Here is a 57,157-nt window from a genome sequence, read left to right on the forward strand (position 1 = left end):
TCTTCAAGGAGATCGGCCTCGGCGCCCACCTCACCTCCAAGCGCTCAAACGGCGTGCGCTCCATGGCCGAGCGCATCCACCGGGACGCCGCCCGCTTGGCGGCTTGAGGCCCAATTGGCGGCCTGACGACCGCTCTGCGGCACCGCTCTGCGGCCTGAGGTCCGCGCGCCTGCCAGCACGGGTGCGGGGGGGACGCGGGGCCTGTGACTTGGGGCCCGGGGGCTTGGGGCCTTCCTCCTCTCACGCGCCGTCCGCTGCCCGCCACAGGCGCAGGCGGCCGCGCTCGGGACCGACGGCCTCCCGCTCCAGGCCGTAATGCTCGGCCAGCCGCGCCAGGGCGATGCGGGCCACCACCTTGGCCGAGCGCGCCGGCCAGCGCCGCTCCGCCTCGATCCGCTCCAGCCCCTTCAGGAAGCCGCAGAGGTCGATCAGCAGGCCCGAAAGGTCGTTGCCGACGGCGGTCAGCGCCGCCCGCACGCGCTGGCGCGCGGCCAGCATCGCATCCGATCCCGCCGCGGGGTCGCGCGGGCCCGAGCCGTCGACGGACACGCCGCTCCAGTCCTGGCCCATCCGGGGCATCAGCGAGGCCACCGTGAGGTCGCGGCGCAGGCGCTCGCCCGCCTCGAAGCAGGCCGCGTCGATGAGCGGGGCGCCGTCGCGGTCGCGCCGCCGGGCCATCCAGGCGAGGGGACTCTCGGACGCGTCGCGCTGCGGCCGGTCCGGCTCCGGCGCGTCGCCCACGAGGTCGAGGTGCTGGGCGAGGAAGGGGCTGTGCGCCCCGGCCCGCTCCCGGCGCAGGCGGGCGCGCCCCGCCGGGCTGATCGTCAGGCGGGCCCGGCGCCCGCCCGCCTGCTCCGCGAGGTCGGTGGCCAGGAGCTCCCGCCCCGCCGCCGGTGCGAAGCGGCCGCCGCCGAGGGAGACGCCGCGTCCACCCTCCCGCACGATCCAGCCGGCAGGCTCGGCCGGGTCCGTGATCGCGTAGGCGCCCTCGCCGGCGAGCGCAGCCAGCAGGCGCGTGGCGTCCCGGCCGAGGGGAGCGGCGCCGGGCACGGCCCGAACCCTCCGGGCGGCGGGACTCGGGGCGGCGGAAGCGGCGGGAGACCGAGCGATGTTCATGATTTGTTCCATTACACATACCGGCGGCATCGGGGTGCCGTGCGACGATGGTAAGGGAAAAATATCCTAGATCAAGACTTGACGCGTCGGACCCGTCAGCCGGTTTCGAGCATGCCCGGAGGGACGCTGCTCGAAACCGGTTTGAAGACGGATCGGCCGTTCAGGCCGCTTCGTCGTAATTGCCGTTGCGAGTCTGGCCGAGGCCGATCGCCTTGGCGAGATCGGAGCGGGCCTTGGCGTAGTTCGGGGCAACCATCGGGTAGTCAGCCGGCAGGCCCCACTTGGCGCGGTACTGCTCGGGGCTCATGTCGTACTTCGCGCGCAGGTGGCGCTTGAGCGACTTGAAGGTGCGGCCGTCCTCAAGACAGACGATGTGATCCGCCGTGATGGACTTCTTGACAGGAATCGCCGGCTGCAGGGGTGCGTTGGAGGCCTTGGTCTCGACCTGGCCACTGCCGACCTGCGTCAGGGCGGTGTGGATGCGGGTGATCAGCTGGGCCAGCTCGCCCGGGGGAACCGGGTTGTTGCTCACGTAGGCCGACACGATGTCGACGGTGAGTTCCACATAATCAGCAGATTGTTCGATGTCGTTCATAACTGGAAGGACTCTCCTTAAAGCGACGTGCGGACAGGCATCAGAGCACCCCGAACGTTTTCACATTGGCCGGTGCCTGGCGCAGGGATCGAATCCCCTGTTTTCTCCCGTCACTCACAACGCAGTACGGTACGCAGCGACTTCGCCCGCCACATTATCTAGGTAGGATATTCGCGATGATGTCGCAAGACGGTTCCCAGCAGTCCCCGTAATCTTGAACAACTAGAGCGAACAATATTTCTAAGGATGCCGCTTGCCGGTTCACCCTGGTCTTGGCGGGAGGAACCGGCAGCCCCGCGCGACCCTGGCAGATTGCCGCAGCCCGGACACGGTTCCGCGATGCCGCCCCGCCCGCCCCGCTTGCCTGCGGACGGGGCAGCGGGCACATGGCGCGGATGAAACCTTCGGCGGCAGGGGCCGGCGTGGAATCGCCCCTGACCGGAGACGGCCGACATTCCAAGGGCATAGCTTGGATGAGGCGCTCCGCCGGCCAGCATTCGATCGCACGAAACCTGCGCGAACCGGCATCGACGCAGATCAAGACCCGACTCGACATCGTCCTTCCGCACTGTTTCCAGGATTTTTCGCGATGACGTCCCCCTCGACTTCGATCCCCGTTTCGGCGGCCGCCCCGGTCGCGGAGGTGCGGCCTCACACCGACACGGTCCACGGTCATGTGCTGCGCGACGACTACGCCTGGCTGAAGGCCGAGAACTGGCGGGACGTGCTCAAGGACCCCGCTGCCCTGCCGGCGGACATCCGGGCCTATCTGGAGGCGGAGAACGCCTATTCGGAGACGGCGCTCGCCGGTACCGAGCCCCTGCGCAAGGCGCTGGTGGCCGAGATGCGGGCCCGCATCCGGGAGGACGACAGCAGCGTTCCCGAGCCCGACGGCCCTTTCTCCTATTACACCCGCCACCGCGAGGGCGGGCAGCACCCGCTCGTCTGCCGGCGCCCGCGCACGATCGTGGTCATTCCCGGCCAGGGCGCCGAGACCGCCGCCGACGGCGGGCCCGAGGCGGGCGAGGTCATCCTGCTGGACGGTGACCACGAGGGGGCGGGCCTCGCCTTCTTCGAGATCGCGGCGGCGGTGCATTCCGACGATCACCGGCTGCTCGCCTGGAGCGCCGACACCAAGGGCTCGGAACTGCACACCATCCGGGTGCGCGACCTCGAGACCGGCAGGGATTTCGACTCCGGCAAGGATTTCGACTCCGGCAAGGATCTGGACTCCGGCACGGAGGCGGCGGATCGGATCGAGGCCACCACCGGCGAGGCCGTCTGGAGCGCCGACAGCCGCGCGTTCTACTACGTCGCGGTCGACGAGAACCATCGCCCCGCCCGCGTGATGCGCCACGTCCTCGGCACGCCGCAGGCGGCCGACACCCTCGTGTACGAAGAGGCCGATTCCGGCTTCTTCGTGCATATCGAGGAGACCCAGTCGGGCGACTACCTCGTCGTCACCGCCAGCGACCACGAGACCTCGGAGGTCCACCTCCTCGACCGCCGGGCGCCCGACGCGACCCTGACCGTGGTGCAGCCGCGCCAGCCCCTGCTGATCTACTCGGTGGAGAACTGGGCGAGCCACCTCTTCATCCTCACCAACGCGGACGGCGCCGAGGACTTCAAGATCGTCACAGCGCGGATCGCGGCGCCGGGCCGCGAGAATTGGACCGACGTTGTCCCGCATCGCCCAGGCGTGATGATCCGCCACCAGCACGTCATCGCCGACCACATGGTGCGCCTCGAGATCGAGGAGGCGCGCCCCCGCATCGTGGTGCGCGACAAGCAGGGCAGCGAGCACATCGTCGCTTTCGCCGAGGAGGCCTATTCCCTCGGCCTCCAGCCCGGACACGAGTTCGAGACGGCGGTGATCCGCTTCACCTACTCGTCGATGACCACGCCGGCCGAGACCTACGACTACGATTGCGCCACCCGCGCCCGGCAGTTGCGCAAGCGCCAGACCGTGCCGAGCGGCCACGAACCGGCCGACTACGTCACCCGCCGCCTGTTCGCGACCGCGCCCGACGGGGCGAGCGTGCCGATCTCTCTGCTGCACCGGCGCGACACCCCCCTCGACGGAACCGCGCCGCTGCTCCTCTACGGCTACGGCTCCTACGGCACGCTGATGCCGGCGGCCTTCCGCACCAACCTGCTGTCCCTCGTCGACCGGGGCTTCGTCTACGCCATCGCCCACGTGCGCGGCGGGACCGAGAAGGGCTGGGGCTGGTACCTCGACGGCAAGCGGGAGAAGAAGCCGAACACCTTCACGGACTTCGTCGCCTGCGGCCGAGCCTTGATCGCGGCGAACTACACCGCGCAAGGCCGCATCGTGGCTCATGGCGGCTCGGCCGGCGGCATGCTGATGGGCGCGGTCGCCAATCTCGCGCCGGAGCTGTTCGCCGCCATCGTGGCCGACGTGCCCTTCGTCGACGTGATGAACACCATGCTCGACGGCAGCTTGCCGCTCACTCCTCCGGAATGGCCCGAATGGGGCAACCCGCGCGAGAGCCTGGAGGCCTTCGAGACCATCCTGGCCTACTCGCCCTACGACAACGTGCGTCCCCAGGCCTATCCGGCGATCCTGGCGCTCGGCGGCCTCACCGACCCGCGCGTAACCTACTGGGAGCCGGCCAAGTGGGTGGCGCGCCTGCGCGCCACCATGACCGGGGGCGGCCCGGTTCTCCTGCGCATCAACATGGAGGCCGGCCACGGCGGTGCGGCCGGCCGCTTCGACCGCCTGGAGGAAGTCGGCCTGATCCAGGCCTTCGCGCTGTTGGCGGTGGGCAAGGCCTGAGCGGTCACAGGGGCCGGAATCGGCGGCGGTCCGGGGCAGGACCGCCGAGACCGAGCTCCAGATCCTGCAGAGTGACGGCGACATGCGCAACCGAGACCGGCAGGAATCTGGCCGAGATCCGGGGCAAGTGCTCGGATGTCCGGGATAAGTGCGTCGACCCCGTACGCCTCATCCCCGGCATGCCCGTGAAAGCTTATGCTGCTCGGCGACCGTTCGGTCCTGATCTGCCTGACGAAGCTGCTGGCGGACCAGATTGCCAAGGCTTGGCGCGAACAATGAAGAACACCAGGCCTCGCGTGCTTGTCACAACAGGTGACAAGACATCGATGCCCACCGTAGAAGAATGCTGAGCCCGACTGACTTGCGAAAATCGAAAATACTGTACCCGACTGCTTCAATGGCTTGATCGTTCTTCCAGGGAAGCATCAAGATTTACGAGTGCCCTATTTTGGAATAAGTCTTCTATATATCAAATATACATTTAGTATTTATCAATTTATACGAAAAATTTATCGATTGGTGAAATATTTTTAGCACATACAGCCGGTATGCCTGTCCTACACCACTTGCAGTTGCTTGGAGCAGGAGAGCCGCTAGATGACGACGATCACGACGAGGTGGGGAAACGAATGGTCGCGCGGTGTCGCGGGCGATAAGGCCGATCTGATGCTCGCCACCGCCCAGGCGGCCGCGAACAACTGGGCCAAGTACTTACAGGGTGACCAGGACATCGTGATCGATGTCGGGATCGGCAACGTCGGGGGGCCGGACTTTCTCGCCAATGGCGGTCCGATGTATCACTACAACGGCAGCTGGTGGGAAACGCCCGCCATCACCAAGGCTCGTGATGGCGTCGACATCAACGGCGACACCGCGGATGGCGTGTTGACGCTCGGCATCGAGAGCTTCGACAGGTTTTTCTACGACCCGAAGGCCGAGAATGCCGTTCCGGGCAACCAAACGGATGCTCTTTCCATCTTCACGCACGAAATCGGCCATGCCCTCGGGTTCGTCGGCATTTCCTGGCAGAACGACCAGTGGGGCAACCCGATCTTCGAAGGCCCCAACGTCACTGCGGTCGCCGGTCACGCGATCGGTATCGACGGCGGGCGGTCGCACATCTGGGGCGGCGAGAACATCATGGACCCCAATATCGGCACAGGAATCCGGGAGTGGATCTCGCCACTCGACCTCGCCGTCTTCCAGGATCTCGGCATGCCGATCGCCTCTGAGCGGGCCGATACCATCGGGCTCGGCAGTGTCAACGACACGTTCTTCGCTTTCGGCGGCGACGACCGGATCGACGGCGGCAGGGGCGACGACCGGATCGATGGCGGCGACGGCAACGACACCCTTCTCGGCGGCGACGGTAACGACACGCTGATCGGCGGCGCCGGCAACGACATCCTCGACGGCGGCTCCGGCCGCGATACGTTAGTCGGCGGCGCGGGCATCGACCGCGCTAACTTCTCCGGTCGGAGCACCGATTACGCCATCGTCTACGACGCCGCCAGCACCGCCGGCGCGTTCTCCATCAAGCACATCGCCACAAACACCGTCGACACCCTCACGGGCATCGAGACCCTGATGGTCGGTGACGTCGAACTCGACGTGAAGGGCCTGCTCGCCCACCTGAAGGGGCGTTTCGGGCCCATCGCGGCCGGGTCGAACAAGACCTTCGAGATGCCGCTGGTCGCGGCCTCCGACGATCCGTACGTCTACGATATCCCCGAGATCGACGGCGCGTTCGTGGCGAGCGCCCTGGTGCGGTTCGACAACCTCGCCGGCGGCAACTACCAGCGTGTCTTCGACACCGGCAACGGGGCCAAGAGCGACAATGTCTGGCTCGGTCAGGTCAGCCACAGCCGCGACATGGCCTTCGAGATCTTTTCCGGCTCGACCCCGTACCGGATCGTGGCCAAGAACGCCATCGTTCAGGGCGTCGAGGCGCGCTGGACCGCCGCCGTGGACGCGAACGGGCACATGAGTCTGTACAAGGACAACGTGCTCCTCGCTCAGGGCCAGGGCGTTGTGCCCCGAGACGTCGACCGCGCGAACGAATTTGTGGGTAAGTCCAACTGGTCTTGGGACACGAAACTCGCCGGCACCGTCTACGACCTCAGCTTCAAGGCGGACCCTATCGTCGACATCGACGGAGCGTTCTCCGCCACCGTGAAGGCACGCTTCGACGACCTCGATGCGGGCGCCTGGCAGCGGATCTACGATTTCGGCAACGGGCCCAATAGCGACAACGTGTGGCTGGGCCAGGTCGGCACCTCCAGCGACATGCAGTTCGCCATCGTGAACGGGGACAAGGTCGGGCAGGTGATCGCCAAGAACGCGATCGTGGAGGGCAAGGAGGCCACTTGGACGACCAGCGTCAACGAGGCGGGCTGGATGCGCCTGTTCAAGGATGGCGCAATCGTCGCCGAAGGGCAGGGCGTCGTGCCGAAGGACGTCGACCGCGCCAACGAGTTCGTCGGCAAGTCGAACTGGTCAAATGACAAACCGCTGGTCGGCGAGGTAAGCCACCTGGAGATCACCCCGAACAAGGCTATTCCCGAGATCGCCGGCGCCTTCAAGATGTTCGCCGAGGTGCGGTTCGACGATCTCGATGCCGGTGCCTTCCAGCGCGTCTTCGATACCGGCAACGGGGCCGGGAAGGACAACATCTGGCTTGGGCAGGAACGGACCGGCGACGACATGGTGTTCGAGATCTTCACCGGTCGGACCCCGCATCGGATCACCGCACGGGACACGATCGTGGAGGGCGAGACGGCGACTTGGCAGGCGAGCGTGGACGATACCGGCTACATGCGCCTGTTGAAGAACGACACTCTGGTGGCCGAGGGTCAGGGCGCGGTTCCCCTCGACGTCGTGCGCACCAGCGATCTCGTCGGCCATTCGAACTGGTCGACCGACGCCGCCCTGGTTGGGCATATCAATGAGCTGATCTTCCTATGATACTGGACCTCGATGGGTCCGCCCCATCGAGGTCCGCCCGCGCGGCGGCGGCCCGTCCGCCGAACTTCACTGACCCCGGCCGTGGGTCGGGGTCAGTGAGACCAGATAAGAGGCGGGGCCCGCGCCTCCCGCTTCACCAGACTGCATTCCGACGAAGTGGAAACCGGTTCGTCGCCGAAATGCACGGCAACACAAGAGCCTAGAGCCGCCGGCCTGATGCGGTCAGGTCGGCGACTCTAGGGCCCTGACGCCGGAACCTCGCCGCCCTGGGGCGGCTCCGGCTCGGAGCGCTGGCGGCGAACCGCCTCCCGCGCCGCCGCCTCTTTGGCCGCGGCCTCTTCGGCGGCCTTCTCCGCAGCCTGCTGCGCCCGCAGGCGGGTCTGACGCGCGGCCTCCTCAGCGGCCGCCTTCTCGGCCGCGGCCCGGTCGGCGGCGGCCTTCAGGGCGGCGGCGCGGGCCTTGTCCATCTCGATGCGGCCGCGTCGGCGCGCCCGCTCAGTTTGGTCGGCCTCGAACAGCTCGATCTTCTCCAGTTCCCGTTGCAGCACCAGGGCGGCGAGGCCGTTCGTGGCCGCCCCGGCATCGAGGCTGCGCTCCGGCGCCCGCAAGGGGCCGCCGAACCCGAGCTGGATCGACGGGGCCGCCCCGCTCCAGCCCTTCGGGCCGGCGGCGGCCGTGAGGGTGCCGCGTGCATCGAGTCGGGCGTCGCGTAGGTCGAGGCCAAGGGTGCCTATCCAGCGGCCTGCGCCGAGGTCGAGGGTGAGCGGACCCGTCCGCAGGGCGCCGCCCACAAGGCTGATCGGGCTCGTCACCAGCCCCTTCGTCGCGAGGGGGCCGGCGCTGAGTTCCTCCGCCACCAGGGCCTGTAGGCGCCCCTCCCGGAGGGGATCGTCCTCCGCCAGCGCCCGGGTGAGGGCACGGGCGAGGCCGGCGGGATCGGCGCCCGGCAGTCCGAGGCCGCCGAGGGTGAGGGTGCCGCTGCCGCCGAGATTGTTCGTCAGCCCGGTGGCGCTCTCCCCCGAGGTGCCGAAGCGCAGTTGCGCCGTGACCCGGCCCGCCACGGGGCCGCCGCCGGCCAGTTCGGCGATCCCCGCATCGGTGACCTGGCCCTCTCCCGAGATCGCCGCCGCGCCGCCCTGGCGCGAGAGGGTGGCGCTGCCGGCGATCCGGCCGCCCGCCAGGGCGCCCGAGAGGTCGCGGAGCGCCAGGGTGTCCCCGTCGAGCGCGGCGCTGAATCCGGCCCCCGTCGCGGTGAGCCCGCGCCCGAGGTCGAGGGCATCGACCCGCAGGGCCAGGGTGACGGGTGGCCGCCCCTCCGGGACCGGCGCGAAGCGCAGGCTGGCCGGGGCCTGACCCGACCCGCGCGCTGCCTGCACGGGCAGGATCGTGGCCTGGGCGAGGAAGGGCAGGGACAGGCGCGCCAGGGTGGCGCTGCCGCCGATCTCGCCCGAGGGCGCGCGGTTCAGGTCGGCCGAGACCGGCTGGCCCGCGATGCGGCCGACCACCGCCACCCGGGCATCGGCCCCGGCGCGCGAGAGGCGTAGGCCGAGTTCCGCCGGCCAGGGTTCGGCCGAGGGCGGGGCGCTACTGCCCGCCAGCGTCAGGAATGGCGCGAGGTCGGGCAGGGACACATGCAGCTCCCCGGCGCGCGGGAAGGGCTCTCCGGCCGCAAGCAGCAGGGGTTGCACCGTCGCGAGGGTGAGGTCGGCGATGGTGCCGGTAAGGCGTAGGGCGAGGCCGGCCTCGGGGGCGCCGGGCAAGGCGGGACTTTCCGCCCCGACGAGGCGCACGCGGCCGGGCCGGCGCAGGGCGGCGATGTCGGGCCGCCCGAACCAGGGGGCGGCGTCGGGCGCCGCGATCGTGAGGTCGAGGGCCGCGATGCGCCCCGCCCGGCTCAGGAGGTCGAGGTCGAGGGTGCCCCCGGCCGCGGCGCCCTTGGCCACGACACGCAGGGTGTCGGCCGCGCCCGCGTCGCGTTCCAGGCTCACGGCGAGGTCGAGGGCGCCCGCCCGCAGGAAGGCTGGCACCGCCCGGGCCTCGGTGATCCAGACCCGGTCGAGGAGCGCGAACAGGGGGGCGGCCACCGCCGCCGAGACCCGTCCGGCGATGCGGCCGGTGCCGTCGGGGGCGATCCGCCCGGAGAGCCGGGCGTTGGCACCGGCCAGATCGGTGATATCGAGGCTGTCGACCGCGAGGCCGGCGCCGTCGGACTGGATGCTGGCCGCGATTGTACCGTTGCCCGAATGCGCCCCGGCCGGCCCGTAGCGCACGTCGCGGGCCTGGAGGGTGAGGCCGAGATCGTGGCCTTTGAGTTCCGCCAGCGCCCCGCTCAGGGAGGGCAGGGCGGCGATGTCGATGCCCTGGCCCACCAGCTGCGCGTCGAAGCGCCCGCGGCCCGCTCCCTCGGCGGCGGTGTAGCGGGCATTGCCGGTGATGCGGGCCTCACCGAGGTTGAGGCGCAGGTTGCGCAGCGAGAGGCTGGGCGAGGCCACCGAGAGGTCGGTGCCGAGCTGGACCGGGCGCCCGTCCATCACCGCCACGGCAGGTCCCTCGAGGCCGAGGCGGCGCAGGTAGCGGCCGAGCCCGTCCGAGGCCGGCGTGTCGAGGGCGAGGTGGCCGCTGAAGCGCAAGCCCCCCGTGGTGTCGATCTCGCCGCTGGCGTTGAGCACCGCCGCGCCCGGCGCGGTGACGTCGAGGCGGCGCAGGACGAGACCGCCGGTGCGGTCGAGGGTGGCGGCGACGGCGAGGCCCGACCATTCGTCGAGGCCCAGGGCCACGGTTTCCACCGCGAGGTCGAGGTCGAGCATGATGGGTAGACCGGCCCAGCCGCGTGCGCCGGCGCCCCGAGCCTCGGCGGTTGGCAGGCCGCGCGCGATCAGCGCTTGCCCCCCCGCCGAGGTCAGGAAGGCGTCGAGGTCGAGGCGCCGGGCGCCGAGGGCGAGGGCGCCGCGCCACTGCCGCAGGTCGAGCCGCCCGGTGCCGCCGAGGCGCAGGGCCTGACCGCCGGGGTCGATCTCGAGGGCGACGTCGCTGAAGGCCACCGCCAGGCCGCGCCCGGTGAATTTGCCGCCCAGCGAGAACGGCAGGTAGGCGCCCGCCGCCTGGACTGGGGGGCCGACCACGATCCTTGCAGTACCCTCCGCCGCCGGCACCAGGACGCGCAGGCCTGCCGCCTTGAGCGCGGCGGCGCGGCCGGCCGGTTCCGCTTTCGGCGGCGCCAGGGTGATGCGCGCATCGGCCTCGAAGCGGGGCTGGGTGTCGCCGCCGCCCGAGATCTTCACGGCGACCCCGTCCGCTCCCGCCTCGCCGGTGGCGATCCGGAACGGCACGCCCCGGCTGGTGCCCTCGACCCGCCACGGGCCGAGGAGGGCGGGGGCCGAGACCTGCAGGGACTCGGCGTAGAATTGCTCGGTCCGCCCCGTGGCGGGCACCTGGGTGGTGAGCACGAACTGGCGGATCGCGAAGTCCTCGATGGCGAGGTCGCGCGTCGCGGCAGGCCAGCCCTCCGCCGGAACCAGCACGCCCTCGCCTTCGCTGACGGGCAGCTTCACCTCGGCCCGGCCGATCCGGGTCTCGGTGAAGCGGACCTCGCCCTTGAGGAGGGGTGCCAGGGCGACCTCCGCCCGGACCCAGTGCAGATCGAGGCCCGGCGTCTCGCCGCCCGGTTTCTCGGTGGCGCCGGGGCCGAGCCGGAGCCGGTCGAGCTTCAGGCGCGGGGAGGGCAGCAGGCGTAATCCGATGCGCCCCTCGGTGTGGGCCTCGACCCCGAGGGAGCGCGCGATCGTCCGGTCGAGGGTGCCGCGGTAGCCCTCCCAGGCCACGAAGGGCGGCACGGCGAGCGCCGCCACGAGGAGCAGGATGACGCCGCCCGCCAGCGCGGTCAGGAGGTCACGCACCGTTACTGTTCCGCCTCGTTACTTGAACCCGCTGCGGCATAGCACACCGGACACGGAATGCGCCTCCGTTCCGGCGCGCGCGGGCCGGAGGGGCGGGCGTGCCCGAACGGGCGGGTCAAACCGTCGCCGCGTCGATCGCCCTCCGTCCGTCCCGTCGCCGAGGTGCGTCGGAACACTTGCATGCGGAATGTGCATTTAGCGCTCGGAATGGGCAGGGTCGAATAGTCGTCTATCCTTATGTTCGCAAAAAAGCATAAGGATTAAACAAAATGCGCATCATATCAGCTTTCACGCTGGCGATGATGGTTGTCGCGCTGTCTGTTTCGGATGTGAGTGCTCGTAAAAAAGGCAAGTCTCCGGGATATCGTCCCCCTCCGCAAGCGCAGACTTGGCCGGCCCCCGGCCTTCGCGGTCGGGCCGACCTGCGACGCGACCCCCTGGGGATCATCCAACGCCAGGGTGTGAGCAGCCTCTACGGGGGGATGGGCAACATGGGCGGCGGTTCCGGGCGCAGCGCCAATACGGGCGTTGGGCTGGGGGCTCATGGCAACAGCCAGGGCCCCCGCTTCTGATGGTGGCCCGCCGTCCCCCGGTCGGCCGTGGGGCCGCCGGGGTGCGGCAGGCTCAACGCCGACCCGGAACCACGATCGGCGCGGCGGGCGCGTTCGGCCGGAACAGGTCGCCGCGCTCGATCTGCATCCGGGTCTGGTTGCTGTTGAACTGCTGGCGCTGCTCGATGCCGCGGATTTCGCTGCGGTTGGAGAGCCGGTCGTTGGTGGCGTTGAGGCTGTTGATGGCGCCGTTCGAGGATTGGGCGAGGGCGGGGCCGGCGGCGAGCAGCGCGAGGGCGGTGATGAAGAGGGTGGGGGAGGCGCGCATGGGGTCGTCCTTGCGTGAAGGGGGTTGATCCTGATCTGGTGAGGCGACGCGCCGGTGGGAAGGCGGGTTCCCGCGAGACAGGCCATCGAGCGGGCGGGAGACGCCCGACCTCGGATCGGGCCATTGAAGCGCCGACCGGGCGCCGGGAATCCATCCCGTCATCCGCCGATATGCGCGGCGAGCTCGTCGGCGGTTCCCATCGGGAAGGCCTCCTTCAGATGGTCGAGGAAGGCGGAAACGCGCGCGCTCAGCAGACGCCGCGACGGATAGAGGGTCCAGAGGGCGATGTCCGGTTCGTCGAGGTCGCCCCACGAGACCAGCCTTCCGGCGGCCAGATCCTGTTTGACGAGGGAGATGGGAAGGCGCCCGACACCGACGCCCGCTCGGACCGCATCGCGGACCATCATCAGCGACGGCAGATTCAGGACAGGATCGGCGGCGATGCTGGACCGTCCGGCGGAGGATGTCATGGTCCAGGTCATCGGGCCCTCCATCGGCCCGCGTACGATGGCCGGCGCCGTCGCGCCGTGCGCCGGCAGGAGCAGGCCCGGCGCCGCCACGACGACCAGCCGGTCGCGCAGGAAGATGCGGCCGACCAGGCTCGCATCCGGGTCGGGATTGACCCGGATCGCGAGGTCGTAGCCTTCCTCCACCATGTCGACGGCACGGTCCTCCGTGGTGACCTCCAGCCGGACATCGGGATGTTTCAAGGCGAACCCCGCTGAGAGTTTGCCCATCGCGGTCTGGGAGAACAGCACGGGCGCGCTGATGCGCAGCCGACCCCGGGGCCTATCCCCGCCCGTGGCGATGGCCGCCGCCAATTCGTCGATCTCCGTCAGCAGGACCCGCGTCCGCTCGTGGAGCGCCCGGCCTTCCTCGGTTAGCTTCAGGGTGCGCGCACCGCGCTCGAAGAGGCGCAGCGCGAGGTCGGCCTCCAGCTCCGCGACACGGCGCGATAGGGTCGCCTTCGGCCGCCCTGCGGCGCGGGCAGCCCGTCCGAAGCCGCCATGCCTAGCGACGAGGTTGAAATCGGCGAGGGCGACGAGATCCATGTGTTCCACCAGTGAGACGGTCTATCCTAACAGGACGTCTCCCGGATCGCGCATCTTCGGGATGCCGCTCACGGCAAACCTGGAGAGACTCCGATGACCATTCTCATCACCGGCGCGACCGGTACCGTCGGACGCCACGTCGTCGATCAACTTGTGAAGCGCGGCGCCGACGTGCGCGCCCTGGTCCGTGAGCCTTCGAAGGCGCGATTGCCTGGGGAGGTCGCCGTGATCCAGGGCGACTTGATCGACGTGGATTCCGTGCGCAACGCCCTGTCGGGCGTCTCCACCCTGTTCCTGTTGAACGCCGTGGTGCCCGACGAATTCACGCAGGCCCTGATCGCTCTGAACCTCGCACGCGAGGCCGGGATCGAGCGGATCGTCTACCTGTCGGTGATTCACAGCGACCTCTACGTGAACGTGCCGCATTTCGCGGGCAAGTTCGGCGTCGAGCGGATGATCGAGGGCATGGGCTTCGACGCCATGATCCTGCGTCCCGCCTACTTCATGAACAACGATCTGACGATCAAGGATGTCGTGCTCGGCCACGGCGTCTACCCGATGCCGATTGGGACCCGGGGACTCGCGATGATCGATGCCGCCGACATCGGCGAGATCGCGGCCCTCGAACTGATCCGCCGCGAGCGGGCCGGAACGCCGCTTCCCTTCGAGCGGATCAACCTCGTCGGCCCCCAGACGCTGACCGGTCCGGACGTCGCCGCCATCTGGTCCGAGGTCCTGGACCGGCCGGTCGCTTACGGTGGCGACGACACCGGAGCCTTCGAGCGGAACCTCCGGCAACAGCACATGCCGGCCTGGATGGCTTTCGATATGCGCCTGATGTGCGAGCGCTTCCTGGAGTTGGGGATGCGGCCCGAGACCGGCGACGTCGATCGCCTCACCGCGCGGCTGGGCCGGCCCCTGCGGTCCTATCGCGATCTTGCCGGACAGTTCGCGGCTTCCGCCTGACGACCGGCGTGGGATCCCCGTACGGGCGACCCTGCGGCCGCGACTGTGACCGCGACCTTGGGGGCTGTCCTTCTGAGGCAGCCCCGCCTGCGGACTCAGGCGGGCGTCTACGCCGGATGGCGCCGCCCCCGGAACGCATCCCACCCTCGACGCCGTTCGCGTTTTGGTCCAGGGATGCGGGATGACCCAGCACTCCGACGCGGCCGGCGCATCCGCCTCCGACGCCGCTCCGACCTCCATCGCCGCCCGCGCCATGGCCTCGCTGCGGCCGCAGGGCTCGCCCTACCTCGAGGGCTTGAACGCCGAGCAGCGCCGCGCCGTCGAGGCGACGGACGGGCCGGTTCTCGTGCTGGCCGGGGCCGGCACCGGCAAGACCCGGGTGCTGACGACGCGCATCGCCCACCTCATCGCCACCGGCAAGGCGCGGCCCTTCGACATCCTCTCGGTGACCTTCACCAACAAGGCCGCCCGCGAGATGAAGCACCGCATCGGCGGGCTCATCGGCCCGGCGGGCGAAGGCATGCCCTGGCTCGGCACCTTCCATTCCATCGGCACCAAGATCCTGCGCCGGCACGCGGAGCTCGTGGGCCTGCGCTCGGACTTCACGATTCTGGGCATGGACGACCAGCTGCGCCTGATGAAGCAGGTCATCGTCGACCAGAACATCGACGAGAAGCGCTGGCCGGCCCGCGCCCTGTCCTCGGCCATCGACGGCTGGAAGAACCGCGGCCTCCTGCCCGAGCAGGTGCCGCCGGGCGAGGCCCAGGCCTTCGCCTTCGGCAAGGGCGGCGCGCTCTATTCCGCCTATCAGGCCCGGCTCCTGACCCTGAACGCCGCCGATTTCGGCGATCTCCTGCTGCTGTGCCTCAAGCTGTGGCGCGAGAACCCGGACGTGCTGGAAAACTACCAGCAACGCTTCCGCTACATCCTGGTCGACGAGTACCAGGACACCAACGTCGCCCAGTACCTTTGGCTGCGCCTGCTGGCGCAGGGCCACCGCAACGTGGCCTGCGTCGGCGACGACGACCAGTCGATCTACGGCTGGCGCGGTGCCGAGGTCGACAACATCCTGCGCTTCGAGCACGATTTTCCCGGCGCCGTGGTGGTGCGCCTCGAGCGCAACTACCGTTCCACCGGGCACATCCTCGCCGCCGCCTCCGGCCTCATCGCGAAGAACGAGGGGCGGCTGGGCAAGACGCTTCGCACCGAGGACGTGGCGGGCGAGAAGGTGACCGTGTCGGGCGCCTGGGATTCGGAGGAGGAAGCCCGTCAGGTCGCCGAAGCGATCGAGAGTTTGCAGGTCAAGCAGCACCCGCTCTCCGAGATCGCCGTGCTGGTGCGGATCTCCGCGCAGATGCGCGAGATCGAGGACCGCTTCGTCCAGCTCGGGCTGCCTTACCGGGTCATCGGGGGCCCGCGATTCTACGAGCGGGCCGAGATCCGCGACGCGCTCGCGTACCTGCGCGTCACCGCCAACCCCTCCGACGACCTCGCCTTCGAGCGCATCTTCAACACCCCGAAGCGCGGCCTCGGCGACGCGACCCTGCAGGCGCTGCACGCATTTTCCCGCGCGCAAGGGGTGCCGCTCCTCCAGGCCGCCCGCCTCGTGGTCGAGACCGACGAGTTGAAGCCCCGCGCCCGCTCCGGCGTGCGCGCCCTGGTCGAGAGCTTTTCACGGTGGTCGCGCCTCGTGGGAAGCCAGCCGCACTCGGAGGTGGCCCAGACCATCCTGGAGGAATCCGGCTACACCGAGATGTGGCAGAAGGAGAAGTCGGCCGACGCCGCCGGGCGCCTGGAGAACCTCAAGGAGTTCGTGCGCTCCATGGAGGAGTTTCCCGATCTCGCCGCCTTCCTGGAGCACGTTTCTCTCGTCATGGAGGCCAGCGAGCAGGAGGGGGCCGACAGGGTCTCGCTGATGACCCTGCACGCCGCCAAGGGCCTGGAATTCGACACCGTGTTCCTGCCCGGCTGGGAGGACGGCCTGTTCCCGAACCAGCGGGCGCTGGACGAGAGCGGCCGCGCCGGCCTCGAGGAGGAGCGGCGCCTCGCCCATGTGGGCCTGACCCGCGCCCGCAAGCGCGCCAAGCTGTCCTTTGCCGTCAACCGGCGCATCCACGGCCTGTGGTCCTCCACAGTGCCGAGCCGTTTCATCGACGAGCTGCCTGAGGACAGCGTCGATGTGCTCGACGCCCCCGCCCATTTCTCGGCCGGGGCCTCGCGCTTCGACCGCAACCCGACGCCCTTCGGCTCCTCCTACGGCACGCCGGGCTGGCAGCGGGCCCAGGCCAACACGGCGCAGAGCGGCAATGCCAACGGCTACGGGGTCGGTAACCGGACGCCGACCAATCGCGGCGGCCCGCGCCAGATCGAGGGCGAGCTCATCGCCAAGTCGACGGGGGCGCCCTCGGCGTTCAGCGTCGACATGCGGGTGTTCCACACCAAGTTCGGCCCCGGCACCGTCGCGGGTGTGGACGGCAACAAGCTTACCGTTGATTTCGACAAGGCCGGCCGGAAGATGGTGCTCGACAGCTTCATCCAGGCGGCCTGATCGCGGGGCGCCGGAGGCTGCGGAGGGCGTCGCCGGATGCGGACCGCGTCTTCTTCGACACAGGACCCGGCAATCGGCCGGCGCCGCGCGATTTCTGCCGCGGCGCAGCATCGGCGCAGACTTTTTCATCATTCCCAAGAATAGTCGCTGTCACGCCCCTGTCGCGCGGCGCGCGGCATGGTGCGTGCAACGGGCGGTCTCGCGGTCATCGGGGCCGTCGTGTGTATCCACAGCCTTGACGGCGCCGCCCGGAACTCGGGGGCGGTCTCCGGATTGGCTGTCAAGCGGGCGAAGTAGGAAGGATCGCCGAAACAGATCGGTTCGAGGATGTCACGAAACAGGTTCAACAAGTCAGGCTCAGATTAAATCCAGGTTGGCAAGTCCGGTTGGAGTGTTGATCGATGAAGAGACGCCGCACACGACTTGAACTCGTTGAGGACCGTACGGTCCGGCCGCACAAGACACGCTTCGATGAAGAACGTAACTTGGGCCCGATCCAGCCGCTCACCGACCGCCAGGCGCAATACCTAGACGCGCTCGCCCTTCACAAACAGGTTATCGTCCTTGGCCCCGCCGGCACCGGCAAGACCTTCATCGCCGGCACCCGCGCCGCCGACCAGCTACGCCAGCGCCGGATCGGCAAGGTCATCATCACCCGGCCCAACGTGCCCTCGGGCCGCTCGTTGGGCTTCTTCCCCGGAACCCTGGAAGAGAAGATCGCCCCCTGGGTCGCACCGCTGACCGAGACCATGAAGGAGCGCATGGGCGAGGCCGCCTTCGAGATCGCGGTCAAGACCGGCGACATCGAGGTGGTGCCCTTCGAGGTGATGCGCGGGCGCACCTTCAAGAACTGCCTCGTGATCCTCGACGAGGCGCAGAACACCACCACCGCCGAGATCAAGATGTTCCTCACCCGCATCGGAGACGATTGCCAGGTGATCATCAACGGGGACGTGTCCCAAACGGATCTTCGCGAGACCTCGGGCCTGCGCACCGTGATCCATCTGGTGAAGAGCCGGATGATGCCGATCCCGGTGGTGGAATTTACCCTCGACGACATCGTGCGCTCAGGAATTTGTGCTGAGTGGGTCCGCGCTTTCGAGGAAACGAATCTCTGACTCGCGGGTTATCAGCGGTGGACCGGAACGGGGTCCGCCGCTCACTCCGGTGCGCGACATGGGTTCCCGGCCTCCTGGCCGGCGGAACCGCCCGGGTGCCGCGCTCGGACAGAAAGAGAATGGGAGACTCCCTCGTGAGGAAACTGACCCTTGCCTTCGCCGTGCTCGCCTCGCTCGGCGGTGCCAGCCTCGCCACCTCCGCCTCCGCCGCGCCCGGCGCGCCGATGGGTGTGACTGCTCCCGAGACCGTGTCCACCGTGCAGATGACCCGCATGGAGCGCCGGATGATGGAGCGTCGCATGGACCGCCGGATGGATCGTCGCATGGAGCGCCGCCGGATGGAGCGTCGGATGATGCACCGCCGCATGATGCGCCGCATGTGATCGGCCGCTGAGCCTGATCGAGTTCGAGAAGGGTCCCTCACGGGGCCCTTTTTTCTTGCCATGCGTGCAGGTCTGCCCGGCGCGATTCGGTGCGGTTCCTGCCGCTCCTGCGGGTATAGGAGAAGGAGTTGCCGGCCCATTCCGGGATCCGGCCTGCCGTGATCCGTCGGACCGCATGACCCTTCAGACTTGGTGGCTGTTCCTCGGCGCCGTCTTCGTCCTCTCGGGGACGCCGGGACCGAACATGCTCCACATCCTGACGCGCAGCCTACGGGTCGGACTCCGGCGCAGTCTTGCCGCCATGGCGGGCTGCCTCAGCGCCGTCATCCTCGTGCTCCTGGCCTCCGCCGCCGGCCTCAGCGCCGTGCTCATGGCCTCGCCCGTTCTGTTCGACATCCTGCGCTACGCGGGCGTCGCCTATCTCGTCGTCCTCGGGGTCCGGGCCTGGCGCGGGGACGATGCCCCCGTCACCGCCTCGGGTGGTACCGGCCCGGCGCCATTCTCTTCAGCGCGCCTTTATCGCGACGGGCTTCTGATCGGCCTGAGCAATCCCAAATTGCTGTTGTTCGCCAGCGCCTTCCTGCCGCAATTCGTCGATCCCGCCCGGCCGCAGGGCCCGCAATTCGCGATTCTGGTCGTCACCTTCGCGGGCGCGGAGCTGTTCTGGTACGGGGTCTACGCCCTGGGCGGTCGCCGCCTCGCGAGCGCCCTGACCCGTCCGGCCCTGAAGCGGGCCTTCGACCGAGTCACCGGCGCCATCTTCGTCGGCTTCGGGGCGATGCTGCTCGGGGCCCGCTAGGGTATCCCATTCGCCGGAGCGGATGCCCCTTCGGCAAGGAAAGCGTCGTGACGCAAGGGGATGAAGCGCCGGTCGCTTCAGTTCTTCGGGGTCGTCGAGCCGGTGGTCTTGGGAGACGCCGGCCCGGCCGTCGCCGCCGCCGACTTCTGAGTCGACTTGCTGGCCGCCTTGACGTCACTGGCCGGCTTCGGCTTGTCGTCGGTCGCCACTTTGTCCTTATCCGTGGCGACATGGGCGGACTTCACCGGTGCGGCTTTCGCGGCGGCGGCGTGGGACGCCTTCGCGTCCGGCTTCAACTCCAGCTTGGCCGGTTGCGCCCCGGCCACCACCGGCACGGTCGCCGCGTCGGCGGCCGGCGTCGCGGGGGTACCGTTACTGAACAGATTGCCCAGGACCTTCTTGTAGGCGGCCGGGTCGCCATCGGCGTCGGCCACCATGACCCGGGCGGGCTTGGCGGGCGAAAGATTGGCCGGCTCCGCGACGATCGGCTCGGGCTTCGCGGCGGGCGACGAACCCCTCCGTTCCAGGTTGGCCGCGGCGGCCTTGGTGGGAATCGGTGCCGCCGCCATCATCACCGGACGGCCCTTGGCGTCGACCTCGATCTCGCGCTCGCCGGCGGCGAGGCTCTCGGGCCGGCTGACCTCGCCGAGCTTGTGCTGGGCGTAGTCCTTGGGATTGTAGGGCAATTCGGGCTCTGGCTTGCCGAGGCTCGCGAACGTCAGGGTATCGGCGGGCGTCTGCTGGCCGCGGAATACCGGATTCTGGCTGCCATCGTCGTAGACGAGGCGGGTGGCCGGCGTCCCCTTGGCGATGAGCTCGGCGATCTCGCGGTTGTCGCGATCGCGCTTCTCCGCCACCATCGGCTCGACCTTCGGCGTACACGAGCCCGCCGCGGCATCCGCGCCGCCGAACACGTATTTCGAGCCGCATACGCCCACGCGCGGCTCCTCGCGAAGGGCCTCGAAGTAGTCGGAGCCCTCCTTCAGATTCTTCCAGAAGGGCGCGTTCGGGTCGTTACGGAACTTTGCGACGTTCGTCGGTGTCATCCGGAACGGGTAGGACTGGAACTGGAACGCACGCTGGCCGCCCGCGAAGGAATCGCGCGCCAGGGCGTAGATCTCGCCCATCGACTCGTCCGTCATGGCAAAGCAACCCGATGACGAGCAGGTGCCATGCACCATGATGTAGTTGCCGGTGCGTCCGTTCGCCCGGTCGTAGGCGTTGGGGTAACCGGTGTCGAAGGAGAGATAGTAGGCCGAGTTCGGGTTCATTTGCCCCGGCGTCACGGTGTAGAAGCCTTCCGGCGCCTGCCGGTCGCCCTGCTTGGTCTTGGGACCCAGCTGGCCCGACCAGCGGCAGATCGGATAAGTCTTCAGGAGCGCGTACTGGCCGTTGGTGCCGCGCTTCCACACCTCCATCTCCGCTTCCCGCTTGTAGGCGCGGATCAGGATCGGATCGTTCTGGGACATGCCCTTGTGCGCCATCAGCGCGAGGGTCTTCTGGGGGACGGGCGCGAGAGCACGGAGGGGAACGCCGCCGGTCGATCCGTCCTGGCATGCGCCGAGCGAGAGAGCGAGCACAGCGAAAGCGGCGGCCACGAGCGGGCGCATAGCCATGGGGAACCCCGTCCTCAGTCACACGTCGGCAGGATTTTCCCGCCGAACGCCACTCCCCAACCCCTTAGCTTGGTTAAACTTACCCGGTTGTTACCGCAAGGCGACGCTCGATGGTCAGCGTGCCTGATGTGGATTGCGGTCATCGCGGGGGTGCGGACGCGCTCTTGCCGCAAAGCCCGTGATCGCCATCCGGCGGGTATCTTAGGGCAACGGAAGCGATTGAGTACCAACGACTTTCCGGTGACTGAAGGGCCCGCCGCGCCGGCGATCAGGCTAGACACCGCATCCTAACGAATGCCAACTTGGTTCCTTCGCTCGACCGCGTCATGCTGCCGCAGGCAGGATGGATCAGAGCTTCCGGCCGATCTCGAGGAACTTGGTCGCCCGCCGGTCGCGGATTTCGTCTGAACTCAAGCCGTCGAACTCCGTCAGGGCTGACTGAATGGCGGCCCCGGCGGCCGCGATGGCCGCTTCGCGACCGCGATGCGCACCGCCCGTAGCCTCCGGAACGATGGTGTCGATGATGCCGAGGCGGAGCAAATCCTGCGCGGTGATCTTCATGGCGGTGGCCGCGTCGGCCGCGCGCCCCTGGTCGCGCCACAGGATCGAGGCCGCGCCCTCGGGCGAGATCACGCCGTAGATGGCGTGCTCCAGCATCAGCACCCGGTTGGCCGTAGCGAGCGCAATGGCGCCCCCCGAGCCCCCCTCGCCGATGACGAGGGCGATGTTGGGCACCCCGAGCGCCAGACAGGCTTCCGTGGAGCGTGCGATGGCCTCGGCCTGGCCTCGCTCTTCCGCCTCGATGCCCGGGAAGGCGCCGGCGGTGTCCACGAAGGCCAGCACCGGCAGCCGGAAGCGGTCGGCGAGCTCCATTAGGCGGACGGCCTTGCGGTAGCCCTCGGGCTTGGCCATCCCGAAATTGTGCCGCAGCCGCGTCTCGGTGGTGGAGCCCTTCTCCTGGCCGAGGACGCAGACCGGACGTCCGTTGAAGCGCCCGAGCCCGCCGACGATCGCCTCGTCCTCCGCGAAGGCACGATCGCCCGCCATCGGGGTGAACTCGGTGATCAGGCCCGCGCAATAGTCGATGAAGTGCGGCCGCTGCGGATGGCGCGCGACCTGCGTCTTCTGCCAGGGCGTGAGGGCCGCGTAGATGTCGGAGAGCGCGGCGGCGGCCTTCGCCTCCAGGCGCCCGACCTCCTCGCTGATCGAGACGGCGCCGTCGCGTGCGCCCAGCGCCCGCAACTCCTCGACCTTGGCCTCGAGTTCGGCGACGGGCTTCTCGAAATCCAGGTAGGTGCGCATCACCGTCATCGAGGGGTCCATTTCGTGCTCGGTCGCGGCACCGGGTGGTCCGGCGGGCGCGCGACCGTTCTGACGCAGATCGTGTCGGGCCTATGGCGCGGCAGCGGGGGCCGCGCGGGCGCAGGGTGTTGGGGATGGACGGGCAGGTGTCAACCGAGGGACGCGATTGTCCCGGCGCGTCCCCCTCATCCGACGAGGTCGAGCAGGCCGATGAGGACCAGGGGCATGGTCAGGCCCGCCAGGACGGTCTGCACGGCGGTGATTCCCGCCATCAGGGGCGCGTCGCCCCCGAGTTGCCGGGCCATGATGTAGGAGGACGAGGCCGTGGGCAGGGCCTGGAACAGCAGGGCCGTGGCGGCGGCGGGGCCGTGGAGGCCGAGGACGAGGCAGGCCGCCAGGGTCGCCAGCGGCATCGCGATGAACTTGGCCGCCGATGCCACGAGCACGGGCCGCACCCAGGCTCGCGCCGTGCCGAAATCGAGGGCCGCACCGACGCAGAGCAGTCCGAGGGGGAGTGAGGCCTGACCCAGGGCGCGCAGCGCCGGCGCGATGCCTCCGGGCAGGCCGAGGCCCGCGGACTTGAGGCCGATTCCGACGAGGCAGGCCACGACCAGCGGATTGAAGGCAAGGAGGCGCAGCAGCCCGGCCAGCGAGGGCCGGCCGAGGGCGCCGAAGCGCGCGAAGACGAGGACGCAGAGGATGTTCACGGTGGGTACGATGGCGGCGTTGGCCACCGCCGCCAGGGCGATGCCCTGGGCGCCGAACAGCCCGGCCGCCACGGAGACGCCGACGTAGTTGTTGAACCGGACGCCGCCCTGGAAGACCGAGGTGAACGCGGCGCCCTCGAGATTCAGGAAGCGCCGGCCCGCGAGGAGAAGGCCCGCGACCAGGAGCGTCGAGGTCACCAGCACGGTGACGAGCGCCCCGATGGGAATGCCCTCCAACGGCGCGGTCACGAGGCCGTGGACGAAGAGGGACGGCAGCAGGATGTAGTAGCCGAGCCTTTCCGCCTGGGGCCAGAACGCCTCGCCGAGGAAGCGCGATCGACGCAGGGCCGCGCCGAGGCCGATGAGGAGGACGATCGGCAGAAGCGCCAGCAGGATCGTACCGGTCATGGTTCCGGTCTCCGATCCGGGCCGCAGGGGTGCGTCGGCTTAGCGGTGCGGACCCGGTTCCACCACCCGCCCCGGATTGAGGCCCGTGACAGAGTGCGGGTCCGCGTCGCCCGGATGGGCTGCAAGCCCTGGCCAGGGGCGCCATTCTGGGTGTTGTGGTCGGCACGACCTCTATCCGGCGTGCGACCGGACCGCGTTCCGGGTTATGCCGAGCGCAGCGCGCACGCACGAACCCGACGTCCTGAACGGAGCTTGCCCATGACCCTGAAGAACAAGACCGCCGCCGTCACCGGCTCGACCAGCGGAATCGGCCTCGGCATGGCACGGGCCTACGCGGCCCAAGGCGCCAACATCGTCCTCAACGGCTTTGGCAAGCCGGAGGACATCGAGGCGGCGCGCAGCGGGATCGAGTCCACCTTCGGCGTCAGGGCGATCCATTCGAATGCCGACATGACGAAGCCGGCCGAGATCGAGGGCTTCGTCAAGCTTGCCGAAGAGACCTTCGGCTCGCTCGACATCCTGGTGAACAATGCGGGCATGCAGTTCGTCTCGCCGATCGAGGATTTCCCGGTCGAGAAGTGGGACCTGATCCTGGCGCTCAACCTGTCCTCGGCCTTCCACACCATGCGGGCGGCGATTCCCGGCATGAAGCAGCGTGGCTGGGGCCGAATCATCAATACGGCGTCGGCCCATTCGATGGTCGCCTCGCCGTTCAAGTCGGCCTACGTCGCAGCCAAGCACGGCCTCGTCGGCCTCTCAAAGGCCGCGGCCCTCGAACTCGCCACCCACGGCATCACGGTCAATTGCATCTCGCCGGGCTATGTCTGGACGCCCCTGGTGGAGAGCCAGATCCCCGACACCATGAAGGCCCGCGGGATGACGGAGGACGAGGTCATCAACGAGGTGCTGCTCAAGGCGCAGCCCACCAAGGAGTTCGTGACGATCGATCAGGTGGCCGCGCTCGCAGTGTTCCTGGCCTCCGACGCGGCGAGCCAGATCACCGGAGCCAACATGGCCATGGATGGCGGCTGGACCGCGCAGTAACCGGCGCGGTCCCTGATCGGACCGGTCCTCCACCCCGCGCGGGGCGGAGGATCGGTCCGGCATGTCAGGCGGGCGGACGCGCTCGTTCGTTCAGCGCCGGCCGTGCAGCAGCAGCGCGAGGCCGTAGCCCACGGCGCCCGCGATCACGAGAGCGATGAACGGGTTCTCCTCGACGCGGCTGCCGACGGCGCGGCCCCCATCGCGAAGGTAATGGCCGCCGCGATCATAGGCTTCACCGGCGTAATCCTGGACGTTGTCGGCGACATCCCGGAGCGTATCCTTGGCCTGGCCGTAGATATCCTGGGCGCGGCCCTCCGCCTCGCGGTAGCGGCCCTCGACCGAGCTGCGCGACGAACCCGTGAGGTCGCCTGCGGCGCCCTGCACCTTGCCGCCGAGTTCCTTGGCGGCGCCGACGATGCGATCCGTATCGACCATGGTCTCTCTCCTGAACGCGGGTGATGCGGGCTGCCCGTCCGAGGTCGGCCCGCATCCGACGTTCACAGAACGTCCGACGGCGCGAAGGGGACCAAGGCCACGCGTGAAAATCTTGCCGTGCCGGCAAACGAGCGCGTCGCGCTCCTATCGGCCCCCGGCGCGGCTCCGCACCACGAGGCCGCGCGCCACCTCCGCGCAGGCTCGGGCGAGGGTTTCCGCGAAGGTCTGGCGCTGCGGTCGCGCGGAGGCCTTCGCCGGCCGCCGGGTCCGGGGCGGGAGGGGGATGTGCACGAACAGCGTCGGTGGGCCCTCGCGCAGGGCGCGGAAATAGGTGGCGTTGCAGAGGTAGCGCCCGGCATCCCGCGAGGGGATCGCGGCGATGCCGCTTCTGCGCAGGCTCGCCAGGGCGAAGGGTGCCGCCGGTGACCGCCGGGCGGCCGGGCCGTCCGGCTCAAGGGTCGAGCGTGCCGCGATCCGGCCGGAGGCATCGGGAAACAGCCGGCTCGTGCGGTTGCGGCCCTGGATCTCGACCCGGACCCGTCTAGCGCGGGAGGCGACACCGAGCATCAGGATCGCGGACGGCGCCTCGGCCAGGGCCGGTTCCAGCATCGCGGGAATCGCCGCGTAGGTGGTGCGCAGGATCAGCACCCGCACCGGGGCCCCTCCGACCTTCGGGCGTGCGAGGACGCCGATGCGGCGGGCCAGGGTCGCGCTCGGGTTGCGCGGCACGCCCGGAAAGGGGCCGAACCCGGTGATCAGCAGGCCGCCGGGCATCCGCTCTTACAGGCCGATCAGGGTGGCGATGGCCTCCGCCCCGGCTGCGGGCGAAGATTCGCCGCGCCCGACCGCGGCCTCGGCTTCCGCCGTCTGGCGGCGCACGTCGGCCGAGCCGACGAGGCGCTGATGCAGGCGCTCGTGCACCAGGGCCCACATCCACTTCACGTCCTGGGCCCGGCGCTTCGTGGCGATCTCGCCCGTGGCGGTGAGCTTGTTGCGGTGGTCGACGATTCGCTCCCAGAGGCCGTCGAGACCCTTGTTGTTCAGGCCCGAGATCGTGACCACGGGTGGCGTCCAGGTCGAACTCGGCGCCGAGAGGATGTGCAGGGCGGCACGGTACTCCGAGGCTGCGGCGCTCGCCCGGCGCTCGCCCTCGCCGTCATCGGCCTTGTTGACCGCGATCATGTCGGCGAGTTCGAGAATGCCCTTCTTGATGCCCTGAAGCTCGTCGCCGGCCCCCGGCAGCATCAGCACGAGGAAGAAGTCGGTCAGGTCCGCCACCGCCGTCTCCGACTGGCCGACGCCGACGGTCTCGACCAGGATGACGTCGAACCCCGCCGCCTCGCAGAGCAGCATGGTCTCGCGGGTCTTGGCGGCGACGCCCCCCAGGGTGCCGGAGGAGGGGGAGGGGCGGATGAAGGCGTTGGGGTCGAGGGCAAGGCGCGCCATCCGGGTCTTGTCGCCCAGGATCGAGCCGCCGGTGCGGGTGGAGGAGGGGTCGACCGCCAGCACCGCCACCCGGTGTCCGGCCGCCGTCAGGTTGGCGCCGAGCGCATCGATGGTGGTCGACTTGCCGACGCCGGGCACGCCGGTGATGCCGACGCGGATCGCCGTGCCGGTGTGGGGCAGAACCGCGTCGATGAGGCCGCGTGCCGCTGCCCGGTGATCGGGCCGCTTTGATTCCGCCAACGTAATCGCCCGCGCCAGGGCGGCGCGGTCCCCGGCGAGCAGTCGCTCGCGCAGGGCATCGATGTCGAGGGCAGGGGCGGGTGCGGATGACAGGGCCATGGTTGCCTTCTTTGCCGGTCCTGCCGGGATTCGTCGAGAGGCAGGGCCGTCGTCGCGCGGTCTTGATCCGTCGCGGCGCCGAAACGCGGCCTGCTGCGCCTGTGGGCGTGCCGCCACAGGGCTCCCTCTGCCCGCAATCCACATCGCCACGGTCACGCTTCCGCCGCGCCATGGTCACGATCCTCGTCGACAGGGTAGCACCACGCCGGGGCCGCTCCCGGCCCGCCATCGTCAGGATCGCCTTGCCCGACATGATCCGCTCCAACCGAACGACCCGACCGAAAGCCCCGACCCGTCGTGCCCTGCTGCGGTTCGCCGCCCTCTCGGGCGTGGCCGCCCTCGCGCCGGGGCTCGCCGGCTGCGTGGCGGACGGGCTCGTCAGCGATACGGTGGTGGGCGGGGCTCCGGAGCGGCAATCGGCCCTCGACGTCAGCCCGGTCCTGCTCGTGGCGACCACACGCAAGCCCGTCGGCGCGCCGCCGAAGAGCCCCTTCTTCAGTTCCGAGCGGGGACGCGGGCTTAGCTTCGCCGAGGTCCGGCTCTCGGCCCCCGACCGCTCGCTGATCGGCAAGGTCTCCTCGGTGGTCACCGGCGACTGGGCCGTGACGGCGGTGCCGCAGGTCGAGACCGGGCCGGGGGCCGCCGGCGCCTTCGCGCAGGCGGCTTTGGGGCGCGACGTACTGATCTACGTCCACGGCTACCGTGAGAGCTTCCAGTCGGCGGCCGTCAGCGCGGCCCGGCTCTCGGACGGCATCCGCTTCCGGGGCGCCTCGGCGCTGTTCACCTGGCCCTCGGCGGCGGCCACCTTCGATTACGGCTACGATCGGGAGAGCGCGCTCTGGTCGCGCGACGGTTTCGAGGACCTCCTGAAGGCACTGGCGAACTCGCCCTCCGGCGGGCGCATCAACATCGTCGCGCATTCCATGGGAACGCTCCTGACCCTGGAGACCCTGCGCATGCTGCGGGCCGAGGCCGGCGAGGCGGCCATGGCCCGCATCGGCGCTGTGGTGCTCGCCGCCCCCGACATCGACATAGACCTGTTCACCAGCGCCATCGAACGCATGGGGCCGGACGTGACCAAGGTCACGGTGATCTCCTCCACCAAGGACCGGGCGCTGGAACTCTCCGGCGCCATCGCGGGCGGCGTCGTCCGGGCGGGCGCGGCCGACCGCGAACGCCTGGAGGCGCTCGGCGTCCGGGTGGCCGACGCCTCCGATTACGGCGGCGGCCTGATCAACCACGACCTGTTCCTGTCGAACCCCGACGTGCAGGGCGTGGTCAAGCGTGCCATCGGGCGGGCGAGCGGGGGCGCCTGACCGTACCACCCTCGAGTTCACCCTTGCCCTACTCGAGTTCACCCTTGGCCTATCGGGCGTTCGCCCCTACACGGACAGCGGCCCCGGGCCACAGAGATAAGGATTCGCGATGTTCACTCTCGAGATCGATGGCGTGGCCATCGCGGTCATCAACGGCTCCGAGGAGGTCGCCAACGACCTCTTCACCTGCGATGGCTTCAAGGACGACATCCAGACCATGAAGAGCGACGGCAAGGTGCTGTGGAACGGCACCTCTCCGCTCAAGATCCGCGCCGCCACCGAGGAAGAGATCGAGATCTTCGAGGACGCCCTCGCGGAGGACGATTCGGAAGAGGACGAGCCCTACGAGCCGGATGCCCGCCACGCCCAGGCTTCCAACGACGACAAGGCCTCCGACGACGACTCGGAAGAGGACGACGAGGAGGACGATGCCGACATCGTGTTCCTCGTGGACATCGACGAGGATGGCGGCCTCGATTCCTGAGATCTCCGCGCCCTCCGGAGCCTGAACCCAAGGTCGGCTTCCCATCGGCCAAGCGCCCCGCCCCTCAACGGGCGGGGTTTTTCGTGGCCGGCGGCCGGAGTCAGTTCATGGTGGGGCGGGCTGCCCTGTTCGGAATCAGGCCCGGTGGGATGGGCGCATCGCCCTGTGACTTGATCGGCGCGATCCCGGCGGCGGCTGCCCGCGGTTTGGGCGGGGACGACTTGGCGGTGTCCGGTCTGGCGCTCTCCACCTTGCCGGTATCCGTCTTCGCCACGGCGCCCGCCTTCTCGGGCACCATCGCTTTCCTGGGCGTGATCGCCCCCGTGGTGGCGACCTCCGGCATCGGCACCGCCGGGCTGTCGATGCCGTAGATGTCGTCGCGGAAGTGGGCGCGGCCGTCCGGGGTGGCGTAGCCGGTGAGATACACGAAGGTCACCGGGATCTGCTTCGGGAGCTTGATGTCCAGACGCTCGTTGGTGGCGATGCTGGTCTCGATCTCGATCGGGCCCCAGGTCGAGCCGGAACCGTTGGGACCGGGTGTGCCTTCGAGAAGCCAGCCGGCCAGTTCCTTCACCTGCGCGACGCGCACGCAACCATGCGAGTGGAACCGCACCTCGCGGGCGAACAGCGACTTCGACGGCGTGTCGTGCATGTAGACAGCCTGCTTGTTCGGCATGTCGATGCGCACCTGCCCCAGGGAGTTCTCCAGGCCGGAATCCTGCCGAAGGGTGTAGTTCGCCGCCTTCTCGCTCGACCAGTCGATGGCGGTGGGGTCGACCTCCACACCGCCGGGGCCGAGGATGCGGATGCGCTCACGGGCGAGGTAGCCGGGGTCCTTGCGCATCTTCGGAATGATCTCCTTCTTGATGATGGAGACCGGCAGGGTCCAGGTCGGGTTGAGGTTCACGTCGGTGATGCGCGCCTCGATGCGCGGGGTCGCCTTGTCGGGTTTGCCGACCACCGCCACGTAGCGGCGCACCACCACGCCGTGGTCCACGGCCTCGACGGTGGCCGAGGGGATGTTCACCACCACGTAGCGCTCGCCATAGGCGAAGTTCGAGCCGATCTGGCGCGCGGCGGAGGCGGCGAGCTGGCGCTGGCGGGTCGCCGCCGGCACGTTGAGGGCCGCCACGGTCTGCCGGCCGATCAGCCCGGTCTCGGGCAGGCCGTGCCGGGCCTGGAAGGATTTGATCGCGACGACGAGGGTCGCGTCGAGTTGATCGCCCGCCATGGCCTCTGGCGCCAGGTCGCCCACCAGGATCAGGTGCTTGCGCAGGGCCGGGATCGCCGGGTGGCTGGCGCCGGGCTTGATCACGAGGTCGACGGGCAGTGCCGGCCAGCCGCCGGAATCCGCCATGGCCTGGTAGCGGTCGGCCATGCGCAGGGTATCGAGGAAGGTCGAGGGGCTGAGCGTCGGGACCGGATCGGCGGAGACCCGCGCCACCACCAACGGCGGCAGCTCCCGCGACTTCTTCACGGGCGGCGCCGCGTCGCCCGAGCCCGGCACGATTGCCTGAATGGCCGGCGTCGTTGCCGGCGCCGCCACAAGGGCCTCGATCTTAGGCCGTGCGGGAGTGTCGGGCGCCCTGGCCGGATTCTCTGCTGTCGCCCTGGCGGGCGCCTCCTGCATCGTCCTGGCCGGGGTCTCCGCTGCCCTTACCGGGGCCTCGACCGCCCGAGTGGAGACCTGCTGGCCCATGGCGGTAGCACCGAGGGCAAGGAGAAGCGTCATGGAGGACAGGCCCGCACGCAGGGCTGCGCGGGGCGTGAGCGGCTTGAGAAGGTCGGCACTGTGGCGCCAATACATCACGGATCTCTCGCGTGTGGTGTCTCCCCAACCATGCTCGCGGAGGGTTACCAATCTCCTGTCCCGGCCTGACGTGGTCCACAGGGCGCCCTAACTCTGGCCCGCGTGCAGAGCGCGGAAGGAGAGTCCATGACCATGCATCCGGCACTTCAGGCGGGGCGAACCGCCGTCGTCACCGGCGCGGCGAGCGGAATCGGGTTGGCGGCGGCCAAGCGCTTCGCCGCCGAGGGGCTGGCGGTCTGGCTCGCCGATCTGCCCGGCGAGGCGCTGGATGCCGCCCGCGCGGAGGTTGCGGCCGTCGCCGGGGACGCTCCCGTCCGAGCGCTCGCCACCGATGTCCGGCGCCCCGAGGACATCGCGGCCCTGCGCGATGCGGCCTGTGCCGAAGGCCCGCCCGCCGTGGTGATGTTGAATGCCGGGATCGAGGCCGGCGGCCGGCTTTTCTCGGACGCCGAGACCTGGGCGCGCATCCTCGACACGAACCTCTGGGGCGTCATCAACGGCATCCAGGCCTTCGCGCCGGCGATGATCGCGGGCGGGCAGCCCGGCGCCATCGTGGTCACGGGCTCGAAGCAGGGCATCACCACGCCGCCGGGCAACACGCCCTACAACGTTTCGAAGGCGGGCGTGAAGGCGGTGACGGAGGCGCTCGCCCACGACCTGCGCGGGTGCGAAGGCTGCCGCACCAGCGCCCACCTGCTGATTCCGGGCTTCGTCTATACGGGCCTCGCCAAAGCCCGTGGGATCACCGAGAAGCCCGATGGAGCCTGGACGCCGGAGGAGACTGTGCGCTTCATGCTGGAGCGGCTGGAGGCCGGCGACTTCTACATCCTCTGCCCGGACAACGAGACCACGCGGGCGCAGGACGAGCGCCGCATCGCCTGGGCCGCCGGCGACATCATCGAGAACCGCCCCGCCCTGTCGCGCTGGCACCCGGATCATGCGGAGGCGTTCCGGGCGTTCGCTGCGGGGCGCTGAGGCGAGGGATGTCCCGCAGGCGATTCTGCCGGCTCCGGAAGGCGATCCCGGATCCGTGATGCGCGGGCAAGAGATCCGACCCGGGGCACACCGTTCGGCCGCCACGGACCCGCGGCCGAGACGGTCGTCCGGGCGGCCGAAGCGATCCCGCGGAATTGGCCGATGGGCTGCAGTGTTGATAAGAATATATTGATATTTCTAGGCGGGGCGGACAACCTTGGGTGGTTTTCGCACCAGGGGATGGCATGCATGAGATTCTGACGGCGACCACCTCGAATGCGCTTCGCTGGCAGTTGGCCGCGCTCGCTGTCGAGGCGAAGCTCGTCCGCGTGCGCCTGGCGCTCAAGGTGTTCAACCCGTTCCAGCCGCGCGTCCCGGCCGGCACCCGGGAGGGCGGACAATGGGCCGGCGACGGCACCGCGGATCGGACCGGCGACGGTTCCTTGATCCAGCCTGTCGCGGGCCGGGAACGGGACCGGATCTCCGGCGCGGAGCTTGCCAAGGATCCCTACCTCAACCGCCACATCGTCGATCGGCATGTCGGGAGGACCGACGCGGAGATGATCGAACGCGTCGCGGACAGTTACCGGCGGCAACTGTTCGGTCTCCTGCCGCCGACCACACCGCTGATGAGGGACGGATCCTTCGACCCGATCGAGTCTGCGAGAACCTTCATCAGGGCGGCTCTGGAAAAGAATAGAGACGCCGTTCAGCGAGTCGCAGAAGGGTCGAAGGAGGGCGCTTTGATCAAGTCGCGCTTGGGCTATCCGACCGGTCGAGAGGCCGTGAGCATCCCGAAGGATACGCCCATCCGCATGAGGACGACCTATGGCGTCGGCTTCTTAATAGTCCATGATCGCTCGGTGGAGAGTGGATTTCGCATCATCACGGCTTTTCCGATGAATGAAGATGACGAAGGAGAGAGAAAATCGAGCCTATACATCGACATGCGGGAGATGATAATGAACATTTCTTGGAAAGAATTTACTGGTCAATTTCATCCATACGTTCATCTTTATGGCGACACATGGGAAGATGTCGTCGGATACATCATGCAAAATAAAAGCAAAGAAGAAGGGCAAGAGATCAAAGCGTTTCTCACCGATTTGCTCGAGAGAAACTCGAGTGATCAGGAGCTTTCAGATATTTGGGCCTATTCTTCCGCCCATGTCTATCCGACACGCAAAGATGGCTACAGGGCCTTCTATGATCTGATTCGTGATACGGTAGACCAGCATGTGCGAGGCGTTCTGCCCAAAAGGGTCAGGGTCATACCCGACCTGTGATGCTGTCCCTCGCAAGGCTGCGACAATCGATCGTCCAAGGGGCTTCATCCCTCCGGCCGGGCCGGGGGCGGAGCCCCGCATGGGCGCCGCGCCACCTTCAGGGGCCTTGCCCCTGAACACCCCACCCAACGGACCGAGGTCCTCGGGGATCCTCGGATGAGCGCTCGAGGGGGCAGGCGCACGAGCGGCGCAGCGTGGCCGGCCCGCCTTGGCGAGGTTCCTGCAGGGGTATAATCCCGACGGTGATGGATCGGTCGGCTCGGATGCCGACGCCGTCGACCCTCAGGACTCCGGGAGCCGCCCTTGGCCACCATCATCCCCGTCGCCTCCTTCGATTGCGTCGTGTTCGGCGCGACCGGCGACCTGACCACGCGCAAGCTGCTGCCGGCCCTCTACTACCGCTTCAAGGACGGGCAGATCCCGGGCACGAGCCGGATCATCGGCGCCTCGCGCTCGGAGATGAGCGCCGAGGCGTTCCGCGAGCGCGCCCGCGACGCGATCAAGCGCTTCGTGCCGGCCGGCGACGTCGCCGAGGACAAGCTCGCCGCCTTCCTCGACCATCTCGACTACGTCGCGGTCGACGGGGCCGGCGACGACGGCTGGGAGGATCTCGCCGCCAAGCTCGCCGAGCGCCCGGACCAGGTGCGGCCTTACTACCTCGCGACCTCGCCCGACCTCTACGGCTCGATCTGCCAGAACCTGTCGAACCACGGCCTGATCGGCGAGAAGTCCCGCGTCGTGCTGGAGAAGCCCATCGGCAAGGACCTGAAATCGGCCCGCGCGATCAACGACGCCGTCGGCAAGGTGTTTCCGGAAGAGCAGATCTTCCGCATTGACCACTACCTCGGCAAGGAGACCGTGCAGAACCTGCTGGCCCTGCGCTTTGCCAACACCATATTCGAGCGGCTCTGGACGGCGGACGTGATCGACCACGTCCAGATCACGGTTGGCGAGACGGTCGGCGTCGAGGGTCGCGCGGGCTACTACGACACTTCGGGTGCGCTGCGCGACATGGTGCAGAACCACATGCTGCAGCTTCTCTGCCTGATGGCGATGGAGAGCCCGCTCTCGCTGGACGCGAACTCGGTGCGCGACGAGAAGCTGAAGGTCCTGCGGGCCCTCAAGCCCATCACCCCGCACGATGTGCAGAGCGTGACGGTGCGCGGCCAGTACGCGGCCGGCGCCGTGGCGGGCCAGCCGGTGGCAGGCTACCGGGCCGACCTCGGCAACGAGGCCGACAGCCGGACCGAGACCTTCGTCGCCCTGAAGCTCGAGGTGCAGTCCTGGCGCTGGGCCGGAGTGCCGTTCTACCTGCGCACCGGCAAGCGCCTGCCCCAGAAGCTCTCCGAGATCGTGGTGCAGTTCCGTGCCTCGCCGTTCTCGATCTTCCCGGCCGAATCCTTCGGGCGCGAGCCCAACCGCCTCGTCATCCGGCTCCAGCCGGAGGAGGGGATCAAGCTCGAGGTCATGACCAAGGACCCGGGTCCCGGCGGCATGCGCCTGCGGCCGACCAACCTCGACATCTCCTTCGAGGAGACCTTCAAGCAGCGCTATCCCGACGCCTACGAGCGCCTGCTCATGGATGTGGTGCGGGGCAACGCCACCCTGTTCATGCGCCGCGACGAGGTCGAGGTGGCCTGGGCCTGGGCCGATTCCCTCCTCAAGGCCTGGGCCGACCGTCCCGAGCCGCCGCGCCCCTACGCGGCCGGCAGTTGGGGACCCACCGCCGCCATCGCGCTGATCGAGCGCGACGGACGCACCTGGCATGAAGAGATCCGATGACCATGGGTGGATGACCACCGGCGAAAGGCGCGGTATAATTCCAGACTCCCTCGACAGGCCGCAGTCTGCGGATTACCAGAGAGAGTATTGTTCCTTTTGCTTCCAGACGTCGCGGACCCATGAACAAGATCGAGACGGGCCTCGGCATCAACCGACGCTACCTGCACGATGAAGTCGTCGACCGGATGCGGGATCTCATTCGATCCGGCGAGCTCGAGCCGCGCGCGCGGGTCAACGAGAGCGAGTTGACCGAGCGCTTCGGCATCTCGCGCACCCCCCTGCGCGAGGCGATCAAGATCCTCGCCACGGAGGGGCTGCTCGAACTGCTGCCCAATCGGGGCGCGCGGGTGGCCAGCCTGTCGCAGTCCGAGATCGAGGAGATGATCGAGGTGATCGCCGGCCTGGAGGCGACCGCCGCCGACCTCGCCTGCCGCATCATCACCGATGCCGAGATCGACGGCATCTGCCGTGACCACGATGCCATGGTGGCGGCCTGGAAGGCCGGTGACGAGGCGCTGTACTTCGCCCTCAACCGCGCGATCCACGAGGCCATCATGCGGGCGAGCCGGAACGCCACCCTGGCGGGCATCTACGAAAGCCTGTCGGGGCGCATTCAGCGCTCGCGCTACGCGGTGCATCAGACTGCGCAACAGTGGGAACAATCCGTGTCCCAACACGAGCAGATGATCACCCTGCTGCGCGCCCGCGACGGCGAGGCGCTGGCCCGCCTCATGCGGGTGCATATCCGCGCGCGCACGCCCGTGATCGCCGAGAATTTCGGGACATCCGACCGCGAGGCGGTCCCGGCGGCCTGAGTCGGAGCACACGGGCCCGGCGCGCAGGCCCTTGGGCCGGCGCGCCGGGCCCGAAGATCGGAAGGACTGGAAGGCGGCGATGATTGCCCGTCGCCGCCGACGCACTGGAGAGGCGGCCTCAGGCGGCCCGAACGGTTCCGAGGAAGCGCGCCATTTCCCGCGAAAGGTGCTCGGATTCCGCCGAGAGCGCGGAGGCCGACGACAGGACCTGGGAGGCGGCGGCCCCCGTCGCCTCGGCCGCTCCCGCGACGCCCGCGATATTGGCCGTGACCTCGCCGGTGCCGGTGGCCGCCTCGCTGACGTTGCGCACGATCTCCTGAGTGGCGGCGCCCTGCTCCTCGACGGCGGCCGCGATCGAGGTCGCCACAGCGCTGATCTCGCGGATTCGGCCGCTGATGCTCTCGATCGCGGTGACGGCCTGACCCGTCGAGCCCTGGATGCGGCCGATCTGAGCGCTGATCTCCTCGGTGGCCCGCGCCGTCTGGTTGGCGAGTTCCTTGACCTCGGCCGCCACCACCGCGAAGCCACGGCCGGCCTCCCCGGCGCGCGCCGCCTCGATGGTGGCGTTCAGCGCCAGCAGGTTGGTCTGGCCCGCGATGCTCGCGATCATCGCCACGACGTCGCCGATGCGCGCGGCGGCCGCACTCAGCTCCTGCACCTGAGTGGCAGTGTGTGCCGCCTCGTCCACCGCGCGCTGGGCGAGCTGGGTCGACCCGTCGACCTGGCGTCCAATCTCCTGGACCGAGGCGCCGAGTTCCTCTGCCGCCGCCGCCACCATGCCGACATTGGCGGCGGCCTGATCCGCGGCCGCCGCGACGGTGCTGGATTGGCTTGCCGTCTCGGAGGCGGTGCCGGCCATGCTCTGCGCGGTGGCGCGCAGCTGGGCCGAGGCGGCCGTGACCCGGCCGAGGATGCCGCCGACGGCGCCCTCGAAACCATCGGCCATCGCCCGCATGGCGGCCACGCGCTGCGCCTCGGCGCCGGCGCGGGCGAGGCGGGTCTCCTCCTCCAGGGCGCGGCTGCGCAGGAGGTTGGCGCGGAAGGTATCGAGGGTGTCGGCCATGGCGCCGATCTCGTCCTGCCGCCCGACGCTCGGGATCTCGGCCTCCGCATCCCCGTCCGCCACGCGCCGCATGGCGGCCGTCATCGCGCTCAGGGGCCGGGTGATGCCCCGGATCGTGTAGGCCATGGCGGCGAGCGCCATCAGCACCGAGAGGCCGAGCATGACCTGGGTCGTACGCACGGCGCTCGCGTGCGCGTCGCGCGCCGCCGCCTTGGCGGCCTCGCCGGCCTCGCCGTTGAGGGTCACGAGCTTGCGCATGGTGCCGCTGGTGGCGAGGTAGTTGGCGTTCATCGGTCCCCGGAACAGGCTTAGGACCTCGTCGCGCCGGGCCGGATCGATGGCCTGGAGCCGGTTCCAGTCCTCCCCCATCTGGGCGAGCTTGGCGGATACCTCGGCGTAGAGGGCGCCTTCCTCGGGCGAGCTCACCAGGGCCTTGTAGGCGACGCGCCGGCCCTCAAGATCCTTGGCCAGCGTCGCGGCTTGGGCGACGCTGTTGGCCCGCTCCTCGGCGCTGTCGGCGACGACGTAGCGGAACTGCCAGAGGCGGATCCGCATCACCAGGGCGTTCATCGCGTGCGCGGCATCGACGGAGGGGAGTGCGTTGTCGGACAGGACCGTCATGCGGTCGCCGATGGTATCCATCTTCGACAAGGAGAGCAGGCCCTGTCCCGCGGTGATGATCGCCAGCAGACCGAAGAGGCCGATCAGTGTCGACTTGAGTGAGAAGCGCATGGGCAGGCCGGTGACCGCGAGACGAGAACGTGGGCCTCCCGATTAATGGTGCGCCTTTTAAGATTGACTTACACGATCCCTAAAGACAACTCTGGGTTACGGCGCAGCATCTTCATGCGGTGCGGGCGGGCGATCCCGCCACTGTCAGGCGGCGGCGTTGATCGAACGCAGGCCCGCCACGAGGTCGGAGAAGCGGTCGCCCTGGACAATGACGTGGGCGCGCAGCAGGTCGGAGGCGCCCGCCTCGTCGCCCGACACGATGGCGGCGACGATGGCCTCGTGCTCGACCAGCGACTGGCCGAGGCGGTTGCGGGCGCGTAGCTGAAGGCGCCGGAAGGGCGCGAGCCGGCGATGCAGCTGGCGCGCCTGCTCCTCTAGGAAGCTGTTCCGGCAGGCCCGGTAGACCACCGTGTGGAAGATGTAGTTCTCCGCATAGTACGTCTCGGGATCGCCGGCCGCGGCCGAGATCGCGCAAGCGGAGAGCGCCGCCTTCAGGGCGGCCTCGTCGTCCGGCACGAGGCGGCGCGTCGCCAGGCGCCCGCACGACGCCTCGATCTCCGCCATCGTCTCGAACATCGCGATCAGGTGTTGCGGATCGGGCGCGCTGACGATGGCGCCCCGCCGGGGCTTGATCTCCACGAGGCCGGTCATCGCCAGCTGCAGCAAGGCCTCGCGGATGGGCGTGCGTGAAACCCCGAAGCGCTCGGCGAGTTCGGTCTCGTCGAGGCGCGCGCCAAGGGCGAGGCGCCCGTCCACGATTTCGGTCTCGATGGTCTGCCTGAGGCGGCGCGATTGAGTCATGCGCTGGGATCCCGGCTCGGTCCAATCCCGCCGATTCGCGAAAATCCGACGGCATTCATTATTCAACTGCGTTGACAAAATATACAAGGCGTCGTTTCATGTATAACGAAAGCGCACTGCAGTATAAATGCTGCGCTGCAAAACGGAGCGGCCGAGCCACGGCCCAGGGAGAGACGCGCCATGATGCTGACACGCCGTGCCCTCGTCGCCGGCGGCCTCGCCGCCCCCGCCATCCTGTCCCTCGGCTCGCGTGCCCGGGCGGCCACCACCTTGAAGCTCTCGCACCAGTTCCCCGGCGGAACCCTCGAGGAGGGCGACTTTCGCGATCGGATGTGTCGCAAGTTCGCGATGGCGCTGGCCGAGAGCTCGAAGGGCGCCCTCGAGGTGCAGGTTTATCCCGGCTCGTCGCTGATGAAGACGAATGCCCAGTTCGCGGCCATGCGTAAGGGCGCCCTCGACCTCTCGCTCTATCCCTCGCCCTACGCCGGCGGCGAGGTGCCGGAGCTGAACATCGGCCTGATGCCGGCCCTGGTCAGCTCCTACGAGCAGGCCATCGCCTGGAAGAAGGCACCGGTCGGCCGCAAGCTCACCGAGATCCTCGAATCGAAGGGCATCGTCCTCGTCTCCTGGGTCTGGCAGGCGGGCGGCGTCGCCAGCCGCGAGCGCCCCCTCTACGCGCCGGCCGACGCCAAGGGCCTCAAGGTCCGGGGCGGGTCGCGCGAGATGGACCTGATGATGAAGCAGGCGGGTGCGGCCACCCTGTCGATCCCCTCCAGCGAATCCTACGCCGCCATGCAGACGGGGGCCTGCGACGCGGTCATCACCTCGTCCACCAGTCTGATCTCGTTCCGCCTGGAGGAGCTCGGCAAGGCCCTGACCTCGGGCCGCGAGCGCTCTTACTGGTTCATGCTGGAGCCCATCATGATGTCGAAGCTCGCCTTCGATCGCCTGCCCAAGGACCAGCAGGATCTCATCATGGCCATCGGCGCCGAGCTCGAGCCCTTCGGACAGGCCGGCGCCAAGGCGGACGACACCAAGGTCGAGGAAATCTTCACCAAGGCCGGCGCCAAGGTCCAGAACCTCGACGAGAAGACCCTCGGCCAGTGGCGCGACATCGCCAAGGACACGGCCTGGAAGGACTTCGCCGGCAAGTCGGCCGGCTGCGCCGAGCTCCTCAAGCTGGCGGAGCAGGTGTCGTGAGCCACGCCTTCGACGCGGCCTCGGCCGCCGCCGAGACGCACACCAAGGTAGAGCCCCGGATTCCGGGGCTCCTCGGCACCATCGATCGCGCCCTGAAGCGCATCAACCACGTCATCATGCTGCTGGGCGGCATCGCCCTGGTCTGCGCCTGCCTCGTGCTCAGCTACAGCGTCGTCATCCGCTACGTCCTGCACGAGCCCACCGATTGGCAGGACGAGATGGCGGTGTTCCTCATCGTCGGCGCCACCTTCTTCTCGGCCGCTGCCGTGCAGTCCAAGCGCGGCCACGTGGCGATCGAGGCGCTCACCGGCCTCCTGTCGCCGCGGGTCAACCGCGCCCGCCTGCTGATGGCGGACATCATCAGCTTCGTGTTCGTGGCCTTCTTCGCCTGGAAGAGCTGGACCCTGCTCCACGAGGCCTGGGTCGACGGCCAGATCTCCCAGTCGAGCTGGGGCCCGCCCCTCTGGATCCCCTACATCCTGATGGCGGGCGGCATGACGCTGCTCGGCGTCCAGTTCGTCCTGCAGATCGCCGAGGAGATTCTCTACGGCGCCGAGAAGGCCGGCTGGGCGAACCCCAAGATCGGCCTCGGCGCCGATCTCAACCGCGACACGCAGACCCTCGACGGCCCTGGCCGTCCCGGCGTCACGCCGGAGGGAACCCGGCCCCTCGGCGATCCCCTCGCCAACGTCACATCGAACACCAAAGTCACCGGGAGGCATCCATGAGCGTCGCGGCCATCGGCTTCCTCTATGCGGGCGCGACCCTGAGCGCGATGCTGGCGGGCATCCCCATCGCCTTCGCGCTGGGCTTCGTGGCGCTCGCCTTCATGTACTTCTTCATGCCGGGCGCCTCCCTCGATACGGTGGCGCAGAACGTCTACGAGGAGATGGCCTCGATCACTCTGCTGTCGATCCCGCTCTTCATCCTGAAGGGCGCGGCGATCGGGCGGTCCAAGGCCGGCCAGGACCTTTACTCGGCCATGCATGCCTGGATGCACCGCATCCCCGGGGGCCTGGGCATCGCCAACGTCTTCGCCTGCGCGCTCTTCGCCGCCATGGCGGGATCCTCGCCCGCCACGTGCTCGGCCATCGGTTCGGCCGGCATCCCGGAGATGCGCAAGCGCGGCTACTCGCCGGGTTTCGCCGCCGGCATCATCGCGGCGGGCGGCACGCTGGGCATCCTGCTGCCGCCTTCGATCACCATGATCCTCTACGCGGTAGCGGCCGAGCAGTCCCTCGGGCGCCTGTTCCTCGCCGGCATCGGCCCGGGCCTGCTTCTGGTCGGCCTGTTCGCGACCTGGTCGGTCTACCGCTTCCGCGCAGAATACGCCGCCGCGAAGGTGGCTTACGAGCGCAACGGCACGGCCTCGGCCATCCTGGCGGAGGACACCTACAGCATGCGCCAGCGCTTCTCGACGCTGCCCCGCGTGCTGCCCTTCGTGATCCTGCTCACCGGCGTGATGGTGGCGCTCTACGGCGGCTACGCCACCCCGTCCGAGACGGCGGGCCTCGGCGGGCTCCTGGCGCTGGGCCTGATCGCGGTGATCTACGGCGTCTGGCGTCCGAAGGACGTCAGCCCGATCCTCACCGCAACCCTGCGGGAATCGACCATGCTGATGCTCATCATCGGCATGTCGCTCCTCTACGCCTACGTGATGAGCTACCTGCACATCTCGCAATCGGCGGCGGCCGCGATCGTGGCGATGCAGCTCTCGCCCTGGGTTCTGCTGGTCACGATCCTCGGCCTCGTGATCCTGCTCGGCTTCTTCCTGCCGCCGGTCTCGATCATCCTGATGACGGCGCCGATCATCCTGCCGCCCCTCAAGGCCGCCGGGTTCGATCTCGTCTGGTTCGGCGTGGTGATGACCATCACCATGGAGATGGGCCTGATCCACCCGCCGGTGGGGCTCAACATCTTCGTCATCAAGAACATCGCCCCCGACATCCCGCTGAAGGACATCATCTGGGGCACGCTGCCCTTCGTGATCCTGATGGCGGTGGCGATCCTGATCCTCTGCCTCGTGCCCGGCATCGCCATGTGGCTGCCGAACTGGCTCCTGCCGACCACGCGCTGACGGCGCCGAAGGTCCCGGCCCCCGCATCCGCGCGGGGGCCGGGACGCCGGACGTCTCTCCCGACCTTCGACAGATACGCCCCACCTGCGAAAGATGTGCCGACCATGAGAAACCTCCGGTTCGGGCTGATCGCGCTCGCCTGCCTCACGGGTCCGGTCCACGCCGATCCCGGCGCGGATTACGCCCCCCGCGTCGAGATCCGTCCATTCGAGAGCCTGACTCTCTCCGACACACAGTTCCTCACCGGCCGGAGCGAGGGCGCCAAGCCCGTCACCCTCGCGGGCACCCTGCGGATCGCCAGGGCCGGCACCGAGCGCCTGCCCACCGTGATCCTGGTGCACGGTTCCGGCGGCATCGGCGGGAACATCGAGTACTGGCAGCGGATGCTGGGGGCGAAGGGCTATTCCACCTTCGCCATCGACGCCTTCAGCGGCCGGGGGCTCACCTCGGTCAACACCAATCAGGCCCTGGTCGGGCGCACCAACCTGATCCTCGACATCTACCGGGCCCTCGACCTCCTGGCCAAGCACCCCCGCGTCGATCCCGAGCGGGTGGCGATCATGGGTTTCTCGCGGGGCGGGCAGGCCGCCCTGTATTCGAGCCTCACCCGCTTCGATGCCGCCTGGAACCGCTCGGGCATCCGCCCAGCGGCTTACCTGCCGATCTATCCCGACTGCTCCATCGCGTTTCTCGGCGACACCGAGGTCGCCGCGCGCCCGATCCGTATCCTCGCCGGAGGCGCCGACGACTACAACCCGGCCGCCTTTTGCACCGGCTACGTGGAGCGCCTGAAGGCGGCGGGGCGCGACGTGGCGATGACGATCTACCCGAACGGGCAGCACGTCTTCGACAACCCGATCGGGCCGACCATCCCCACGGTCGCGGCTGGCGCGCAGACCGTGCGCAACTGCGCGCTGCGCGAGGAGGCCGGGGGCGTGATCGCCAACACCCAAACGGGCAAGCCCTTCGCCTACACGGATGCCTGCGTGGAGGCCGGGCCGCATATCGGCTCGGATGCCGCCCTGCGCGACGCCGCGCTCGCCGCGACCCTGACCAATCTCGGCGCCGCCTTCGGGCGCTGAGCCGGGGGGAACTGCGCGGGCGGGGACTCAGCCCGCCAGGATGGTCGCCAGGACCTGCCGGGCGCGGTCCAGATCGTGCTGCGCCTCCGCCACGGCCGCCTCCGCCTGGGCGAGGCGCTGGACCGCGTGCAGGAGTGGCGCGCCCTTGGTCAGCGCCGCCAGGGCCGCGACGGCCTCCCGGTCGACCTCCACCAGGTGCGAGGCGTCGCCGAGGAGCAGGGCGATCCGGTGCTCGCAATGGACGCCGTCCACGCCTTCCGCGCAGGTGCAGGTGAAGCGGAGGCCGCGTCCTGTCTTCGTGGCCTCCATCCGATGCGAAACCGCGCCGTCCGGGCCACGGACCAAGAACATCAGCGACGTCATCGGGCCTCCTGCCATGCTTTGTCCAATGCGCTGGTGGTAACCGACCGGCGCGGGACACTGAAGCCGGGATCGGGATACATCCTGACGCAGCGGCTCGTCCGCCTGGGCGGCCGAGAGATCGCCATGGCTCGACCCGCATCCCGACACTTTCCGCCGCCTTGACCTTCGCGGGCCTGCCCGCCCCCGCGCGCCCGGACGTCATGGCTCTGCCCGCGCGCGAGGCGGTGCGGGCCTTAACCGTGCATCCGGACCAGGTCGATGGCGCCGCAGACTCTGCCGATGGCGGCCCGAGGGGCATGCGCGTCACAGGAGGCCAGGATGCCAGGATCACCGGAGCCTTGGAAAATGTGCGCCTTTAATCCCGTGAGCACGGGTTGTTAACGAAGCGGTAACCATACCGGGCATCAATGGTCTGGTAAGGAATCGCGAGAGCCCGTGACTGACACAAGCCCTCCCCGCCGACCCGTTCAGCTTCGCGGCCGCGCCTTCAAGTCCTTGGTGCTGGCTCCGGAAACCCCGCTTCCCGATTGGTTCGCCGATCTGGACGAGGCGCTGAAGCGCACGCCGACCCTGTTCGACGGGCGCGCCCTGATCCTCGACGTGGCGGCCCTCGAACCCGCCGCGTCGGACCTCGACGGCCTGCTCGCCGAACTCGGCAGCCGCCGGATCCGCATCCTCGGCATCGAGGGCACCACCCTGTCCCTCACCGGACCGGGGCGCCCGCCGCTCCTCGTCCAGGGGCGGCCCCTGAGCACGATCGAGATCCCGGTCCAGCCGGAGCCGGAAGCGCCGAAGGCGCCCCCGGAGCCGGCCACCACCTCCCTCACCATCGAGGGGTCGGTCCGCTCGGGCCAGTCTATCGTCCACCCCACCGGCGACGTCACCGTGATGGGGTCGGTCTCCTCCGGCGCGGAGATCCTCGCCGGCGGTTCCATCCACGTCTACGGCGCGCTGCGCGGCCGGGCCATCGCCGGCGCCGCCCGCAACCCCCGCGCCCGCATCTGCTGCCGCAAGTTCGAGCCCGAGCTTCTCGGCATCGACCGCCTCGTCCGCACGGCCGAGGAAATGGGCAATCACCTGCGCGGCAAGCCCGTGCAGATCTGGCTCGATGGCGGCGCCATCAAATTCGCATCCTTGGACTGAAGGAGACAGCCCATATGGCCAAAGTTCTGGTCGTGACATCAGGCAAGGGCGGCGTCGGCAAGACGACGACGACGGCGGCCCTCGGCGCGGCGCTCGCGCAGGCCGGCAAGAGCGTGGCGGTGGTCGATTTCGACGTCGGCCTGCGCAACCTCGACCTCGTGATGGGCGCCGAGCGCCGGGTCGTCTACGACCTCATCAACGTGGTGAACGGCGACGCCAAGCTCAACCAGGCGCTCATCCGCGACAAGCGGCTGGACAAGCTCCACCTGCTGCCCGCCTCGCAGACCCGCGACAAGGACGCGCTCACCGACGAGGGCGTCGCCCGCGTCATGGACGAGCTGCGCGAGAAGTTCGACTGGGTGATCTGCGACTCGCCGGCCGGCATCGAGCGCGGCGCGACGCTGGCCATGCGGCATGCCGACGTGGCGGTCGTGGTGACGAACCCCGAGGTCTCCTCGGTGCGCGATTCCGACCGGATCATCGGCCTGCTCGACTCCAAGACCCTCAAGGCCGAGCGCGGCGAGACCATGGAGAAGCACCTCATCCTGACCCGCTACGACCCTGCCCGGGCCGACCGCGGCGACATGCTGAAGATCGAGGACGTGCTCGAGATCCTCTCGATCCCGCTGCTCGCCATCATCCCCGAGAGCATGGAAGTGCTGCGCGCCTCCAACGTCGGCTGCCCAGTGACGCTGAACAACCCGCTCTGCGCCCCGGCCCGCGCCTACACCGACGCCGTGCGCCGCCTCAACGGCGATACGGTCCCGATGTCGGTCCCCACCGACAAGAAATCCTTCCTCGACAAACTCTTCACCCGGAGGGCAGCATGAGCCTCCTCAACATGTTCAACCGGCGCGGTTCGGCGCCGGTCGCCCGAGACCGCCTGCAACTCATCCTCGCCCATGAACGGGCGGGGGTCGGCGGCTCCGACCTCGTGATGGTGCTGCGCGAGGAGATCCTCGCGGTCATCGCCAAGCATGTCGAGGTGAACAGCGACAAGGTCCAGATCCGCCTCGACCGCGGCCAGGACATGTCGACCCTCGACATCGACATCGAGCTTCCGCTCACGCCGGCCAAGGCCGGCGGGGCGAAAGCCGGAGACAAGGCGAAGGCGGCGAAGCTCGCCGCCGCATGAGGTCCCCCGCATGGGTCCTTCGCAGCCTCCTGGCCGGCTTTGCCGTCAGGCGCCGATGAACAACCCGGCGAGCGTCGCGCTCGTCAGGTTGGACAGGGTGCCGGCCAGGATCGCCCGCAGTCCGAACCGGGCGATCTCCGCCCTGCGCTCCGGCGCCAGACTGCCGAGACTCGCGAGCTGGATCGCCACCGAGGTCAGGTTGGCAAAGCCGCAGAGCGCGAAGCACAGGATCGCGGCGTCACGCGGATCGAGGCTGCCCGCCTTCAGAACCGGCGAGAGCTGCGCGTAGGCCAGGAACTCGTTGAAGGCGATCTTCTGACCGAGCGCCCCGCCCACGAGGCCGGCCTGGTCCCAGGACACGCCCATCAGCCAGGCCAGCGGCGCGAACGCCGTGCCGAGGACGCCCTCCAGGCTCAGGGTCGGATGGCCGAACAAGCCGCCGGTCCAGCCCATGAACCCGTTCAGCAGGGCGATGAGCCCCGTGAAGGCGATGAGCATCGCCCCCACCGAGACCGCCACGGCCAGCCCCTTCTGGGTGCCGTCCGCCGCCGCCTCGATGACGTTGACCGCCCGCGTCTCGCCGAAGGTGACCTGCGTGGACGTGATCCGGCTCGGCTCCGTCGTCGGAACCAGGATCTTGGCGTAGAGGAGCCCGCCCGGGATCGCCATGACGCTCGCCGCCAGCAGGTACTCCATCGGCACGCCGAGCGCCGCGTAGCCGGCGAGAATGGTGCCCGCCGTGGAGGCGGCCCCGCTCGACATCACGGCGAACAGCTCGGCCGAGGTCAGCGCCATCAGGAACGGGCGCAGCGCGATGGCGATCTCGCTCTGGCCGATGGCGATGGTGATCACCGCCGCGAAGGTCTCGATCCGCGAGGTGCCGATCACCCGTTGGAGCACCACCCCGATGGCGCGCGCGGCAGCCTGCATCACGCCGACATGGTAGAGCACCGCGATCAGCGCCGAGACGTAGAGGATCTGCGGCAGGATGCGCAGGGCCAGGATGAATCCGCTGCCGCCGAACAATTCGAACATCCGCGGCTCGACGAGGCCGCCGAACAGGAACGCGGTGCCGCGGTCGCCGTAGTTCAGCACGGTCTGGACGAAGCCCGCCGCCGCTGCGAGGCCCGTGCGCCCGGCCGGCACGAACAGCACCAGGGCGCCGAGGGCCACCTGGAGCGCCAGCGCCGACAGCACCACCCGGAGCGAAATCGCCCGCCGGTTGGTGGAGAACAGCACCGCGATCGCCAGCAGCAGAACCAGGCTCGCGCCCGCGTGGAAAAGTTTCTCGACCATGCCGCCCCGCTGTTCCGACGGGGTGGAGCAAGCCCGATGCCGGGCCACGTGTCGCGTGCGAAGTGACGGCATCCACCGGGGTGTTCCGATCACGCATCTTTCCGCGCATCCCCCCTGTGGTGAGGGGCCAGGCGTGGGGGTGGCTCCGCTCGCCTTCGAGTCCCGAGGGTCACCCGCCTACCCCTAGCTTCAACGCCTCCCCAAAAGGGGGTAGGGTCGCGTCGTGCTGAAATGCATGAACACAGTAGTCACTGCGGGAGAGGGCGCGCGCGACCTGCTGGGGCGTTCGAATCCGATCTGCGACTCGTGAGTTCAGGCGGGAAGACGCCCATCGTTCGATTCCAACGCGTGTCATCGCCCGCTGACGATGGTCGCCGTTCAACCCGGGCTTGGCGCGCGCGCTACTTCGGCTTGGCCTTCTCGAACCGCCCCACGACCGTCTCCGTCGAGGACGTCGCGAGCAACGCAGTCCATTCGTCCGGCGGATTGCCGCTGTCGAGCATCCCCTTGAACACGTGATAGGCGTCTGTTTTGGAGCCGTAGGTCCGCAACGTCGTCTCGTCGTTCACCCAGGCGAAGATGACGACTTTCGCCTTGCTGTCGAAGCGGAAGAACAGCCGAAACCGGCCATTGCCGAACTTGGCCCGGAACCAATGCTTCCGGGATGTCCCGAGCGTGTCGCCCTGGCGATACGCTTGCCGTGTCGGGTCGGACGGAATCGTCTCGAAGACCAGCTTGGCGAGCATGGCGAGGAGCTTTGCCTGCGCCGTGCCCTGATAACCTTCCGGATCGGCCGACTTGGCCGCCTCGACGGCCGCCGTCGCCCTCTCGAGCTGATCGAGGAACAGAGGATGAGCGAAGAGCGTCCAGCCGTCGACGACCATGGCTCAGAGCGTCACGGCGCCGTCGATCTCCGCGTCGAGATCGACGGTCATCCCGGCCGTCAGCGCAGCCATGCGTTCAGCGAGGGCGGCGGGGAAAACCGAAAGGTTCGCCGGGTTGCGGGCCATGTCCTGCGCGAGGAACCCCAGGAACCCATCGATCACCGGGTCCGTCTCCTCCGCCTTGAGCAAGCTCACATGACCGCTCTCATCGACGACGTAGGCGATCTCACCGCCGTAGGTCACGCCGAGCGCCTGACGCACGGCTTTGGGGACCGTCGTCTGGCCCTTCGTTGTGATCTTGCTCCGCTCGCGAACCAGGACCGCCATGATTGCCTCCGCCGTAAGGTAAGGATTTTTGCTTACTTTTCCGGCGATCGGTTGGCAACAGCCAGGATCGGCCCGGCGTCGAAGATAGCCTTTCGTGACGCGACCCGCGTGTGCGGCTTCGATCACGCAGTGTGCGATGGCGGGTAATCCGCGACCATCGGGGACCGGCGAAGGTGTCACCATGCTCCGACCGCTCCCAGAAGAGGCGTCCTGTCACGACACTGTCGCCGACACTTGCGATCCAGCGCCGCAACCGTCGGCGCTTTGCCGGCAACAGGGCCGCCCGCATGCAGCGCCTCCTCACCGATGCCACCGCCCTTCCGTACCTGCTCTTCGCCATGGCGTTCGATGCCGAGGGGCGCGGATGCCTGCTGGAGACGGGCGGCGGCCTGCCGGAGCCCGTCGCGGACGGGTTCCTCTGGCTGCATCTCGACCTCGTCGATGCACGCCTCGATGGGCCGATTGCCACCGGGCGCCTCGGGCCGCCGGCGCTCGCCGCCGCCACCTTCGCCCGGGACGGCCACCAGCGTGTGGTGGCCGAGGGCACGAGCCTCGGGCTCGTCATCGCCGACCGGACGCGGGAGTTCAGCGGCCGGATCGAGGAGGAGCCGGCCGGGCGGCTGCACTGCGTGCTCGGCGAGCGCCTCCTCGTCAGCGGGCGGCGCCACGCCACGGCCGCCGCGGAGGCCGCCCGCGACGCGGTGCTGGCCGGGCGGCGCGTGTCCGATCCGGCGGGGCTGCTGGAGATGTTCGTCGGGCACGTTGCCGCCGCCCTCGACGCCTCCGCGCGGCGGTTCTCGGACGAGCTCGACGCCATCGAGGACCGGATGCTCGACGAGGACCAGCCCGACGACCCGAAGCCGCTGGCGCCGATTCGCCGGCAGGCCGTGCGTCAGCACCGGCAGCTCGCGGGCCTGAGCGCGGTCTTCCACCGCCTCGAATCCGAGACCGAGGAGGCCGACGACGATCTGCCCGCGGCGGTGGTGCGCATGGCCGCCCGGGTGGTCCAGCGCCTCGACTCGCTCCACCGGGACATGCTGGTCCTGTCCGAACGCTCGCGCCTGCTGCAGGACGAGATTGCCGGGCGAACGGCCGCCGAGACCAACCGGCAGCTCTTCACCCTCTCCATCCTCACCGCCCTGTTCCTGCCGCCGACCCTGGTGACCGGCGTGTTCGGCATGAACACCAAGGGGTTGTTCCTCGGCGAGTTCGAGAACGGCTCGCTCCTCGCCCTGACGATCTGCGGCGCCGCGGCGCTGGCGGTCTACGGCGTGATCCGCCGTCTCGGGCTCGTCAAACGGCGCGCCTGATCGTAAGCCGGCTCCCTGTCGCGCCGCGCGGAGCCTGAAAACACCGCGACCGGCGCAGGATCGTCATCGAAGCGTCACGTCCCGTCGCGAACGGTGCGCCGAACGCCTCTGGGAGCCTTTTCCGCATGGACTTCTTTCGCCGCTTCACCGTCCTGATGTGCGCGCCGAACTTCGACCCAGACGATCTGGAGGGCGTGCGCGTCCAGCAGATCATCGGTTCGGTGGAAAAACTCGGCTTCGAGGTGGTGCGGGCCCGGCGCGTCGAGGACGCGGCCATCGCGGTCCAGACCGATTCCGCCATCGGCTGCATGGTGGTGGACTGGGGCAAGCGCGGGCTCGACGGCAAGGCGGCCGCGCTGATCAACCTGATGCGCAAGCGCGGGCTGGAAATGCCCATCGTGATCATGGTTCGAAGGAAGCGCCTGGAGGACATCCCCGTCGAGGTGCTGGACTTCATCGACGGCTACATCTTCCTCGCCGAAGAAACGCCCGACTATATCGCCCGCGGCCTGGTGAGCCGTGTGAAGCAGTATGCCGAGACCCTGAAGACGCCGTTCTTCGGCGCCCTGGTCGACTACGCCGAGCAGGGCAACCAGCTCTGGACCTGCCCGGGCCACAACGGCGGCATCTTCTACAACCGCTCGCCGATCGGGCGCATCTTCGTCGAGCACTTGGGCGAGGCGGTGTTCCGCGACGATCTCGACAACTCGGTGCTCGATCTCGGCGACCTCCTCGTCCACGAGGGCCCGGCGCTCAAGGCGCAGAAGGAGGCGGCCGTCATCTTCGGGGCGGAGAAGACCTACTTCGTCCTCAACGGCACCTCGGCCTCGAACAAGATCGTGCTCTCGGCCTTGGTCGCCGAGGGCGACCTCGTGCTGTTCGACCGCAACAACCACAAGGCGGCGCATCACGGCGCGCTCTTCCTCGGCGGCGCGATCCCGGTCTTCCTGGAGACCGACCGCAACTGCTTCGGCCTCATCGGCCCGATGTATCACGAAGCCCTCGACGAGACCCGCATCCGCGAGAAGATCCGCGACAACCCGCTGATCACCGACCCGGAGGCCTGGCGGCGCGAACGTCCGTTCCGCGTCGCGGTGGTCGAGCAGTGCACCTACGACGGCACGATCTACAACGCGCAGATGATCCTCGATAAGATCGGGCACCTCTGCGACTACATCCTGTTCGACGAGGCCTGGGCGGGCTTCATGAAGTTCCACCCGCTCTTCGCCGGCCGCTTCGCCATGGGGCTCAAGGGCCTCGACGAGACCTCGCCCGGCATCATCGCCACGCAATCGACCCACAAGCAGCTGGCGAGCTTCTCCCAGGCTTCGCAGATCCACACCAAGGACAGCCACATCCGGGGCCAGACCCGGCGCATCGAGCACCGGCGCTTCAACGAGACCTTCCTGGTCCACGCCTCGACCTCGCCGTTCTACCCCCTGTTCGCCTCCCTCGATGTCGGCGCGCAGATGATGAAGGGGCGCTCGGGCGTGGTGCTGTGGGACGACACCATTCGGCTCGGCATCGAGTGGCGAAAGAAGGTTCGCGCCATCCGCCGCGAGTTCGAGGAGAAGGAGGGCGATCCGCTCCGTCGCTGGTTCTTCGACCCCTTCGTGCCCGACACCGTCAAGGGACCGGACGGCCGGGTGCCGTGGGAGAGCCTCTCCACCGACGAGCTTGCCAGCAACGTGAAGTACTGGGAGCTGACGCCGGGCGCCGACTGGCACGGCTTCACCCACGTGGCGCCCGACTACGCCATGACCGACCCCAACAAGCTCACCGTGCTCACCCCCGGCTTCGACCGGCGCACCGGCGAGTACGCCGCGCACGGCGTGCCCGCGCCGATCGTCGCCCAGTACCTTCGCGAAAACCGCATCGTGCCGGAAAAGAACGACCTCAACTCGCTGCTCTTCCTGCTCACCCCGGGCGTCGAATCCTCCAAGGCCGGCACGCTGATCTCAGGGTTGGTCGCCTTCAAGCGCCTGCACGACGAGAACGTGCCCCTCGAGGAGGCGATGCCGGAATTCGTGCGGCGCCGGCCCAACCGCTACAAGGGCGTGCGCCTGCGTGACCTCTGCGCCGACTTCCACGCCTTCCACCGCGAGGCCGGCACCAGTGCGCTCCAGCGCAAGCAGTTCGAGCCGGGGCATCTCCCCGAGATGGTGATGACCCCGAAGGAGGCGGTGCAGCAATTGACCCGCAACAACGTCGATTACGTGCCGATCGCGGAAGCGGAAGGGCGCGTGGCGACGACCTTGCTTCTGGTCTACCCGCCGGGCATCGGCACGGTGCTGCCGGGCGAGCGGCTGGACGAGCGGGCCAAACCCATGCTGGATTACTTCAAGATGTTCGAGCGCTCCGCGAACCTGTTCCCGGGCTTCGAGGCCGAGATCCAGGGCGTTTTTCGCGATGTCGACCCGGACGGGACGATCCGGTTCTATACCTACGTCATGCGCGAGAGCCGCTGATGCCGGGCCGGGCGGAGAGCGACCCCGACCTCGTCATCCGGCCCTCGTCGGATGCCGACGTGCCGGACATGGTGGACATCTACGCCCACCACATCCGGCGCGGCGTCGGCGATGTCGGGGATTTCGAGGCGGATCCGCTCCACCCCGACGACCTGAAGAAGCGCCGGAAAGCCATGCGCAAGAAGCGCCTGCCGCACCTCGTGGCCGACCGCGACGGGGTGGTGGCGGGCTATGCCTACGCGGTGCCGTTCCGCAAGCGCCCGGCCTACCGCTACACCCTCAAGCACTCGATCTACGTCCACCACGAGCACCTGCACGCGGGCATCGGCCGGCGCCTGCTGCCGGCGCTGATCGAGGCCTGCGCGGCCGGCGGCTACCGCCAGATGATCGGCTACATCGACGCGCAGAACGAGGCGAGCCTGCGCCTGCACGAGGCCTGCGGGTTCGTGCGCGTCGGGCTGCTGCCGGCGGTGGGCTACAAGTACGGCCGCTGGAGCGACAGCGTCATGGTCCAGTGTGCGCTGGGCACCGGCGCCACCGACCAGCCCGGGACCTGGACGCGCCCCGTCGAGGCGGTGGCGGCGGGTCACGACTGGATCGGGAAGTAGGGAAGGCCGATGTCGGTCCGTCCGCGCCTCGCGCCGGACCGACGCGCCTATTGCCGCGCCTGGTTGATCAGCGCCTGAAGGGCCCGGGCCACCGCCTCGCTGACGTTCTTGCGGTACTTGCGGTGAACCAGCTGGCCGTTGTGGTAAATATCGTGCTCCACGTAGAGCTTCTCGCCGTCCCACCGGACGACGTTGTCGGTCTCGGTGGTCTCCTCGACGCCGAGATCCTCGCGAAAGGTAACGCCCCCGGCTTGCGCAAACATGGCTCGTCCCTGGTGATCGAAGCGACTTTTCGGCTTCCTGGAGCCGCATCTTAGGCAGCCGGGGCGCGCCGCGCTACCCGAAACGGTTTCAGCGCACCGTGACCTGATCCTTGATCCGCTCGTAGACCGCCCGGCTGAGGACGCGCTTCGACAGCAATTCGCCGACAGAGGCGTAGGGCCGCTTCTGCACGATGGCGCGCCCGATCATGCCGCCGCCCCGCAGGCCGTTCAGCTCGGCGACGCTCCCGGTGTTGAGGTCGACGATCGCGATGCCGCGCGGCCCGGCCGACTCGGCTGCACTGTCGATCTCCGCCTCGCCGGCCGAGGGCGCCGGAATGCTCGGCGGGCTCGGATTCAGCGGGCTTGAGCTCTGCGGGACTGGATTCGGCGCAGGCGCCGGAATGGCTGGCGGTGGGGTCGAGGCTTGCGGCGTGGCAGGCTGGGCAGGGGCGGTCTGGGACAGGGTGGTCTGGGGGAGGGCGGCCGGAGGCGCCGGGGCGGGCACCACCGGGGAGACCGGCCGCGTCACGGCCGGCGGCACCGCCGCCTGGGTTCCGGCCCGTCCGGTCTCGGGGGACGTCCGGGGGACGGGCGCGTCCACCGGGCCGCTGTCGCGCGGACGCAGGACCTGGACGAGTCCGGCGAGGGTCGCCGCCACCACGATGAGAACGCCGACCCGCAGGACCGCTGAACCGCTGAGCATTGAGGGCGGCCTCGCGCCTGTTGAAAGGATGAATGCCTAACATAGGCGATAAACTGAAGTCTCGCCGGCGAACCCGCTGTCCTCAAGAGCTTGAACACTTCGCCGCGGCCCGGGGCTGACATCCCCGCGAGCGGGCGCGGGTGCGGCATCGACGGAACCGGCAGGCGCGGTCATGGTCCCGGCCGATGCCCGACCGCCCCTCGCCCCTGACGGCCCTGTCCGCCCGCCTCGGCGCCCTGCGCCACCTGCCGGCCCTCGCCCGCCTCGTCTACGCCGCCAGCCCCCGCCTCCTCGTGGCGAGCCTCGCACTGCGCCTGGCGCGGGCGAGCCTGCCGGTCGTGATGCTCTACCTCGCCAAACTCATCCTCGACGCGATCGTGGCCGAGCATGCCCGGCCGCACCCGGGCGGCCTCGGGCCCGAGGCCTGGCTCGCCGATCCGGCCCTGCGCCACCTCGCCGGGTTGGTGGCGGCGGAATTCGGCCTCGCCATCCTGACCGACCTCCTCGGGCGCGCCAGCACCCTGGTCGACGGCCTCGTGGCCGACCTCTACGGCAACGCTGCCACCCTGAAGCTGATGCGGCACGCCGCCGACCTCGACCTCGAGCAGTTCGAGGACAGCGCGCAGCAGGACCGCCTGGAGCGGGCCCGGCGCCAGGTCACCGGCCGCTCCAACCTCCTGTTCCAGCTCTTCGGCCAGGGCCAGGACCTCATCACCCTGGTGGCCTTCGGACTCGGCCTCGTGGCCTTCGCGCCCTGGCTGATCCTGCTCCTCGTGGTCGCCCTGGTGCCGGCCTTCCTCAACGAGACCTACTTCAACCGCGAGGGCTACCGGCTGGCCTGGACGCGCACGCCGGAGCGTCGCGAGATCGATTATCTGCGCTTCCTCGGCGCGAGCGTCGAATCCGCCAAGGAGGTCAAGCTGTTCGGGCTGAACGGCTACATCGCCGAGCGCTACCGGGGGCTCGCCTCCAAGATCGTGGCCGACAACCGCGCCCTGGCGCTGCGGCGCGCCGGCTGGGGCGGCGCCTTCGCGGCGCTCGGCACGCTCGCCTATTACCTCGCCTACGCCACCATCGTCTGGCGCACGGCGGCGGGGCAGTTCTCCATCGGCGACCTCGCCTTCCTGGCGGGCTCCTTCCAGCGCCTGCGCGGCCTGATCGAGGGCCTGCTCATGGGCTTCTCGCAGGTCGCCTCCCAGGCGCAGTACCTCGACGACCTGTTCTCGTTCTTCGCCGTGGTGCCGGCGATCCGCTCGCCCGCCGATCCGGTCGCCCTGCCGCGCCCGATCCGCAGCGGGATCGTGTTCGAGGACGTGGGCTTCCGCTATCCGGGCACGGAGACCTGGGCGGTGCGGTCCTTGAGCTTCCACCTCGCGGCCGGGGAGGTGCTGGCGCTGGTCGGCGAGAACGGCGCCGGCAAGACCACCATCGTCAAGCTCCTCACCCGTCTCTACGACCCGACCGAGGGCCGCGTGCTCCTCGATGGCCTGCCGCTTTCCGCCTACGACCTCGAGGCCCTGCGCGCCCGCATCGGGGTGATCTTCCAGGATTTCGTGCGCTTCAGCTTCACCGCCCGCGAGAACGTGGCGGTCGGCCGGATCGCGGCGCGCGACGACGCCGAAAGGGTCGCCCGGGCGGCCGAACGGAGTCTCGCCGACGGAGTCATCGGGCGCCTGCCGCTCGGCTACGACCAGCCGCTCGGCAAGCGCTTCGCCGAGGGCGTCGACCTTTCGGGGGGCGAGTGGCAGAAGATCGCCATCGCCCGCGCCTACATGCGCGAGGCCGAGATCCTGATCCTCGACGAGCCCACCGCTGCCCTCGACGCCCGGGCCGAGTTCGAGGTGTTCCAGCGCTTCCGCGAACTCAGCCACGGGCGCACGGCGGTGCTCATCTCGCACCGCTTCTCCACCGTGCGCATGGCCGACCGCATCCTGGTGCTGGCCGGCGGGCGGGTCATCGAGTCGGGCAGCCATGCCGAGTTGCAGGCGCTGGGCGGCCGCTACGCCGAACTTTTTGAACTGCAGGCGGCGGGGTATCGGTGAGGGAAGGGGGCGGATGCCGGGTTGCAGCCCGCTGGGCGTGCGTTCGACCCTGGGCGGACGTTGGACCCGTCTGCTTTCGGGCCACCCGATGGGACAGTGAGTGCGACCGGGTTGGGTGGTATCGAGATGGTCTGCTTTCGGACGGCAATCCCTTTAAGCGGACGTTGCCGCCGCGCCCGCTCACGATCGATAGCAGCCCGTCAGCTCCTGCATTACCGCCTCGCCTCGCGCCCCGCCTCGATCATCCAGCGGATGCGCGCCGCCATCGTCTCGATGGCGAACGGCTTCGTCAGCACCCCCATACCGGGCGCTAGATGGCTGTTGCCCAGCACTGCATTCTCGGCGTAGCCGGTGATGAACAGCACTCTGAGGTCCGGTCTGGAAACACGGGCGGCATCGGCCATCTGCCGAGCGTTCATGCCGCCGGGCAGGCCCACGTCGCTAACCAGGAGGTCGATGCGCACGTTCGACTGCAGGATCCTAAGCCCGGCGGCGCTGTCTCCGGCCTCGATGGCCGTGTAGCCGAGATCCTCCAGGATGTCGGTGACGAGCATGCGCACGGTCGGCTCGTCGTCGACCACCAGCACCGTCTCGCCCTGCTCGGAACGTGGCAGTACGACTGCTGGAACCATATCGGAGCCATACGGCACCTCACCGTAGTGGCGCGGTAGGTAGATTGAGACTGTCGTCCCCGCGCCGACCTCGGAGTATATGCGCACCTGTCCGCCCGACTGCTGCGCGAAGCCGTAGATCATCGACAGCCCAAGACCGGTGCCCTCGCCGATAGGCTTGGTTGTGAAGAACGGCTCGAAGACCCGTGCCATAACCTCGGGCGGCATGCCGGTGCCGGTGTCGGTGACGCTGAGCGTGAGGTACTGTCCCTCCGGCACGTCCTGCTGCCGCGCCGCACGCTCGTCCAGCCACTTATTGGACGTCTCGATGGTAATGGTGCCCCCGTCAGGCATTGCGTCGCGGGCGTTGATGCAGAGGTTCAGCAGCGCATTCTCGAGCTGGGACGGGTCGACCAGGGTGGGCCAGACCCCTGAAGCGCCGACAACCTCGACGGCGATGCCCGGACCGACCGTGCGCTGGATCAGCTCCTGCATGCCGAGAGTCAAACGGTTCACATCCGTAGGCCTGGGATCGAGCGTCTGCCGGCGCGAGAAGGCGAGCAAGCGATGCGTCAGGGCTGCCGCCCGTTTCGAGGCGCCTTGCGCGGCGGCCATGTAGCGCTCGATGTCGTGGAACCGTCCCTGCTGCATGCGGGACTGCATCATCTCCAGCGAGCCGGATATGCCCGCCAGTAGGTTGTTGAAGTCGTGCGCGAGCCCACCGGTGAGCTGCCCGACCGCTTCCATCTTCTGCGCCTGCCGCAAAGCCTCCTGCGTGACGGCGAGTTCTGCTTCGGCGCGGAGCCGGGCCGAGATGTCCCGCGCGTAGTGGAACGCCCCGATGATCCGACCCTGTTCGTCCCGCAGCGGCGAGTAGGAGACCTCCCAACGAGGCTTGGCCAGACGAGGGTCGCCGAACTCCTCGGTGACCGTGTACGCCTCCCCCGTCAGGGCTCGCGCCATCAACCCACGCATGATTGGGGCCTGGTCGGGCGGAAACAGGTCGGGGAACACATCGCCGAGCGCGACCCGACGTCCGAAGATCCGATAGAACTCGTCGCTATGCGACCGGTTGAAGTCGATCAGCCGATAGTCCGTGTCGAAGGCGCAGATTGGGTCGGCATTCGACTGGATCATGTCGCGCGAGAGTTGCAGTTCCGCCGTCCTGGCGCGGACCTGAGCCTCCAACGTCGCGTTGAGGTCGCGCAGGCCCCGTTCGGCAGCGTGCTGCGCGCTGATATCGGTGTTGGTGCCGAACCAACGGACGAGCTCGCCAGCCTCGTTGCGGATCGGTTCGGCGCGGGTGAGGAACGGCCGGTACTCGCCCGAGGCCGAGCGCAGGTGATAGACGCCTTCCCATGCTTCCCCGGCAGCCCAGCGCGCCCCGACCTCGGCGATGATGCGCTCGATCTGGTCCGACAGGTGGACGTCGCGCCAGCCCCAACCCTGCATGACTTCGAGGGTCGTGCCGGTGTATTCATACCATCTTCGATTGTACCAGAAGATGTGCCCGTCCGGCTCCGCCATCCATGCCAATTGGCTGACGTTCTCGGCCAGGGCCTGGAACTCGCGCACCTTTTCCCCGAGCTCCCTCTCGCGCTGCCGCAAGGCGGTCTCGGTATGCACCCGCCGGGTTGTCTCGGTGCAGGCGCAGAACATGCCCGCTACGGTGCCGTCCTCGCCCCGCAACGGCGAGTACGAGAACGTGAACCAGGTCTGCTCGTCGAAGCCGTTCCGCGCCATGCGGAGCGGCATGTCTTCCATGTAGATCGCCTCGCCGTCGAGGGCCCGCCGGACGATGGGTTCGATGTCGGTCCATATCTCCGGCCAGACGTCTCGGAAGGCGCATCCGAGCGCGGCGGGATGCCTGCTCCCCAAGATCTGGACGTAGGCGTCATTGTAGAGGAAACCGAGGTCCGGCCCCCAAGCCATGAACATCGGGAACGCGGAACCCAACATCAAACTGACGCTCGCCCGTAACGGCGCGGACCATGTCTCTGGCCGGCCGAGGGGTGAAAGTGTCCAATCATGGGCACGCATCAGCGCACCCACTCCCTTATCGCCAGCGAGGAACGCGGTTTCACGACCGACCATGTCAGCCACGGCTCGCCTCGTCGTGGGCCACAGGTCTTCTCATCGCCGTGAGGGTTGCCGCTTCGTCACGCTCCAGC

General features: G+C 69.0%; 48 protein-coding genes (1 of these 48 cut by a window edge). 26 read left to right on the plus strand and 22 right to left on the minus strand.

Annotation, left to right across the window (positions count from 1 at the left end):
- Positions 1–107: SufE family protein (locus MFF30_RS03340; RefSeq protein ID WP_238276740.1), on the plus strand; the 107-nt coding region annotated here is incomplete at its 5' end.
- Positions 108–240: 133 nt separating this feature from the next.
- Here MFF30_RS03340 and MFF30_RS03345 read toward each other — a convergent pair.
- Both MFF30_RS03345 and MFF30_RS03350 read right to left on the minus strand, forming a co-directional pair.
- Positions 241–1,050, minus strand: a complete 810-nt coding sequence (locus MFF30_RS03345; RefSeq protein ID WP_238276535.1) for a DUF6456 domain-containing protein — start codon at positions 1,048–1,050, stop codon at positions 241–243.
- A gap of 226 nt (positions 1,051–1,276) precedes the next feature.
- Positions 1,277–1,711: a Ros/MucR family transcriptional regulator gene (locus tag MFF30_RS03350; protein ID WP_238276537.1), complete on the minus strand. Its 435-nt coding sequence runs from the start codon at positions 1,709–1,711 to the stop codon at positions 1,277–1,279.
- A 589-nt stretch (positions 1,712–2,300) separates the two neighbouring features.
- On the opposite strand from MFF30_RS03350, the gene MFF30_RS03355 reads away from it, so the two are divergent.
- Both MFF30_RS03355 and MFF30_RS03360 read left to right on the plus strand, forming a co-directional pair.
- On the plus strand, positions 2,301–4,508 hold the full coding sequence (locus tag MFF30_RS03355) for a S9 family peptidase (RefSeq protein WP_238276539.1): 2,208 nt from the start codon (positions 2,301–2,303) through the stop codon (positions 4,506–4,508).
- 597 nt (positions 4,509–5,105) lie between these two features.
- Complete coding sequence (locus MFF30_RS03360) at positions 5,106–7,472, plus strand: hemolysin (RefSeq protein WP_238276541.1); 2,367 nt, start codon at positions 5,106–5,108, stop codon at positions 7,470–7,472.
- 236 nt (positions 7,473–7,708) lie between these two features.
- Here MFF30_RS03360 and MFF30_RS03365 read toward each other — a convergent pair whose 3' ends face one another.
- The 3 genes from MFF30_RS03365 to MFF30_RS03375 form a co-directional block, all read right to left on the minus strand.
- The gene (locus MFF30_RS03365; RefSeq protein ID WP_238276543.1) at positions 7,709–11,368 is read right to left on the minus strand and encodes an AsmA family protein; all 3,660 of its coding nucleotides are present in this window, start codon (positions 11,366–11,368) and stop codon (positions 7,709–7,711) included.
- A 624-nt stretch (positions 11,369–11,992) separates the two neighbouring features.
- Positions 11,993–12,247 carry a hypothetical protein gene (locus MFF30_RS03370; protein WP_238276545.1) on the minus strand — a complete coding sequence of 85 codons (255 nt, stop codon included), beginning with the start codon at positions 12,245–12,247 and terminating at the stop codon, positions 11,993–11,995.
- Positions 12,248–12,405: 158 nt separating this feature from the next.
- Positions 12,406–13,299 (minus strand): LysR family transcriptional regulator, encoded by an 894-nt coding sequence (locus MFF30_RS03375; RefSeq protein WP_238276546.1) that lies wholly within the window; start codon positions 13,297–13,299, stop codon positions 12,406–12,408.
- Positions 13,300–13,392: 93 nt separating this feature from the next.
- Here MFF30_RS03375 and MFF30_RS03380 point away from each other — a divergent pair, with 93 nt between their 5' ends.
- The 5 genes from MFF30_RS03380 (at position 13,393) to MFF30_RS03400 (ending at position 19,113) form a co-directional block, all read left to right on the plus strand.
- On the plus strand, positions 13,393–14,265 hold the full coding sequence (locus MFF30_RS03380; RefSeq protein WP_238276549.1) for an SDR family oxidoreductase: 873 nt from the start codon (positions 13,393–13,395) through the stop codon (positions 14,263–14,265).
- A gap of 181 nt (positions 14,266–14,446) precedes the next feature.
- Positions 14,447–16,813: an ATP-dependent helicase gene (locus MFF30_RS03385; protein WP_238276551.1), complete on the plus strand. Its 2,367-nt coding sequence runs from the start codon at positions 14,447–14,449 to the stop codon at positions 16,811–16,813.
- A 401-nt stretch (positions 16,814–17,214) separates the two neighbouring features.
- Positions 17,215–17,931 (plus strand): PhoH family protein, encoded by a 717-nt coding sequence (locus tag MFF30_RS03390; RefSeq protein ID WP_238276553.1) that lies wholly within the window; start codon positions 17,215–17,217, stop codon positions 17,929–17,931.
- Between the two features lie 134 nt (positions 17,932–18,065).
- Positions 18,066–18,314: a hypothetical protein gene (locus MFF30_RS03395; protein ID WP_238276555.1), complete on the plus strand. Its 249-nt coding sequence runs from the start codon at positions 18,066–18,068 to the stop codon at positions 18,312–18,314.
- Positions 18,315–18,489: 175 nt separating this feature from the next.
- A complete protein-coding gene (locus MFF30_RS03400) occupies positions 18,490–19,113 on the plus strand; it encodes a LysE family translocator (protein WP_238276556.1) in 624 nt (207 codons plus the stop codon).
- A gap of 77 nt (positions 19,114–19,190) precedes the next feature.
- Here MFF30_RS03400 and MFF30_RS03405 read toward each other — a convergent pair whose 3' ends face one another.
- From MFF30_RS03405 to MFF30_RS03415, 3 genes are all read right to left on the minus strand, one after another.
- A complete protein-coding gene (locus tag MFF30_RS03405; protein ID WP_238276565.1) occupies positions 19,191–20,729 on the minus strand; it encodes a L,D-transpeptidase family protein in 1,539 nt (512 codons plus the stop codon).
- A 348-nt stretch (positions 20,730–21,077) separates the two neighbouring features.
- The gene (locus MFF30_RS03410) at positions 21,078–22,031 is read right to left on the minus strand and encodes an acetyl-CoA carboxylase carboxyltransferase subunit alpha (RefSeq protein WP_238276742.1); all 954 of its coding nucleotides are present in this window, start codon (positions 22,029–22,031) and stop codon (positions 21,078–21,080) included.
- A 185-nt stretch (positions 22,032–22,216) separates the two neighbouring features.
- Positions 22,217–23,146, minus strand: a complete 930-nt coding sequence (locus MFF30_RS03415; RefSeq protein ID WP_238276567.1) for an AEC family transporter — start codon at positions 23,144–23,146, stop codon at positions 22,217–22,219.
- A 258-nt stretch (positions 23,147–23,404) separates the two neighbouring features.
- Between MFF30_RS03415 and MFF30_RS03420 the strand changes: the two genes are divergently transcribed.
- Positions 23,405–24,190 (plus strand): 3-hydroxybutyrate dehydrogenase, encoded by a 786-nt coding sequence (locus MFF30_RS03420; RefSeq protein WP_238276569.1) that lies wholly within the window; start codon positions 23,405–23,407, stop codon positions 24,188–24,190.
- 90 nt (positions 24,191–24,280) lie between these two features.
- On the opposite strand, the gene MFF30_RS03425 is transcribed toward MFF30_RS03420, so the two are convergent.
- From MFF30_RS03425 to meaB, 3 genes are all read right to left on the minus strand, one after another.
- A complete protein-coding gene (locus MFF30_RS03425; protein ID WP_238276571.1) occupies positions 24,281–24,625 on the minus strand; it encodes a CsbD family protein in 345 nt (114 codons plus the stop codon).
- Between the two features lie 144 nt (positions 24,626–24,769).
- A complete protein-coding gene (locus MFF30_RS03430) occupies positions 24,770–25,399 on the minus strand; it encodes a pyroglutamyl-peptidase I (RefSeq protein WP_238276574.1) in 630 nt (209 codons plus the stop codon).
- Between the two features lie 6 nt (positions 25,400–25,405).
- Entirely contained in the window at positions 25,406–26,410 is a 1,005-nt protein-coding gene (gene meaB, locus MFF30_RS03435) for a methylmalonyl Co-A mutase-associated GTPase MeaB (RefSeq protein WP_238276576.1), read from the minus strand.
- Positions 26,411–26,661: 251 nt separating this feature from the next.
- Here meaB and MFF30_RS03440 point away from each other — a divergent pair, with 251 nt between their 5' ends.
- Both MFF30_RS03440 and MFF30_RS03445 read left to right on the plus strand, forming a co-directional pair.
- Entirely contained in the window at positions 26,662–27,726 is a 1,065-nt protein-coding gene (locus MFF30_RS03440) for an alpha/beta hydrolase (protein WP_238276577.1), read from the plus strand.
- Positions 27,727–27,835: 109 nt separating this feature from the next.
- On the plus strand, positions 27,836–28,210 hold the full coding sequence (locus MFF30_RS03445; protein WP_238276579.1) for a hypothetical protein: 375 nt from the start codon (positions 27,836–27,838) through the stop codon (positions 28,208–28,210).
- Positions 28,211–28,310: 100 nt separating this feature from the next.
- On the opposite strand, the gene MFF30_RS03450 is transcribed toward MFF30_RS03445, so the two are convergent.
- A complete protein-coding gene (locus MFF30_RS03450) occupies positions 28,311–30,017 on the minus strand; it encodes a L,D-transpeptidase family protein (RefSeq protein WP_238276581.1) in 1,707 nt (568 codons plus the stop codon).
- 129 nt (positions 30,018–30,146) lie between these two features.
- On the opposite strand from MFF30_RS03450, the gene MFF30_RS03455 reads away from it, so the two are divergent.
- The 4 genes from MFF30_RS03455 to MFF30_RS03470 all read left to right on the plus strand — a co-directional run bounded on the left by MFF30_RS03455 (position 30,147) and on the right by MFF30_RS03470 (position 34,878).
- On the plus strand, positions 30,147–30,995 hold the full coding sequence (locus MFF30_RS03455; RefSeq protein WP_238276583.1) for an SDR family NAD(P)-dependent oxidoreductase: 849 nt from the start codon (positions 30,147–30,149) through the stop codon (positions 30,993–30,995).
- A 245-nt stretch (positions 30,996–31,240) separates the two neighbouring features.
- Positions 31,241–32,281 carry an RNase A-like domain-containing protein gene (locus MFF30_RS03460; protein ID WP_238276585.1) on the plus strand — a complete coding sequence of 347 codons (1,041 nt, stop codon included), beginning with the start codon at positions 31,241–31,243 and terminating at the stop codon, positions 32,279–32,281.
- A gap of 303 nt (positions 32,282–32,584) precedes the next feature.
- A complete protein-coding gene (gene zwf / locus MFF30_RS03465) occupies positions 32,585–34,063 on the plus strand; it encodes a glucose-6-phosphate dehydrogenase (protein WP_238276587.1) in 1,479 nt (492 codons plus the stop codon).
- Between the two features lie 119 nt (positions 34,064–34,182).
- Positions 34,183–34,878 carry a GntR family transcriptional regulator gene (locus tag MFF30_RS03470; RefSeq protein WP_238276589.1) on the plus strand — a complete coding sequence of 232 codons (696 nt, stop codon included), beginning with the start codon at positions 34,183–34,185 and terminating at the stop codon, positions 34,876–34,878.
- Positions 34,879–34,996: 118 nt separating this feature from the next.
- Here the strand turns inward: MFF30_RS03470 and MFF30_RS03475 are convergent, their stop codons facing one another.
- Both MFF30_RS03475 and MFF30_RS03480 read right to left on the minus strand, forming a co-directional pair.
- Entirely contained in the window at positions 34,997–36,673 is a 1,677-nt protein-coding gene (locus tag MFF30_RS03475; RefSeq protein WP_238276591.1) for a methyl-accepting chemotaxis protein, read from the minus strand.
- Between the two features lie 144 nt (positions 36,674–36,817).
- Entirely contained in the window at positions 36,818–37,474 is a 657-nt protein-coding gene (locus MFF30_RS03480; RefSeq protein ID WP_238276593.1) for a GntR family transcriptional regulator, read from the minus strand.
- A gap of 180 nt (positions 37,475–37,654) precedes the next feature.
- On the opposite strand from MFF30_RS03480, the gene dctP reads away from it, so the two are divergent.
- The 4 genes from dctP to MFF30_RS03500 all read left to right on the plus strand — a co-directional run bounded on the left by dctP (position 37,655) and on the right by MFF30_RS03500 (position 41,833).
- Complete coding sequence (dctP, locus tag MFF30_RS03485) at positions 37,655–38,674, plus strand: TRAP transporter substrate-binding protein DctP (RefSeq protein ID WP_238276602.1); 1,020 nt, start codon at positions 37,655–37,657, stop codon at positions 38,672–38,674.
- Positions 38,671–39,402, plus strand: coding sequence for a TRAP transporter small permease (locus MFF30_RS03490; protein WP_238276604.1), 732 nt, complete (start codon positions 38,671–38,673; stop codon positions 39,400–39,402). Before dctP ends, MFF30_RS03490 begins: the two co-directional genes overlap by 4 nt.
- On the plus strand, positions 39,399–40,751 hold the full coding sequence (locus MFF30_RS03495) for a TRAP transporter large permease (protein ID WP_238276613.1): 1,353 nt from the start codon (positions 39,399–39,401) through the stop codon (positions 40,749–40,751). Before MFF30_RS03490 ends, MFF30_RS03495 begins: the two co-directional genes overlap by 4 nt.
- Positions 40,752–40,855: 104 nt before the next feature.
- Complete coding sequence (locus MFF30_RS03500; RefSeq protein WP_238276615.1) at positions 40,856–41,833, plus strand: dienelactone hydrolase family protein; 978 nt, start codon at positions 40,856–40,858, stop codon at positions 41,831–41,833.
- Between the two features lie 27 nt (positions 41,834–41,860).
- On the opposite strand, the gene MFF30_RS03505 is transcribed toward MFF30_RS03500, so the two are convergent.
- Positions 41,861–42,196 (minus strand): hypothetical protein, encoded by a 336-nt coding sequence (locus MFF30_RS03505; protein WP_238276617.1) that lies wholly within the window; start codon positions 42,194–42,196, stop codon positions 41,861–41,863.
- 435 nt (positions 42,197–42,631) lie between these two features.
- Between MFF30_RS03505 and minC the strand changes: the two genes are divergently transcribed.
- From minC to minE, 3 genes are read left to right on the plus strand one after another with little or no spacing between them, the layout of a single operon-like run.
- Entirely contained in the window at positions 42,632–43,339 is a 708-nt protein-coding gene (gene minC / locus MFF30_RS03510; RefSeq protein WP_238276627.1) for a septum site-determining protein MinC, read from the plus strand.
- A 14-nt stretch (positions 43,340–43,353) separates the two neighbouring features.
- Entirely contained in the window at positions 43,354–44,169 is an 816-nt protein-coding gene (minD, locus tag MFF30_RS03515) for a septum site-determining protein MinD (protein WP_238276629.1), read from the plus strand.
- Positions 44,166–44,474, plus strand: a complete 309-nt coding sequence (gene minE / locus MFF30_RS03520) for a cell division topological specificity factor MinE (protein ID WP_238276631.1) — start codon at positions 44,166–44,168, stop codon at positions 44,472–44,474. The genes minD and minE overlap by 4 nt, the downstream gene beginning before the upstream one ends.
- 45 nt (positions 44,475–44,519) lie before the next feature.
- Here the strand turns inward: minE and MFF30_RS03525 are convergent, their stop codons facing one another.
- The 3 genes from MFF30_RS03525 to MFF30_RS03535 form a co-directional block, all read right to left on the minus strand.
- The gene (locus MFF30_RS03525) at positions 44,520–45,770 is read right to left on the minus strand and encodes a NupC/NupG family nucleoside CNT transporter (RefSeq protein ID WP_238276634.1); all 1,251 of its coding nucleotides are present in this window, start codon (positions 45,768–45,770) and stop codon (positions 44,520–44,522) included.
- A gap of 401 nt (positions 45,771–46,171) precedes the next feature.
- Positions 46,172–46,654, minus strand: coding sequence for a type II toxin-antitoxin system YhaV family toxin (locus MFF30_RS03530; protein ID WP_238276636.1), 483 nt, complete (start codon positions 46,652–46,654; stop codon positions 46,172–46,174).
- A 3-nt stretch (positions 46,655–46,657) separates the two neighbouring features.
- Entirely contained in the window at positions 46,658–47,164 is a 507-nt protein-coding gene (locus MFF30_RS03535) for a type II toxin-antitoxin system PrlF family antitoxin (protein ID WP_238276638.1), read from the minus strand.
- A 104-nt stretch (positions 47,165–47,268) separates the two neighbouring features.
- On the opposite strand from MFF30_RS03535, the gene MFF30_RS03540 reads away from it, so the two are divergent.
- The 3 genes from MFF30_RS03540 to MFF30_RS03550 all read left to right on the plus strand — a co-directional run bounded on the left by MFF30_RS03540 (position 47,269) and on the right by MFF30_RS03550 (position 51,367).
- Positions 47,269–48,291 carry a CorA family divalent cation transporter gene (locus MFF30_RS03540; RefSeq protein ID WP_238276640.1) on the plus strand — a complete coding sequence of 341 codons (1,023 nt, stop codon included), beginning with the start codon at positions 47,269–47,271 and terminating at the stop codon, positions 48,289–48,291.
- A gap of 125 nt (positions 48,292–48,416) precedes the next feature.
- Positions 48,417–50,759, plus strand: coding sequence for an Orn/Lys/Arg family decarboxylase (locus MFF30_RS03545; RefSeq protein ID WP_238276643.1), 2,343 nt, complete (start codon positions 48,417–48,419; stop codon positions 50,757–50,759).
- Positions 50,759–51,367 (plus strand): GNAT family N-acetyltransferase, encoded by a 609-nt coding sequence (locus MFF30_RS03550; protein ID WP_238276645.1) that lies wholly within the window; start codon positions 50,759–50,761, stop codon positions 51,365–51,367. Before MFF30_RS03545 ends, MFF30_RS03550 begins: the two co-directional genes overlap by 1 nt.
- A gap of 47 nt (positions 51,368–51,414) precedes the next feature.
- Here MFF30_RS03550 and MFF30_RS03555 read toward each other — a convergent pair whose 3' ends face one another.
- Positions 51,415–51,630 carry a hypothetical protein gene (locus tag MFF30_RS03555; protein ID WP_238276647.1) on the minus strand — a complete coding sequence of 72 codons (216 nt, stop codon included), beginning with the start codon at positions 51,628–51,630 and terminating at the stop codon, positions 51,415–51,417.
- A gap of 88 nt (positions 51,631–51,718) precedes the next feature.
- A complete protein-coding gene (locus MFF30_RS03560; protein ID WP_238276656.1) occupies positions 51,719–52,333 on the minus strand; it encodes a helix-hairpin-helix domain-containing protein in 615 nt (204 codons plus the stop codon).
- A gap of 185 nt (positions 52,334–52,518) precedes the next feature.
- On the opposite strand from MFF30_RS03560, the gene MFF30_RS03565 reads away from it, so the two are divergent.
- The gene (locus MFF30_RS03565; protein WP_238276658.1) at positions 52,519–54,375 is read left to right on the plus strand and encodes an ABC transporter ATP-binding protein; all 1,857 of its coding nucleotides are present in this window, start codon (positions 52,519–52,521) and stop codon (positions 54,373–54,375) included.
- A 212-nt stretch (positions 54,376–54,587) separates the two neighbouring features.
- Here the strand turns inward: MFF30_RS03565 and MFF30_RS03570 are convergent, their stop codons facing one another.
- Together MFF30_RS03570 and MFF30_RS03575 are read right to left on the minus strand one after the other, a co-directional pair.
- Positions 54,588–57,080, minus strand: a complete 2,493-nt coding sequence (locus MFF30_RS03570) for a PAS domain-containing protein (protein WP_238276752.1) — start codon at positions 57,078–57,080, stop codon at positions 54,588–54,590.
- Position 57,081: 1 nt separating this feature from the next.
- A protein-coding gene (locus MFF30_RS03575; RefSeq protein WP_056380373.1) for a type II toxin-antitoxin system ParD family antitoxin crosses the window boundary here: on the minus strand, positions 57,082–57,157 show its 3' end. It continues 122 nt past the right edge of the window; the window shows 76 of its 198 coding nt (coding positions 123–198); its start codon lies beyond the right edge, outside the window — the gene reads right to left on this strand; its stop codon occupies positions 57,082–57,084.

Source organism: Methylobacterium goesingense, from assembly GCF_022179225.1.
GTDB classification, from domain to species: domain Bacteria; phylum Pseudomonadota; class Alphaproteobacteria; order Rhizobiales; family Beijerinckiaceae; genus Methylobacterium; species Methylobacterium goesingense.

Bases quoted from the DNA above. Each gene is read 5' to 3' on its own strand.
- MFF30_RS03540 (WP_238276640.1), top strand. From the start codon at position 47,269: ATGCAGCGCCTCCTCACCGATGCCACCGCCCTTCCGTACCTGCTCTTC.
- MFF30_RS03480 (WP_238276593.1), bottom strand. From the start codon at position 37,474: ATGACTCAATCGCGCCGCCTCAGGCAGACCATCGAGACCGAAATCGTG.
- MFF30_RS03545 (WP_238276643.1), top strand. From the start codon at position 48,417: ATGGACTTCTTTCGCCGCTTCACCGTCCTGATGTGCGCGCCGAACTTC.
- MFF30_RS03445 (WP_238276579.1), top strand. From the start codon at position 27,836: ATGTTCACTCTCGAGATCGATGGCGTGGCCATCGCGGTCATCAACGGC.
- MFF30_RS03470 (WP_238276589.1), top strand. From the start codon at position 34,183: ATGAACAAGATCGAGACGGGCCTCGGCATCAACCGACGCTACCTGCAC.
- MFF30_RS03565 (WP_238276658.1), top strand. From the start codon at position 52,519: ATGCCCGACCGCCCCTCGCCCCTGACGGCCCTGTCCGCCCGCCTCGGC.
- MFF30_RS03455 (WP_238276583.1), top strand. From the start codon at position 30,147: ATGACCATGCATCCGGCACTTCAGGCGGGGCGAACCGCCGTCGTCACC.
- MFF30_RS03550 (WP_238276645.1), top strand. From the start codon at position 50,759: ATGCCGGGCCGGGCGGAGAGCGACCCCGACCTCGTCATCCGGCCCTCG.
- MFF30_RS03450 (WP_238276581.1), bottom strand. From the start codon at position 30,017: ATGTATTGGCGCCACAGTGCCGACCTTCTCAAGCCGCTCACGCCCCGC.
- MFF30_RS03535 (WP_238276638.1), bottom strand. From the start codon at position 47,164: ATGGTGACACCTTCGCCGGTCCCCGATGGTCGCGGATTACCCGCCATC.
- MFF30_RS03555 (WP_238276647.1), bottom strand. From the start codon at position 51,630: ATGTTTGCGCAAGCCGGGGGCGTTACCTTTCGCGAGGATCTCGGCGTC.
- MFF30_RS03505 (WP_238276617.1), bottom strand. From the start codon at position 42,196: ATGACGTCGCTGATGTTCTTGGTCCGTGGCCCGGACGGCGCGGTTTCG.
- MFF30_RS03375 (WP_238276546.1), bottom strand. From the start codon at position 13,299: ATGGATCTCGTCGCCCTCGCCGATTTCAACCTCGTCGCTAGGCATGGC.
- MFF30_RS03560 (WP_238276656.1), bottom strand. From the start codon at position 52,333: ATGCTCAGCGGTTCAGCGGTCCTGCGGGTCGGCGTTCTCATCGTGGTG.
- MFF30_RS03475 (WP_238276591.1), bottom strand. From the start codon at position 36,673: ATGCGCTTCTCACTCAAGTCGACACTGATCGGCCTCTTCGGTCTGCTG.
- MFF30_RS03500 (WP_238276615.1), top strand. From the start codon at position 40,856: ATGAGAAACCTCCGGTTCGGGCTGATCGCGCTCGCCTGCCTCACGGGT.
- dctP (WP_238276602.1), top strand. From the start codon at position 37,655: ATGATGCTGACACGCCGTGCCCTCGTCGCCGGCGGCCTCGCCGCCCCC.
- MFF30_RS03530 (WP_238276636.1), bottom strand. From the start codon at position 46,654: ATGGTCGTCGACGGCTGGACGCTCTTCGCTCATCCTCTGTTCCTCGAT.
- MFF30_RS03430 (WP_238276574.1), bottom strand. From the start codon at position 25,399: ATGCCCGGCGGCCTGCTGATCACCGGGTTCGGCCCCTTTCCGGGCGTG.
- MFF30_RS03385 (WP_238276551.1), top strand. From the start codon at position 14,447: ATGACCCAGCACTCCGACGCGGCCGGCGCATCCGCCTCCGACGCCGCT.
- MFF30_RS03410 (WP_238276742.1), bottom strand. From the start codon at position 22,031: ATGCGCACCTACCTGGATTTCGAGAAGCCCGTCGCCGAACTCGAGGCC.
- minE (WP_238276631.1), top strand. From the start codon at position 44,166: ATGAGCCTCCTCAACATGTTCAACCGGCGCGGTTCGGCGCCGGTCGCC.
- MFF30_RS03440 (WP_238276577.1), top strand. From the start codon at position 26,662: ATGATCCGCTCCAACCGAACGACCCGACCGAAAGCCCCGACCCGTCGT.
- minD (WP_238276629.1), top strand. From the start codon at position 43,354: ATGGCCAAAGTTCTGGTCGTGACATCAGGCAAGGGCGGCGTCGGCAAG.
- MFF30_RS03420 (WP_238276569.1), top strand. From the start codon at position 23,405: ATGACCCTGAAGAACAAGACCGCCGCCGTCACCGGCTCGACCAGCGGA.
- MFF30_RS03415 (WP_238276567.1), bottom strand. From the start codon at position 23,146: ATGACCGGTACGATCCTGCTGGCGCTTCTGCCGATCGTCCTCCTCATC.
- MFF30_RS03460 (WP_238276585.1), top strand. From the start codon at position 31,241: ATGCATGAGATTCTGACGGCGACCACCTCGAATGCGCTTCGCTGGCAG.
- MFF30_RS03495 (WP_238276613.1), top strand. From the start codon at position 39,399: ATGAGCGTCGCGGCCATCGGCTTCCTCTATGCGGGCGCGACCCTGAGC.
- MFF30_RS03425 (WP_238276571.1), bottom strand. From the start codon at position 24,625: ATGGTCGATACGGATCGCATCGTCGGCGCCGCCAAGGAACTCGGCGGC.
- MFF30_RS03380 (WP_238276549.1), top strand. From the start codon at position 13,393: ATGACCATTCTCATCACCGGCGCGACCGGTACCGTCGGACGCCACGTC.
- MFF30_RS03570 (WP_238276752.1), bottom strand. From the start codon at position 57,080: ATGGTCGGTCGTGAAACCGCGTTCCTCGCTGGCGATAAGGGAGTGGGT.
- MFF30_RS03390 (WP_238276553.1), top strand. From the start codon at position 17,215: ATGAAGAGACGCCGCACACGACTTGAACTCGTTGAGGACCGTACGGTC.
- meaB (WP_238276576.1), bottom strand. From the start codon at position 26,410: ATGGCCCTGTCATCCGCACCCGCCCCTGCCCTCGACATCGATGCCCTG.
- MFF30_RS03360 (WP_238276541.1), top strand. From the start codon at position 5,106: ATGACGACGATCACGACGAGGTGGGGAAACGAATGGTCGCGCGGTGTC.
- MFF30_RS03405 (WP_238276565.1), bottom strand. From the start codon at position 20,729: ATGGCTATGCGCCCGCTCGTGGCCGCCGCTTTCGCTGTGCTCGCTCTC.
- MFF30_RS03370 (WP_238276545.1), bottom strand. From the start codon at position 12,247: ATGCGCGCCTCCCCCACCCTCTTCATCACCGCCCTCGCGCTGCTCGCC.
- MFF30_RS03355 (WP_238276539.1), top strand. From the start codon at position 2,301: ATGACGTCCCCCTCGACTTCGATCCCCGTTTCGGCGGCCGCCCCGGTC.
- MFF30_RS03350 (WP_238276537.1), bottom strand. From the start codon at position 1,711: ATGAACGACATCGAACAATCTGCTGATTATGTGGAACTCACCGTCGAC.
- MFF30_RS03525 (WP_238276634.1), bottom strand. From the start codon at position 45,770: ATGGTCGAGAAACTTTTCCACGCGGGCGCGAGCCTGGTTCTGCTGCTG.
- MFF30_RS03400 (WP_238276556.1), top strand. From the start codon at position 18,490: ATGACCCTTCAGACTTGGTGGCTGTTCCTCGGCGCCGTCTTCGTCCTC.